This window comes from Aliirhizobium sp. YIM B11859 (assembly GCF_057163345.1).
In genome coordinates, this window is the sequence record NZ_JBXHAY010000002.1 from 444,869 (window position 1) to 499,929 (window position 55,061).

56 protein-coding genes and 1 tRNA gene are annotated in these 55,061 nt (G+C 61.2%); 30 read left to right on the plus strand and 27 right to left on the minus strand.

Going from position 1 to position 55,061, the window contains the following annotated elements:
• The first annotated feature begins 1 nt into the window (after window position 1).
• On the plus strand, window positions 2-457 hold the full coding sequence (locus AC2GXZ_RS08430) for a nucleoside deaminase (protein ID WP_483758705.1): 456 nt from the start codon (window positions 2-4) through the stop codon (window positions 455-457).
• Window positions 458-481: 24 nt separating this feature from the next.
• Here the strand turns inward: AC2GXZ_RS08430 and AC2GXZ_RS08435 are convergent, their stop codons facing one another.
• Together AC2GXZ_RS08435 and ileS are read right to left on the minus strand one after the other, a co-directional pair.
• Window positions 482-1,120 carry a hypothetical protein gene (locus AC2GXZ_RS08435; RefSeq protein WP_483758706.1) on the minus strand — a complete coding sequence of 213 codons (639 nt, stop codon included), beginning with the start codon at window positions 1,118-1,120 and terminating at the stop codon, window positions 482-484.
• 136 nt (window positions 1,121-1,256) lie between these two features.
• Entirely contained in the window at window positions 1,257-4,163 is a 2,907-nt protein-coding gene (ileS, locus tag AC2GXZ_RS08440) for an isoleucine--tRNA ligase (RefSeq protein ID WP_483759384.1), read from the minus strand.
• A gap of 341 nt (window positions 4,164-4,504) precedes the next feature.
• Between ileS and AC2GXZ_RS08445 the strand changes: the two genes are divergently transcribed.
• Window positions 4,505-4,762, plus strand: a complete 258-nt coding sequence (locus AC2GXZ_RS08445) for a DUF1902 domain-containing protein (RefSeq protein WP_483758707.1) — start codon at window positions 4,505-4,507, stop codon at window positions 4,760-4,762.
• Window positions 4,762-4,959: a type II toxin-antitoxin system HicA family toxin gene (locus AC2GXZ_RS08450; protein ID WP_483758708.1), complete on the plus strand. Its 198-nt coding sequence runs from the start codon at window positions 4,762-4,764 to the stop codon at window positions 4,957-4,959. Before AC2GXZ_RS08445 ends, AC2GXZ_RS08450 begins: the two co-directional genes overlap by 1 nt.
• A gap of 15 nt (window positions 4,960-4,974) precedes the next feature.
• Here the strand turns inward: AC2GXZ_RS08450 and AC2GXZ_RS08455 are convergent, their stop codons facing one another.
• The 5 genes from AC2GXZ_RS08455 to AC2GXZ_RS08475 all read right to left on the minus strand — a co-directional run bounded on the left by AC2GXZ_RS08455 (window position 4,975) and on the right by AC2GXZ_RS08475 (window position 8,967).
• On the minus strand, window positions 4,975-5,214 hold the full coding sequence (locus tag AC2GXZ_RS08455) for a BrnA antitoxin family protein (protein ID WP_483758709.1): 240 nt from the start codon (window positions 5,212-5,214) through the stop codon (window positions 4,975-4,977).
• Between the two features lie 4 nt (window positions 5,215-5,218).
• Window positions 5,219-6,223, minus strand: a complete 1,005-nt coding sequence (locus tag AC2GXZ_RS08460) for a bifunctional riboflavin kinase/FAD synthetase (RefSeq protein ID WP_483758710.1) — start codon at window positions 6,221-6,223, stop codon at window positions 5,219-5,221.
• 57 nt (window positions 6,224-6,280) lie between these two features.
• Window positions 6,281-7,129, minus strand: coding sequence for a TIGR01459 family HAD-type hydrolase (locus AC2GXZ_RS08465; RefSeq protein WP_483758711.1), 849 nt, complete (start codon window positions 7,127-7,129; stop codon window positions 6,281-6,283).
• A gap of 100 nt (window positions 7,130-7,229) precedes the next feature.
• Window positions 7,230-8,591, minus strand: a complete 1,362-nt coding sequence (gene chrA, locus AC2GXZ_RS08470) for a chromate efflux transporter (RefSeq protein ID WP_483758712.1) — start codon at window positions 8,589-8,591, stop codon at window positions 7,230-7,232.
• Complete coding sequence (locus AC2GXZ_RS08475) at window positions 8,566-8,967, minus strand: hypothetical protein (RefSeq protein ID WP_483758713.1); 402 nt, start codon at window positions 8,965-8,967, stop codon at window positions 8,566-8,568. The genes chrA and AC2GXZ_RS08475 overlap by 26 nt, the downstream gene beginning before the upstream one ends.
• Window positions 8,968-9,117: 150 nt before the next feature.
• Between AC2GXZ_RS08475 and groES the strand changes: the two genes are divergently transcribed.
• From groES to AC2GXZ_RS08495, 4 genes are all read left to right on the plus strand, one after another.
• A complete protein-coding gene (gene groES / locus AC2GXZ_RS08480; protein WP_483758714.1) occupies window positions 9,118-9,414 on the plus strand; it encodes a co-chaperone GroES in 297 nt (98 codons plus the stop codon).
• Window positions 9,415-9,470: 56 nt separating this feature from the next.
• Window positions 9,471-11,114, plus strand: a complete 1,644-nt coding sequence (groL, locus tag AC2GXZ_RS08485; RefSeq protein WP_483758715.1) for a chaperonin GroEL — start codon at window positions 9,471-9,473, stop codon at window positions 11,112-11,114.
• A gap of 164 nt (window positions 11,115-11,278) precedes the next feature.
• The gene (locus AC2GXZ_RS08490; protein WP_483758716.1) at window positions 11,279-11,512 is read left to right on the plus strand and encodes a hypothetical protein; all 234 of its coding nucleotides are present in this window, start codon (window positions 11,279-11,281) and stop codon (window positions 11,510-11,512) included.
• Between the two features lie 309 nt (window positions 11,513-11,821).
• Window positions 11,822-13,123: a PQQ-dependent sugar dehydrogenase gene (locus AC2GXZ_RS08495; RefSeq protein ID WP_483758717.1), complete on the plus strand. Its 1,302-nt coding sequence runs from the start codon at window positions 11,822-11,824 to the stop codon at window positions 13,121-13,123.
• Between the two features lie 191 nt (window positions 13,124-13,314).
• On the opposite strand, the gene AC2GXZ_RS08500 is transcribed toward AC2GXZ_RS08495, so the two are convergent.
• Entirely contained in the window at window positions 13,315-14,052 is a 738-nt protein-coding gene (locus tag AC2GXZ_RS08500) for an SDR family NAD(P)-dependent oxidoreductase (RefSeq protein ID WP_483758718.1), read from the minus strand.
• A 150-nt stretch (window positions 14,053-14,202) separates the two neighbouring features.
• Between AC2GXZ_RS08500 and AC2GXZ_RS08505 the strand changes: the two genes are divergently transcribed.
• The 3 genes from AC2GXZ_RS08505 (at window position 14,203) to AC2GXZ_RS08515 (ending at window position 18,741) form a co-directional block, all read left to right on the plus strand.
• Window positions 14,203-14,607 (plus strand): winged helix-turn-helix transcriptional regulator, encoded by a 405-nt coding sequence (locus tag AC2GXZ_RS08505; protein ID WP_483759385.1) that lies wholly within the window; start codon window positions 14,203-14,205, stop codon window positions 14,605-14,607.
• A gap of 217 nt (window positions 14,608-14,824) precedes the next feature.
• Window positions 14,825-16,549 carry a peptidoglycan D,D-transpeptidase FtsI family protein gene (locus AC2GXZ_RS08510; RefSeq protein ID WP_483758719.1) on the plus strand — a complete coding sequence of 575 codons (1,725 nt, stop codon included), beginning with the start codon at window positions 14,825-14,827 and terminating at the stop codon, window positions 16,547-16,549.
• A gap of 212 nt (window positions 16,550-16,761) precedes the next feature.
• A complete protein-coding gene (locus AC2GXZ_RS08515; RefSeq protein ID WP_483758720.1) occupies window positions 16,762-18,741 on the plus strand; it encodes a methyl-accepting chemotaxis protein in 1,980 nt (659 codons plus the stop codon).
• 1 nt (window position 18,742) lies between these two features.
• Here the strand turns inward: AC2GXZ_RS08515 and AC2GXZ_RS08520 are convergent, their stop codons facing one another.
• Window positions 18,743-19,360: a LysE family translocator gene (locus AC2GXZ_RS08520; RefSeq protein ID WP_483758721.1), complete on the minus strand. Its 618-nt coding sequence runs from the start codon at window positions 19,358-19,360 to the stop codon at window positions 18,743-18,745.
• 180 nt (window positions 19,361-19,540) lie between these two features.
• A complete protein-coding gene (locus AC2GXZ_RS08525) occupies window positions 19,541-19,861 on the minus strand; it encodes a hypothetical protein (protein ID WP_483758722.1) in 321 nt (106 codons plus the stop codon).
• A gap of 631 nt (window positions 19,862-20,492) precedes the next feature.
• Between AC2GXZ_RS08525 and AC2GXZ_RS08530 the strand changes: the two genes are divergently transcribed.
• Window positions 20,493-20,951 carry a DoxX family protein gene (locus tag AC2GXZ_RS08530; protein WP_483758723.1) on the plus strand — a complete coding sequence of 153 codons (459 nt, stop codon included), beginning with the start codon at window positions 20,493-20,495 and terminating at the stop codon, window positions 20,949-20,951.
• 80 nt (window positions 20,952-21,031) lie between these two features.
• On the opposite strand, the gene AC2GXZ_RS08535 is transcribed toward AC2GXZ_RS08530, so the two are convergent.
• Genes AC2GXZ_RS08535 through hisS form a run of 4 tightly spaced genes read right to left on the minus strand, consistent with a single transcriptional unit; the run spans window position 21,032 to window position 25,018 of the window.
• The gene (locus tag AC2GXZ_RS08535) at window positions 21,032-21,640 is read right to left on the minus strand and encodes a class I SAM-dependent DNA methyltransferase (protein ID WP_483758724.1); all 609 of its coding nucleotides are present in this window, start codon (window positions 21,638-21,640) and stop codon (window positions 21,032-21,034) included.
• A gap of 19 nt (window positions 21,641-21,659) precedes the next feature.
• Window positions 21,660-22,358 carry an ATP phosphoribosyltransferase gene (gene hisG / locus AC2GXZ_RS08540; RefSeq protein WP_483758725.1) on the minus strand — a complete coding sequence of 233 codons (699 nt, stop codon included), beginning with the start codon at window positions 22,356-22,358 and terminating at the stop codon, window positions 21,660-21,662.
• Window positions 22,358-23,467 carry an ATP phosphoribosyltransferase regulatory subunit gene (locus tag AC2GXZ_RS08545; protein WP_483758726.1) on the minus strand — a complete coding sequence of 370 codons (1,110 nt, stop codon included), beginning with the start codon at window positions 23,465-23,467 and terminating at the stop codon, window positions 22,358-22,360. The genes hisG and AC2GXZ_RS08545 overlap by 1 nt, the downstream gene beginning before the upstream one ends.
• A gap of 30 nt (window positions 23,468-23,497) precedes the next feature.
• Window positions 23,498-25,018 (minus strand): histidine--tRNA ligase, encoded by a 1,521-nt coding sequence (gene hisS / locus AC2GXZ_RS08550; protein WP_483758727.1) that lies wholly within the window; start codon window positions 25,016-25,018, stop codon window positions 23,498-23,500.
• A 143-nt stretch (window positions 25,019-25,161) separates the two neighbouring features.
• On the opposite strand from hisS, the gene AC2GXZ_RS08555 reads away from it, so the two are divergent.
• From AC2GXZ_RS08555 to AC2GXZ_RS08580, 6 genes are all read left to right on the plus strand, one after another.
• A complete protein-coding gene (locus AC2GXZ_RS08555) occupies window positions 25,162-25,395 on the plus strand; it encodes a DUF6290 family protein (RefSeq protein WP_483758728.1) in 234 nt (77 codons plus the stop codon).
• A gap of 147 nt (window positions 25,396-25,542) precedes the next feature.
• Entirely contained in the window at window positions 25,543-25,647 is a 105-nt protein-coding gene (locus tag AC2GXZ_RS08560; RefSeq protein ID WP_483758729.1) for a type II toxin-antitoxin system RelE family toxin, read from the plus strand.
• A gap of 18 nt (window positions 25,648-25,665) precedes the next feature.
• Entirely contained in the window at window positions 25,666-26,418 is a 753-nt protein-coding gene (locus AC2GXZ_RS08565) for a hypothetical protein (protein WP_483758730.1), read from the plus strand.
• A gap of 180 nt (window positions 26,419-26,598) precedes the next feature.
• Window positions 26,599-27,018 carry a hypothetical protein gene (locus AC2GXZ_RS08570; RefSeq protein WP_483758731.1) on the plus strand — a complete coding sequence of 140 codons (420 nt, stop codon included), beginning with the start codon at window positions 26,599-26,601 and terminating at the stop codon, window positions 27,016-27,018.
• 53 nt (window positions 27,019-27,071) lie between these two features.
• Window positions 27,072-27,482 (plus strand): CopM family metallochaperone, encoded by a 411-nt coding sequence (gene copM / locus AC2GXZ_RS08575; RefSeq protein ID WP_483758732.1) that lies wholly within the window; start codon window positions 27,072-27,074, stop codon window positions 27,480-27,482.
• Between the two features lie 76 nt (window positions 27,483-27,558).
• Entirely contained in the window at window positions 27,559-28,269 is a 711-nt protein-coding gene (locus AC2GXZ_RS08580; protein ID WP_483758733.1) for an HAD family hydrolase, read from the plus strand.
• A gap of 43 nt (window positions 28,270-28,312) precedes the next feature.
• Here the strand turns inward: AC2GXZ_RS08580 and AC2GXZ_RS08585 are convergent, their stop codons facing one another.
• The gene (locus AC2GXZ_RS08585) at window positions 28,313-28,936 is read right to left on the minus strand and encodes a DNA-3-methyladenine glycosylase I (protein ID WP_483758734.1); all 624 of its coding nucleotides are present in this window, start codon (window positions 28,934-28,936) and stop codon (window positions 28,313-28,315) included.
• A gap of 298 nt (window positions 28,937-29,234) precedes the next feature.
• Between AC2GXZ_RS08585 and AC2GXZ_RS08590 the strand changes: the two genes are divergently transcribed.
• The 3 genes from AC2GXZ_RS08590 (at window position 29,235) to AC2GXZ_RS08600 (ending at window position 31,714) form a co-directional block, all read left to right on the plus strand.
• On the plus strand, window positions 29,235-30,062 hold the full coding sequence (locus AC2GXZ_RS08590) for a L,D-transpeptidase (RefSeq protein WP_483758735.1): 828 nt from the start codon (window positions 29,235-29,237) through the stop codon (window positions 30,060-30,062).
• 161 nt (window positions 30,063-30,223) lie between these two features.
• A complete protein-coding gene (locus tag AC2GXZ_RS08595; protein ID WP_483758736.1) occupies window positions 30,224-30,919 on the plus strand; it encodes a L,D-transpeptidase in 696 nt (231 codons plus the stop codon).
• Window positions 30,920-31,051: 132 nt separating this feature from the next.
• Window positions 31,052-31,714, plus strand: coding sequence for an outer membrane protein (locus tag AC2GXZ_RS08600; RefSeq protein ID WP_483758737.1), 663 nt, complete (start codon window positions 31,052-31,054; stop codon window positions 31,712-31,714).
• 119 nt (window positions 31,715-31,833) lie between these two features.
• Here AC2GXZ_RS08600 and glcF read toward each other — a convergent pair whose 3' ends face one another.
• From glcF to AC2GXZ_RS08615, 3 genes are all read right to left on the minus strand, one after another.
• Complete coding sequence (gene glcF, locus AC2GXZ_RS08605) at window positions 31,834-33,132, minus strand: glycolate oxidase subunit GlcF (RefSeq protein ID WP_483758738.1); 1,299 nt, start codon at window positions 33,130-33,132, stop codon at window positions 31,834-31,836.
• Between the two features lie 222 nt (window positions 33,133-33,354).
• The gene (locus AC2GXZ_RS08610) at window positions 33,355-34,569 is read right to left on the minus strand and encodes an FAD-binding protein (protein WP_483758739.1); all 1,215 of its coding nucleotides are present in this window, start codon (window positions 34,567-34,569) and stop codon (window positions 33,355-33,357) included.
• A 145-nt stretch (window positions 34,570-34,714) separates the two neighbouring features.
• On the minus strand, window positions 34,715-36,148 hold the full coding sequence (locus AC2GXZ_RS08615) for an FAD-linked oxidase C-terminal domain-containing protein (protein ID WP_483758740.1): 1,434 nt from the start codon (window positions 36,146-36,148) through the stop codon (window positions 34,715-34,717).
• Between the two features lie 292 nt (window positions 36,149-36,440).
• On the opposite strand from AC2GXZ_RS08615, the gene AC2GXZ_RS08620 reads away from it, so the two are divergent.
• From AC2GXZ_RS08620 to AC2GXZ_RS08635, 4 genes are all read left to right on the plus strand, one after another.
• On the plus strand, window positions 36,441-36,962 hold the full coding sequence (locus tag AC2GXZ_RS08620; protein ID WP_483758741.1) for an NUDIX hydrolase: 522 nt from the start codon (window positions 36,441-36,443) through the stop codon (window positions 36,960-36,962).
• A gap of 125 nt (window positions 36,963-37,087) precedes the next feature.
• Window positions 37,088-38,593, plus strand: coding sequence for an inorganic phosphate transporter (locus tag AC2GXZ_RS08625; RefSeq protein ID WP_483758742.1), 1,506 nt, complete (start codon window positions 37,088-37,090; stop codon window positions 38,591-38,593).
• Between the two features lie 12 nt (window positions 38,594-38,605).
• Window positions 38,606-39,343 carry a 16S rRNA (uracil(1498)-N(3))-methyltransferase gene (locus AC2GXZ_RS08630; protein WP_483758743.1) on the plus strand — a complete coding sequence of 246 codons (738 nt, stop codon included), beginning with the start codon at window positions 38,606-38,608 and terminating at the stop codon, window positions 39,341-39,343.
• A 138-nt stretch (window positions 39,344-39,481) separates the two neighbouring features.
• Window positions 39,482-40,855 (plus strand): glutamate--cysteine ligase, encoded by a 1,374-nt coding sequence (locus AC2GXZ_RS08635; protein WP_483758744.1) that lies wholly within the window; start codon window positions 39,482-39,484, stop codon window positions 40,853-40,855.
• A 131-nt stretch (window positions 40,856-40,986) separates the two neighbouring features.
• Here the strand turns inward: AC2GXZ_RS08635 and AC2GXZ_RS08640 are convergent, their stop codons facing one another.
• Window positions 40,987-41,301 (minus strand): DUF1127 domain-containing protein, encoded by a 315-nt coding sequence (locus AC2GXZ_RS08640; protein WP_483758745.1) that lies wholly within the window; start codon window positions 41,299-41,301, stop codon window positions 40,987-40,989.
• Window positions 41,302-41,492: 191 nt separating this feature from the next.
• Here AC2GXZ_RS08640 and AC2GXZ_RS08645 point away from each other — a divergent pair, with 191 nt between their 5' ends.
• Together AC2GXZ_RS08645 and AC2GXZ_RS08650 are read left to right on the plus strand one after the other, a co-directional pair.
• A complete protein-coding gene (locus AC2GXZ_RS08645) occupies window positions 41,493-42,443 on the plus strand; it encodes a LysR substrate-binding domain-containing protein (protein ID WP_483758746.1) in 951 nt (316 codons plus the stop codon).
• 96 nt (window positions 42,444-42,539) lie between these two features.
• Entirely contained in the window at window positions 42,540-43,442 is a 903-nt protein-coding gene (locus tag AC2GXZ_RS08650) for a hydrogen peroxide-inducible genes activator (RefSeq protein ID WP_483758747.1), read from the plus strand.
• Between the two features lie 46 nt (window positions 43,443-43,488).
• Here AC2GXZ_RS08650 and AC2GXZ_RS08655 read toward each other — a convergent pair whose 3' ends face one another.
• The 3 genes from AC2GXZ_RS08655 to guaB all read right to left on the minus strand — a co-directional run bounded on the left by AC2GXZ_RS08655 (window position 43,489) and on the right by guaB (window position 46,035).
• Window positions 43,489-43,908, minus strand: coding sequence for an MAPEG family protein (locus AC2GXZ_RS08655; protein WP_483758748.1), 420 nt, complete (start codon window positions 43,906-43,908; stop codon window positions 43,489-43,491).
• 94 nt (window positions 43,909-44,002) lie between these two features.
• On the minus strand, window positions 44,003-44,371 hold the full coding sequence (locus AC2GXZ_RS08660; protein ID WP_483758749.1) for a hypothetical protein: 369 nt from the start codon (window positions 44,369-44,371) through the stop codon (window positions 44,003-44,005).
• A gap of 170 nt (window positions 44,372-44,541) precedes the next feature.
• The gene (gene guaB, locus AC2GXZ_RS08665) at window positions 44,542-46,035 is read right to left on the minus strand and encodes an IMP dehydrogenase (RefSeq protein ID WP_483758750.1); all 1,494 of its coding nucleotides are present in this window, start codon (window positions 46,033-46,035) and stop codon (window positions 44,542-44,544) included.
• A 239-nt stretch (window positions 46,036-46,274) separates the two neighbouring features.
• Here guaB and AC2GXZ_RS08670 point away from each other — a divergent pair, with 239 nt between their 5' ends.
• Window positions 46,275-46,481 carry a transcriptional regulator gene (locus AC2GXZ_RS08670; RefSeq protein WP_483758751.1) on the plus strand — a complete coding sequence of 69 codons (207 nt, stop codon included), beginning with the start codon at window positions 46,275-46,277 and terminating at the stop codon, window positions 46,479-46,481.
• A gap of 213 nt (window positions 46,482-46,694) precedes the next feature.
• Here the strand turns inward: AC2GXZ_RS08670 and AC2GXZ_RS08675 are convergent, their stop codons facing one another.
• Window positions 46,695-47,687 carry an MBL fold metallo-hydrolase gene (locus AC2GXZ_RS08675; protein WP_483758752.1) on the minus strand — a complete coding sequence of 331 codons (993 nt, stop codon included), beginning with the start codon at window positions 47,685-47,687 and terminating at the stop codon, window positions 46,695-46,697.
• Between the two features lie 325 nt (window positions 47,688-48,012).
• Here AC2GXZ_RS08675 and AC2GXZ_RS08680 point away from each other — a divergent pair, with 325 nt between their 5' ends.
• Entirely contained in the window at window positions 48,013-49,425 is a 1,413-nt protein-coding gene (locus AC2GXZ_RS08680) for an MFS transporter (protein ID WP_483759386.1), read from the plus strand.
• Between the two features lie 4 nt (window positions 49,426-49,429).
• Here the strand turns inward: AC2GXZ_RS08680 and AC2GXZ_RS08685 are convergent, their stop codons facing one another.
• Both AC2GXZ_RS08685 and AC2GXZ_RS08690 read right to left on the minus strand, forming a co-directional pair.
• Complete coding sequence (locus AC2GXZ_RS08685; protein WP_483758753.1) at window positions 49,430-50,167, minus strand: RlmE family RNA methyltransferase; 738 nt, start codon at window positions 50,165-50,167, stop codon at window positions 49,430-49,432.
• Complete coding sequence (locus tag AC2GXZ_RS08690; RefSeq protein ID WP_483758754.1) at window positions 50,164-51,972, minus strand: Ppx/GppA phosphatase family protein; 1,809 nt, start codon at window positions 51,970-51,972, stop codon at window positions 50,164-50,166. The genes AC2GXZ_RS08685 and AC2GXZ_RS08690 overlap by 4 nt, the downstream gene beginning before the upstream one ends.
• Window positions 51,973-52,240: 268 nt before the next feature.
• On the opposite strand from AC2GXZ_RS08690, the gene AC2GXZ_RS08695 reads away from it, so the two are divergent.
• Window positions 52,241-52,314: transfer RNA gene (locus AC2GXZ_RS08695), tRNA-Gln, on the plus strand.
• A gap of 41 nt (window positions 52,315-52,355) precedes the next feature.
• On the opposite strand, the gene AC2GXZ_RS08700 is transcribed toward AC2GXZ_RS08695, so the two are convergent.
• On the minus strand, window positions 52,356-52,748 hold the full coding sequence (locus AC2GXZ_RS08700; protein WP_483758755.1) for a GFA family protein: 393 nt from the start codon (window positions 52,746-52,748) through the stop codon (window positions 52,356-52,358).
• 314 nt (window positions 52,749-53,062) lie between these two features.
• Here AC2GXZ_RS08700 and AC2GXZ_RS08705 point away from each other — a divergent pair, with 314 nt between their 5' ends.
• Window positions 53,063-54,061, plus strand: coding sequence for an acyltransferase family protein (locus tag AC2GXZ_RS08705; protein ID WP_483758756.1), 999 nt, complete (start codon window positions 53,063-53,065; stop codon window positions 54,059-54,061).
• A 32-nt stretch (window positions 54,062-54,093) separates the two neighbouring features.
• On the opposite strand, the gene AC2GXZ_RS08710 is transcribed toward AC2GXZ_RS08705, so the two are convergent.
• The gene (locus AC2GXZ_RS08710; protein ID WP_483758757.1) at window positions 54,094-54,921 is read right to left on the minus strand and encodes a pseudouridine synthase; all 828 of its coding nucleotides are present in this window, start codon (window positions 54,919-54,921) and stop codon (window positions 54,094-54,096) included.
• Window positions 54,922-55,061 lie beyond the last annotated feature (140 nt).

Sequence of the window (55,061 nt, forward strand, 5' to 3'; positions counted from 1 at the left end):
AATGACTAACAGGGTCGGGTTCATGGATGCTGCCTTGACGGAAGCCAGGAATGCCGCGGCACGCGGAGAGGTTCCGGTCGGCGCCGTGCTGGTCGTCGACGGCCAGATCGTCGCCCGCTCCGGCAACCGCACCCGTGCCGAAAACGACGTGACGGCACATGCCGAAATCGCCGTCATCCGCGAGGCTGCGGAAAAGCTCGGAACCGAGCGTCTCGATAATGCCGATCTCTATGTGACGCTTGAACCCTGCACCATGTGCGCCGCCGCGATATCCTTTGCCCGCATCCGCAGGCTCTATTACGGTGCGAACGATCCGAAGGGCGGCGCGGTGGAAAGCGGCGTACGATTCTTTTCCCAGCCAACCTGCCATCACGCGCCGGAGGTTTATTCCGGTATAGCCGAAAGGCCGGCGGCAGACCTGCTCATCGGCTTCTTTCGCTCGAAGCGGGAAAACTAGGAACTCCTGTTCGACCGGAAGCGCTTACTGGAAAGGCTTCCACCAGGCTGAGCCGGTCGAAGAGGCGGCTTCCGCTTCCTTCTTGCGGCGTGCCTCCTTCTTGCTCTCGGGCTCGCCGAGATCGGCAAGCGTGCCGGCGTCGGCCGAGCGGTAGGCTGCCGGCGGGTCGGACAGCGAACGGCGGCGGGCCGTCACGTCGGTGGTCTCGGCATTGGCCTTGGCCGCGCGGAAGGCTTCCCACTTTTCGGTTTCGGTCATCTGACCGGCCTGGCCGTTACCGGCCAGGAGGGGCGAGCGGTAATTCTGGTTCAGCCTGTTGTCTTCGGCTTCCTTACGCAGGCGCGCACGGGTTTCTTCCGGCGATTCGACCCAGTTCGGATTGTTTTCGCGGTTCGCCAGCGACTGTTCGGGAGCCGGCAATGCAGCGCCGTTTTCGTCCTGCCTTGCAACGACCAGGGTCGGACGTGGATTATAACGAATCTTCGCCTTATCCTCGTCCTTGCCGCCGCCGATCGCAACCGCCGCGCCAAGATCATCGCCAAGCTGCACCATGGCAGGCTTGTCGGTGCCGTAAGTCGGGCCCATGCAGCCGGAAAGGGCTACTGTCACCGCCAGAATACCGGCCGTACCGAAGGCCAGACGCAAGGTTTTTGTCGTTTCCATCAAACCCCTACCACAGACGCCCGCCTCGACGCCTCATAGATTATTTCCATCGACCTGACGGATAAATCCGGCCAATTTCAGGCAGGAATACCGGATGAAGCATAGAAGCGCAATCATCCGGTAACCCTGATGAGCATCAGAGCCGGCCGAGCTTGGCCAGTTCCGTCAGTGCGACCGCATCGCGGGCCGAGACGTCCGGCCATGCGGGATCAGAGCCGACATCGGTCGTCACCCGCCAGGAACGGGCGCATTTGACGCCTTCTGCCGGCTTCGGATCGACAGAAACGCCCGGCACGTCCGACAGACGGAAAGCCGTTTCCGACCCCTCACCCGCCGTGATCGTGATGGCGGAGGTGATGCAGGTCTCCTCGAATTCGAGACCTTCCAGCGCCTTCAACAATTCGGCATCGGCAACGTAAACGACGGGAGCCGCCTCCAGCGAAGAGCCGATACGCTTGTCCTTGCGCTCGATTTCGAGAGCGCCGGTAACAACCGAACGGACCTTGCGGATCTTTGCCCACTTTTCGGCAACCGCATCGTTCTGCCATTCGGCCGGCACCTGCGGGAACTGTTCCAGATGAACCGAAACCGCATCCGGCTTCAACGACAGCCATGCCTCTTCGGTGGTGAAGGGCAGCATCGGCGCAAGCCAGGTAACCGTCGCTTCGAAGATCTTGCGGATGACGGCAAGCGACGCACGGCGGCGCGGGCTCGACGGTGCGTCGCAATACAGCGCATCCTTGCGGATGTCGAAATAGAAGGCCGACAACTCGATATTGCAAAAATCGATCAGTGCGCGGGCGATCTTCTTGAATTCGAACGCGTCATACCCCTCGCGCACGATCTTATCGAGCTCGTAGAGGCGATGCAGCATCAGCTTTTCGAGTTCGGGAAGCTCGGAGTAAGCGATCTCCTCGCCTTCGTCATGGGCGAGCGTGCCGAGCATCCAGCGGATGGTGTTGCGGAGCTTGCGATAGGCGTCAACGTTGGTCTGGATGATCGTCTTGCCAAGACGCTGGTCTTCCCAGTAGTCGGTGGTCATGACCCAGAGACGCAGGATATCGGCGCCGGCATCCTTCATCACGTCCTGGGGCGAGACGACATTGCCAAGCGACTTCGACATTTTCTGGCCCTTTTCATCCATGGTGAAACCATGGGTGACGACCGTGTCATAAGGCGCGCGGCCGCGGGTGGCAGCCGATTCCAGAAGCGACGAATGGAACCAGCCACGATGCTGGTCGGAGCCTTCGAGATAGACATCGGCCGGCCATTTCAGGTCCGGGCGATCTTCCAGTGTGAAGGTGTGGGTGGAGCCACTGTCAAACCAGACATCGAGAATGTCCATGACCTGGGTCCACTTGGCCGCATCGTGGCCATTGCCGAGGAACCGTTCCTTGGCGCCTTCGGCGAACCAGGCATCGGCACCTTCGGCATCGAAGGCTTCGAGAATGCGGGTGTTGACCTCTTCGTCCTGCAGGACATTGCCCTCGTCATCGGCAAAAACGCAGATCGGGACACCCCAGGCACGCTGGCGCGACAGAACCCAGTCCGGGCGCTGTTCGATCATGGCGCGCAGGCGGTTCTGGCCGCCGGCCGGGACGAAGCGGGTATCATCGATCGCAGACAGCGCGCGGGTGCGCAGCGTCGTGCCGTCGGCAAGGTCCTTGTCCATATAGACAAACCATTGCGGCGTGTTGCGGAAGATGATCGGCTTCTTGGAGCGCCAGGAATGCGGATAGGAATGCTTCAGCCGGCCACGGGCAAACAGCGCGTTGCGCTCGATCAGCGCCTTGATGACGCGATCGTTGGCATCGCCCTTCTTGCCGTTGTCGTCCATGACGCGGGCACCGTCGAAACCGGGGGCGTCGGCGGTGTAGGTGCCACTGTCATCGACCGGGAACGGGATACGGGTATCGATACCGCGGGCTTCGAGTTCCTTGACGGACGACATCCAGGCCTCGAAGTCCTCGCGGCCGTGGGAGGGAGCGGTATGGACGAAACCGGTACCGGCGTCATCGGTGACGTGATCGCCGGAGAGAAGCGGCACGGCGAAATCGTAGCCGAGATCCTTGAGAGGGTGAGCCGTGGTGATGGCCCCGAGTTCATCGGCGGAGACATCGCGCAAGCGCTTGAAGGTGAGTTTCGCCTTGACGGCGGACTCTTCCGACAGGCCATCGGCGAAGATCAGCTTTTCACCCGGACGCGGGCCGAAATCGTTTTCGGCGGTCAGGACTTCGTAGAGACCGTAAGCGACCTTCGGCGAATAGGCGATGGCGCGGTTGCCGGGGATGGTCCAGGGGGTAGTGGTCCAGATGACGACATGGGCATCCGCCAGTTCGCCAGCACCGCCGACAACCGGGAACTTCACCCAGATCGTGTCGCTCTCGTAGTCGTGGTATTCGACCTCAGCTTCCGCCAGCGCCGTGCGCTCGACGACCGACCACATGATCGGCTTGGAGCCGCGATAAAGCTGGCCGCTCATGGCGATTTTCAGCAATTCGCCGGCGATGCGGCTTTCGGCGTGAAAATTCATCGTCAGATACGGGTTGTCGAAATCGCCGACGATGCCGAGGCGCTTGAACTCGTCGCCCTGAATCTTGATCCATTTTTCGGCATAGGCGCGGCATTCCTTGCGGAATTCGATCATCGCGTCCGGCTGTTTCAGGTCGGGCTTGGCCTTGCCCTTGGCACGGTAGTTCTCTTCCTCGATCTTCCACTCGATGGGCAGGCCGTGGCAGTCCCAGCCCGGAACGTAATTCGAGTCATAGCCGCGCATCTGGAACGAACGGGTGATGACGTCTTTCAGGATCTTGTTCAGCGCGTGGCCGATATGGATGTTGCCATTGGCATAGGGAGGGCCGTCGTGCAGGACGAATTTCTCGCGGCCGGCGGCGGAAGCGCGCAGCTTCTTGTAGAGGTCCATCTCGCGCCAGCGGGCAACGGTTTCCGGCTCCTTCTGCGGCAGGCCTGCGCGCATCGGGAATTCGGTTTCAGGCAGATAGAGGGTTTTCGAGTAATCGAGCTTTTCGCCCGTTTCAGTCACTGTATCGGTCATGTTGGGCAATCGTTTCTGGCGCCATTCAGCGGCGCGATGCGGATGAGGAATTCGGTGGCGGAGGCGCTGTTTATTGCAAGCGCCGAAATCCCGGACCTTCCCGCAGCTTGATCAAGCAGCGCGGAAAGCCGGGCCGATAATTCGTATGATCATCGTGTCGATGACCTTAGCCGAGATCTGGGCCGACCAAAAATCTGTCATGGTGGCGGTTATTAAGGCGTTTCGACACGGAAAGGAAGGGGGAAATCGGATCCGCGGGACGACATGATTGCCTGATCGCCGCGACCTCGTATATTCTCCCGTCGACTGCAGCAAGACAGGTCTGGGTCATGGCTATGAAAAGAACGTTCTTCGTAAAAGCCGTCTGGGATGCGGAGGCCAAGGTCTTTTATTCCGAGAGCGACATCGATGGTCTGCATATCGAGGCCCCCACGGTGGATGCGTTCGAAGATGTCATGTTTGACGCGGCCATCGACCTGATCGTCGCCAACCATATTTCGGCAACCGACCTCGCGGACACACCGATCAGGGATCTTATTCCCGCGATTTTATGGGAAAGGCCCGCCAACATACCGGCTGCCGCCTGATGGTCGACGGTTTCTACAAAGCCGTTCGCGCGATCATTTCGGAACTTGGCTACGAATATCTGACGAATGCAAAAGGCTCGCACGAAAAATGGCGCTCTCGTGAAACGGGAAAAATCATATTGCTTCCGCGCCATCTTTTAAGCCGCCACACTGCCAATGCCGTCCTGAAAGATGCGGGTTCGGCGAAGCGCCTCTGAAAAGAAGCCCTCGCCTCAATCCTTCGGATTGTTCACCATCACCGCGCGCAGCGCGTCGTTGATGCGGTCCTGCCAGCCAGGACCGTCTTCTTGAAAATATTCGATCACGGCGCTGTCGAGCTTGATCGAAACCAGCTCCTTCGCCTGCGGCACAGTACGCTTCTCGACCGGGGCGGCCGCCTGCTTCTTGGCGGGCTTGAACAGTGCTTCGGCCGCTTCCATCGGGTTGACGGGCCTGCGTGGGGTGGTTGCCATGCGCCTATCCTTGCCTGTCTGTGTTGAAGGAGAATGCGATTTTTGCGTCCAGTTCACCGATCGGGGTAACGCCGGCCAAAAGCGCCCGCGCCTCTTCCTCGTCGCGCCTGATCTGCGCCACGAGCGGGTCCAGTCCGTCGAATTTCAGCTCGTCGCGCAGATGGCCGAAGAAAGAGACCGAGCAGATCTCGCCGTAAAGCGAGCCGGAGAAATCGAACAGATAGGTTTCGAGCAGCGGTGCACCATTGTCGGTCACCGTCGGGCGGCGGCCGTAGCTTGCGACGCCATCATGAAGCGTGCCGTCCGGGCGGCGGAAGCGCACGGCATAGATGCCGGGCTTGAGTTCCGTTTCGGGAGCAAGCCGCATATTGGCTGTCGGGAAACCGAGCTGGCGGCCGAGCTTTTCGCCGCCGATCACCTCGGCTTCCACCGTATACCGATAACCGAGCAGGCCGGCCGCGTGGCTGACATCACCATGCGAGAGGAGCGCGCGGATGCGGCTCGACGAGATCACTTCGGCATTTTCGTCGCGGAAGGCATCAACAAGCGACACCGAAAAACCATGCCGTTCGCCCGCCTCCATCAAAAAGGCCGGACCGCCTTCGCGGCCCTTGCCGAAATGGAAATCGAAGCCGGTGACAACGGCACTCGCACCCAGCCAGTCGCCCAGGATCGAGGAGACGAATTCTTCCGCCGAGCGGCCGGCAAACGCACGGTCGAACGGGTATTCGATCACCGAGCGAAACCCCATCGCCTCCAAAAGCCTTGCCTTCAAGGGCGCCGGCGTCAGCCGGAAAACCGGCTGGTCGGGCCTGAAGACGGAGCGCGGATGCGGTTCGAAGGTCAGGACAAGGGCCGGCACACCGCGTTCCTGCGCCAGTTCAAGCGCCCGCTCCAGCACGCTGCGATGGCCGCGATGGACACCGTCGAAATTGCCGATCGCGACCACGCCACCCTTGAGTTCCGCGGGCAGCGGGTCCTTCTTTTCGTTGCGGTGGAATACGGTCATTCCAGTGAATTCCAACTAGGCCAGGTCGTTCATGCGATGTGGGTCAAGAGACAAGGCTCACGCCAATCTGGGCATCCAGAATTTCGGCGCCGCGTTTTCAGCCTTCAGCCAGGCCTTGAGGATCGCCTCGTCGGTCTCGCCGTTGACGGTATATTCCGCGACATGGATGCCACCTGCGATATAGAGCAGATCGAGGCCTTGCGACAGCGCGCCGCGGACATCGGTCGGCATGCCGTCGCCGATGGCAAGAACCTTCGCCTTGTCGAAATCGCCGCGTGCCTCGCGGGCAGCAGCAAGCGAGGCGACGTAGATCGGCGCATGCGGCTTGCCGGCAACCCGGCTTTCGCCGCCGAGCTGTTCGTAATAGGCGGCAACGGCGCCGGCGCAGGGGATCATCTTGTGGCCACGCTCGACGACCAGATCCGGATTGGCGCAGATAAACGGAATGTCGCGCTTAACCCAGGTCTTCAGCATGTCGGTATAGTCTTCCGGCACTTCCTTCTCGTCGTCGAAAAAGCCGGTGCAGACAACGGCGTCGGCCTCGTCGGCGGACGTGACGGTGACGTCGAGACCGTCGAGCAGGTTCAGGTCACGTTCGGGGCCGAGCAGGAACACCTTGTTCGGACCGTCGGCGATCAGCTTGCGGGTGACATCGCCGGAGGTGACGATCCGGTCATAGGTGCCGTCGGGCACGTTCAGCCCGCGCATCTGCTCAATGACATCGGCCGAGCGGCGCGGCGAATTGGTGATAAGCACCACGGTCGCACCAGCCTCACGGGCGCCGGCCAGCGCCTCGCAGGACTGCGGAAAGGCGGCAACGCCATTGTGGACCACACCCCAGACATCGGACAGGACCACGTCGTAGCCACCGATCACCTCGTTCACGTTCTGGATGCGCTGTACCATTATCGTCGATCACCTTTGCAGAAAACTGAGGCTGATGTCGCAAAGCATGGCCGACATGGCAAGGAGATTTGCGTGCGGTGCGGGATATTTCATGTCGCCGTTACATGAGGGCAGCCAAGCGGATCGCAAGGCCTAAGGCCGCGCAGAGACCGAGAACGGCAACCATGCCGAGCTTCATCCCGAAGAGCAGGAAAGCCGAACCGAAGAAGAGAAACAGCGCCACCGGATCAAGGCTCGACCAGACCGGCAGCGCCAGATCGAGGCCGATCGACGGCATGAGCGCGACCCGCCCGACCTCACGAAACAGAACATGCAGGCCGAACCAGATGGCAAGATTGAGGATGACGCCGACCACCGCCGCAGTGATCGCCGACAGCGCGCCGGAGAGCGTGCGGTTGCCGCGCAGCCGCTCGATATAGGGAGCGCCGGCAAAAATGAAGATGAAGCTCGGAACGAAGGTCGCCCAGGCGACGAGAAACGCGCCGAGCATGCCGCCCATCACGCTGCCGAGCGGGCTTGAGGCTTCGCGAAAACCGGTGAGGAAACCGACGAAGGACAGAACCAGCACAAGCGGGCCGGGCGTCGTTTCGGCCAGCGCCAGCCCGTCCAGCATTTCGCCGGGTTTCAGCCAGCCATATTGCTCGACGCCGACCTGCGCCACATAGGCCAGCACCGCATAGGCACCACCGAAGGTAACCAGCGCCATCTTCGAAAAAAAGGAAAACAGGCCGGCAAGCCCCGCCGGTGCCGAGACGGCCCAGAGCACGAACAGCGGCATTTGCCAGACGAGGAGCCAGCCGATCAGCATGGTTATCGCCCGGCCCGCCGAGGGTGGCGAGGCGATACCGGACAGATCAACTGCGGCCGGTGGAGCGCTGATGCGTCTTGCGCGGAGAAAACCCGCCAGCGCTGCCGTGAGAACAACAAGCGGAAACGGTACTGCGAAAAAGAACAATGCGATGAAGGCGGCGGCTGCGACCAGACAGAGAAAACCGGTCTTCAGCGTCTTTTTGCCGAGCCGGATCACCGCCTCGACGACGATCGCCAGCACTGCCGCCTTCAAGCCGAAGAACAGGCCTGCGAGCCATGCTGTGTCCTGATAGAGTACATAGGCCACCGACAGGATGGTGATGACGAAAAGGCCCGGCAGAACGAACAGCAGGCCGGAAATGATGCCGCCGCGGGTGCCGTGGGTGAGCCAGCCGATATAGGTGGCAAGCTGCTGCGCCTCGGGGCCGGGCAGAAGCATGCAATAATTCAGCGCATGGAGAAACCGCTCTTCAGAGAGCCAGCGTTTTTCCTCGACCACGACGCGATGCATCATGGCAATCTGGGCTGCCGGCCCGCCGAAACCCAAAGCCCCTATGCGGGCGAAGACGGAGGTGAGTTCGGCGAGTGTCGGGCTTGGTGAAGTGAGTTCAGCCGGGGAAGTCTCCTTAAAAGTCTTCAAGATCAATGTCATCGCCCTCTGCTGCAATGCGCTGCAGGGCGCGCATCAAGCTTCCCGTTTCGAAAACTTCGGCCGTCGAAGCGTCCCACCATCTCTCGTCGGCGATGGTCTCCACGATCCTCCAGCAGATCTCCTGCAACGGCATGTCATCGAGTTTAGAAGGAGTTTCGGGAAGCCAATTCTGACGCGGCCGCGGGTTGGCCCTCATGAAGGCCAGCCATTCAGCACATCCACGAGGGACCGCCGAAACCAGTTCGCCGATATCATCATGCACCGGATGATATCGTTCTTCGTCCTCGTGATAGAACTCCTGCGGGCTGAGATCGGCCAGGATTTCGAGCAACGACGCGGCTTTCTGACGCCAGTGCCAATTTACTGTCTTATTCATGGGCTAATCGAAATTTCGCTGCTGTTCTTGACTCGACATCGAGGCACCCTTATCTCGGGCTCCGTTAGCACTCTGAAGAGAGGAGTGCTAAACGAGATCCGCGGGTCTTATCCAAGACCTGTCCATGTCATTTGATCGAGGGATTAGACAATGGCAAGCACAACTTTCCGCCCCCTGCACGATCGCGTTGTCGTTAAGCGCGTCGAGTCCGAAGAAAAGACCAAGGGCGGCATCATCATTCCTGACACCGCCAAGGAAAAGCCGGCTGAAGGCGAAATCATCGCTGTCGGCTCCGGCGTTCGCGACGACAAGGGTGCAATCGTTGCTCTCGACGTCAAGGTCGGCGACCGCGTTCTGTTCGGCAAGTGGTCGGGCACCGAAGTGAAGCTCGACGGCGTAGACCTTCTGATCATGAAGGAATCCGACATCATGGGCGTTATCGGCTGATTGCCGGTTACGCCTTTTTCGTAATTCGCTGACACCTCTATTCAGGAGCTCTCAAAATGGCAGCTAAAGAAGTAAAGTTCGGCCGCTCTGCGCGCGAAAAGATGCTGCGCGGCGTCGACATCCTCGCTGACGCAGTGCAGGTTACCCTCGGCCCGAAGGGTCGTAACGTCGTTATCGACAAGTCCTTCGGCGCTCCGCGCATCACCAAGGACGGTGTATCGGTCGCCAAGGAAATCGAACTGGAAGACAAGTTCGAAAACATGGGCGCCCAGATGGTCCGCGAAGTTGCTTCGAAGACCAACGACATCGCCGGCGACGGCACCACGACGGCTACCGTTCTTGCCCGCGCGATCGTTCGCGAAGGTGCAAAGGCCGTTGCTGCCGGCATGAACCCGATGGACCTGAAGCGCGGCGTCGATCTCGCTGTTGCAGAAGTCGTCAAGGACCTGCAGGCGAAGGCCAAGAAGATCTCCACCTCGGCTGAAGTTGCCCAGGTCGGCACGATCTCCGCCAACGGCGACAAGCAGGTTGGTGCAGACATTGCCGAAGCCATGCAGAAGGTCGGCAACGAAGGCGTCATCACCGTCGAAGAAGCCAAGACCGCTGAAACCGAACTCGAAGTCGTCGAAGGCATGCAGTTCGACCGCGGCTACCTGTCGCCTTACTTCGTGACCAACCCGGAAAAGATGATCGCCGATCTCGACGACGCTTACATTCTCCTTCACGAGAAGAAGCTGTCGAACCTGCAGGCGATGCTTCCGGTTCTGGAAGCCGTCGTTCAGACCGGCAAGCCGCTCGTCATCATCGCTGAAGACGTCGAAGGCGAAGCGCTTGCTACGCTCGTCGTCAACAAGCTGCGTGGCGGCCTGAAGATCGCTGCCGTCAAGGCTCCGGGCTTCGGCGATCGCCGCAAGGCCATGCTGGAAGACATCGCCATCCTCACGGGCGGCACCGTCATTTCCGAAGACCTCGGCATCAAGCTCGAAAACGTCACGCTCGACATGCTCGGCCGTTCCAAGAAGGTTTCGATCTCCAAGGAAAACACCACCATCGTTGATGGTGCTGGCCAGAAGTCGGACATCGAAGGCCGCGTAGCCCAGATCAAGGCGCAGATCGAAGAAACCACTTCGGACTACGACCGCGAAAAGCTGCAGGAACGTCTTGCCAAGCTCGCTGGCGGCGTTGCCGTCATCCGCGTCGGCGGCTCGACCGAAATCGAAGTCAAGGAACGCAAGGACCGCATCGACGACGCTCTGAACGCAACCCGCGCGGCCGTTCAGGAAGGCATCGTACCGGGCGGCGGCGTAGCCCTGCTTCGTTCGGCTTCCAAGATCACCGTCAAGGGCGAGAACGACGACCAGGAAGCTGGCGTCAACATCGTTCGCCGCGCTCTGCAGTCGCTGGTTCGCCAGATCGCCGAGAACGCCGGTGACGAAGCTTCGATCGTGGTCGGCAAGATCCTCGAAAAGAACGAAGACAACTACGGCTACAACGCCCAGACGTCTGAATATGGCGACATGATCGCCATGGGCATCGTCGACCCGGTCAAGGTTGTTCGCACGGCTCTGCAGAACGCAGCTTCGGTTGCTTCGCTGCTGATCACCACCGAAGCCATGATCGCCGAACTTCCGAAGAAGGAATCGGCTGGCGGCGGCATGCCTGGCGGCATGGGCGGCATGGGCGGCATGGACATGATGTAAGACCTTCGGGTCTTATATCTGAGCCATCCGGTTCAGAACACGGAAAGGGCGGTCGTAAGGCCGCCCTTTTTGCATATCGGGACTGTTGCGCCCCGGCACACGATAGGTGACAAGCCGAAAAACGTGCTAAGCGGCAGCCAAATCATGACAACAGGAGTTCAAGAGTGAGCGAACCGACCGTAGCCGATGCGACAGACCGCATTTATCAATCGCTGAAGGCAGACAATGCCGACATCGACCTGCATATCGCAACACTCAAGGCGGCGTTGACGCGGGAAGGTTTGAAAGAGGCGGTATTCGATCCTGCAAGGCTCGAGCAGAACAACCGCTCCGGCAGGAAGCTGATGCAGGCCTATTTCCGGCAGCGTGGCGTGACTGTCAAATTCTCGGCCTCGTAAGGCCTTTCGGTGATGTCAGGCAGCGCGGCCTCAATCGAGCCTGACACCACGGCTTGACGTTCGCAGACGAACTCACGCGACACATTCGATCCGGATACGACGCTGCCGACGCAACCTGTCAGCTTTCGGCCGGTTTATGCGGATTTCCTTCGTTGTCCCGCGCGGAGGACGTCCCACTGTGGTGGCAGGATCGGCCCGGAAAGAGCGTCCCCCGCGCCCATAATTTTTAGCGGCCCCACTAGTGCTTGCCGCACAAACACTTTAGCGTTTGGGTCTCTCCTTATTTTCCCTCAATGATAGAGACGACCCATGGCCGAGCCTTCTCTCTTCGCCCGCTTTATTGCCCTTGTCGGCCAAGCGGCCGTTACCATCCGTCATTCGGGGGATGCCCCGCGGGAACCGGTCTATGGCACGACGCCGGCCATTCCGGTGGCCAAGCCGCAGGGCAAGATACCGACATTGAAGATGCCGACTGCCAAGGGCTGGGAAGGCGAGCACAAGCCGACCACGGCTGCCGGCCTCAAGGTCAATGCCTTTGCACGCGGGCTGGTGCATCCGCGCAATATGTATCTTCTGCCGAATGGCGATGTGCTGGTGGCCGAATCGATGGGCGAGCGGGGCGATCCGCGCACCCTTTTCGACCATGCCATGTCGGCCACGATGCAGCGGGCCGGCGCTTCCGGTGACAGCGCCAACCGCGTGACGCTGCTGCGTGATGCCGATGGTGACGGGGTGGCCGAGGAACGGTACGCCTATATCGAGAATGTACGGCAGCCCTTCGGCATCGCGCTTGTCGGAGAGACGCTTTATGTCGGCGCCAGCGATGCGCTTCTGGCCTATCCTTACGAGGCGGGAGCAACGAAGATCACCAGCCAGCCGAAAAAGCTGATGGATCTGATCCCCGGCGGCCACTGGACGCGCAATCTGCTTGCCAGCAGGGACGGCACCAAGCTTTACGTGGCTGTCGGATCGCTGAGCAATATCGGCGATGCCGGCATGGAAGCGGAAGAAAACCGTGCCTGCATTTTCGAATATGACTTGTCATCGGGGCAGTCCCGCATCTTTGCCGGCGGCCTGCGCAATCCCGTGGGCATGGCCTGGGAGCCGGAAAACGGGATGCTCTGGACGGTTGTCAACGAGCGTGACGGGCTGGGCGACGAAACACCACCCGACTATCTGACATCGGTGACCGATGGCGGGTTTTATGGCTGGCCCTATTGTTACTGGAACCGGGTGATCGACGACCGGGTGCCGCAGGACGAAGCCAAAGCCGCCTCGGCGCTGCAGCCCGATTATGCGCTGGGCGGCCATACGGCCTCGCTGGGCCTCTGCTGGCTGCCCGAGGGGACGCTGCCGGGCTTTCCGGCGGGCATGGCCATCGGCCAGCACGGATCGTGGAACCGCTCGAAACTCTCGGGCTACAAGCTCGCCTTCGTCGCCTTCGACAAGGGCAAGCCTGTCGGGATGCCGCGCGAGATCCTCACCGACTTTCTGTCGCCGGACGAGAAACATTCCTATGGCCGCCCGGTCGGGGTGGCGTTGGCGGCCGACGGCGCGGTGTTGATGGCAGATGATGTCGGCGACGTCATCTGGCGCGTCACCGGCGCCTGAGAGCGGGCGGCCACGACCTTCCCATTGATTGCCGCTCGCCCGCTTTGATATCCATCGCAGGCGAGTTGGCGTTCATCCGCGGCCTTCCGGTCGAGATCGTCGCCGCTTGTCAGCCCGACGACGCCTGCCATCTGGCTGACGCGAGATCGGCTCTTTGTTCGGGGGATCGGTTTTTCGCGATCATCTCGTTTTCAAACCTGCGTCGCGCCGCCATCAACGCAGAGTTCAGCTCCAGTGGTAAAACTGCTCTCGTCGCTCGCAAGGAAGAGTGCCGCGGAGGCAACCTCGTCCGGCCGGCCGAGGCGTCCGAGCGGGATCATATTGGTCAATGCCTGGCGAACCTCTTCCGACGTGTCGGCCATCATCGCCGTATCTGTCGGTCCGGGGCTGACGACGTTGACACGGATGCCCCTCGGCGCCAGTTCGTTCGCCCATGTCCGGGTGAATGAGCGAACGGCCGCCTTGCTGGCGCTATAGACGCCGTATCCCTTGGTACCCACGACATCCGCGATCGAACCGACGAGCACGATCGATCCGCCGGACTGCATCAGCTCGATGCCACCTTGGGCGGCGAACAGCAGTGAGCGGACATTCAGTCCGAAAATCCGGTCAAAGAGGTCTTCGCTGATGTCGCCAAGCATCGAGAATTCGGAGATGCCTGCGTTGAGAACCAGAACGTCTATCCGGCCCTCTTCGGCGCGGATACGATCAAAGACTTCCGCAAGGTCAGCCAGGCTACCCGCGTCGGCGCGAACAGCGCGGATATCCCCGCCCCCGGCGCCCGGCCATGCATTCGGGCCGTTCTCTTGCGCCTTTCGGCTTGTGGCGAAAACCCGCGCGCCTTCAGCAGCAAAGCGCTGCGAAATTGCTCCGCCGATACCCGTGCCCCCACCAATGACGACAGCGATCTTGTTTTCCAACCTGCTCATGTAGGCTCCTTGCAAAAAAAATCATGCGAGGAGCAGATATATTCTCTATATCTACGGTGAAATACGCACCGCATATAAAGTAGATATCGACGAGTATACCTATGCCCGAGACGATCGACGAGTATACCTATGCCCGAGACGATCGATGACATGCCTGAAGACACACGTTTGCCAAAGCGTTCCGTCAAGCGTGTCATTGATGAAGCTCTGCTTGATGTGAAAGCCACCCGGCCGATCCTGGAGCAGATCGGCAATAAATGGTCGGTCCTCATCCTGACCGTCCTGTGCACGCGGCCATCGCGTTTCAACGAAATCATGCGCCGCCTCGACGGCATTACGCACAAGGCGCTCGCCGACGCGCTGAAGCGGCTGGAGCGAAACGGCCTGATCCAGCGTCACGTGCTGCCCACGGCTCCGGTCGGGGTGGAATACACGATTACCCCATTGGGCCATTCGTTGCGCGAGCCGTTCGCCGCACTCTACGATTGGGCGTTGACGCATGGTCCGAAAATGGAGAGTGCCCAGGCTGAGTATGACCGAACGCGCAATGAATGACACTGAGGTTCATGGTGCGGATTTGGTCTACCCGCCGGGCGCGCCGGTCCATAGTTCCCGCCTTTGTCATTCCGGTTATTGTCTCACCGGCAAATTGCGCTGCGCGTTTTCGTGATCAGCTTGAGGGGCGATGTTAGCGTCTCGTTAACCACCCCGATCTAGAAAATTGACCAGCATGGTGGTCGATGATTTTCCGCCAGGAACCAGAAGATCACCCATGTCAGTCATCTCCTTTTCCCTTCGCAAAAGCGGTCGCGTGAAAACGCTGGTGACGACGGGGCGCTCGTCATGGGGGCGCAGAAAGACGGCCGGCAGCGTCAAGCAGGCGAAATCGCGTGTGATCGTCCTGACGGCCTGTTTCATTTCTGCCTATTGCGCGATGTTCGTCCGGCTCACCTATTACGGTTTCAGCCCGGCGGAGGCGACGGCATCCATTCCCGCGAATTCCTCGATCGCGGCTCGCCCCGATATCACCGACCGGAATGGCGAACTGCTGGCGACCGACGTTCATACCGTCTCGATGTTTGCCGAGCCCTTTCGCATCGTCGATGTCGACGAGACCGTCGAGAAGATTGCCGGCCTCTTCCCCGATCTCAATCGCAAATCGCTTTATGCCAAGCTTGCGGACAAGCGGCAGAAATTCATCTGGCTTCGCCGTCAGCTGACGCCGAAGCAGCAAAGCGATGTGCTGAAACTCGGCATGCCGGCCATCGGCTTTCGCCCGGAGGTGAAGCGATTTTATCCCGACGGTCGGGTTGCCGCGCATGTGCTCGGTTATGTCGATATCGACAATCGCGGCGTTGCGGGCATGGAGAAATATCTCGACATGCAGGGCCTTTCCGACCTCAAGAGCGTCGGCATGACGACCGAAGAGGCGCTGAAGCCGATCCGTCTTTCGATCGACATCCGGGTGCAGAACATCGTTTATAACGTCGTCCAGCACGCGATGACCGAATACAGAAGCAAGGCCGCCGGTGCGGCGGTGCTCGACATTCACACCGGCGAAGTGCTGGCGCTGGCCTCGGCACCCGATTTCGATCCGAACGACCCGCAGGCTGGCGGCGGCGAAGGCTGGCTGAACCGCATGACGAACGGCACGTTCGAGATGGGCTCGACCTTCAAGACCTTCTCGATGGCGATGGCGCTCGACAGCGGGGCTGCCAAACTCAGCGATACGTTCGATGCCACGGCACCGCTTCACTATGGCGGCTTCACCATCCATGACGACAGCGACGTGCCGCGGCGCTGGCTTACCGTTCCGGAGGTCTTCCGTTACTCCTCTAACATCGGCACCGCGCGGATGATGGATCATGTCGGGATGGACAATCAGAAGGCCTATCTCACCAAATTCGGGCTATTGACCCGGATGGAGACCGAGTTGCCGGAAGTGAAGATGCCAAGCCAGCCGAAGGTTTGGAAAAAGATCAACTCCATCACCATCTCGTTCGGCCATGGCGTGGCGACCACTCCGTTGCAGACGGCCGTTGCCGGAGCAGCTCTCGTCAATGGCGGCGAGCTGATCGAGCCGACCTTCCTGCCGCGCACAACCGAGGCTGCGGAACAGACGGCCGTCCGGATCGTCAAGCCTGGTACCAGCGATACGATCAGGGCTCTGTTCAAGCTCAACGGTGAGCAGGGTTCGGGCAAAAGTGCCGACGTTCTCGGTTTTCATGTGGGCGGCAAGACGGGAACGGCGAACAAGGTCATCAATGGCAAATATTCGCACAAGCTGAGCTTCAACGCCTATCTTGCGGCTTTCCCGATCGACCATCCGCAATATGTGATCCTGTCGTTCTGCGACGAGCCGCTGAACGGCGAACACACGACGAGCACTTTCGCGACCAGCACGGCGGCCCCGATGGTCAAGGAAATCGTCGCGCGCGCCGCGCCGATGCTCAACGTCCTGCCGGATTTCGCGCCGACCATGGTGGCAAATTACTGAGAGCGTGCGCAGATGCGGCTGTGGCGCTTACTGTGCCTGACCTGGATCACCACACGCGCACAGCACCTCTGGCGCAAGGCGAATGCGCCGTCACAATCATCGCGGGTATTATTTTAGATAGATGGAAAATAATATATTAGCTGATATTCAATCATAAACACCTGCCGCTACCATCTGCCCCGACGCACTCTTTTGACAACGGGGCAATTTCGATGAAGCATATCTCGATCGTCGGCAAGTTCATGGCCATCATGGCGCTGTTCGGCATCTTTGCCCTGGCGATTGCCGCCTACAGCAGTTCACGGATCTACGAGATCAACGGTTCCTATGGCGATCTCCTGCACAAGGAAAGCATGGCATCGCTGTCGGTCGCCCGAGCCAACCGCTCGATCCAGATGGCGCGGGCGGCGATCGGTGATCTTCTGATGTCGCGCACGCCGGAGGGCAATGCCGCCGCGAAGGCCGAATTGCAGCAGGCGGAGGCGGGTTTTGCCGAGCGGATGGATGGAGCGATCACCATCCTGCCGGACAACAAGGACCTGCAGATGCTGAAGGCCACCGGCCTTGCCATCCTGCAGCAGTCCTGCACGCCGGCAATCGGGCTTGGCGAAACGGCGAATACCGAAGCGGACATCCAGGCATCGCAGGAGGCCTTCCTGTCCGGTTGCCAGCCGCAGTTTTCCGCCTTTGCCCAGACATCCACCCGGATTACCGACGCCATCATCAATGGCGTATCGAGCAAGGCGGAGTTTCTCGGCGGCGCTGCGAACACCACGGCACTGACGACGCTCGGGGGCGTTCTTCTCGGTCTCGTACTTGTGCTTTCGGCCGGTTTCTTCGCCATCCGCAGCTGGCTGGTGCGGCCGATCAGCCGGTTGCAGGCAACGATGATCACGCTTGCCGGCGGCGACCTGTCGGTCAGCATCGACGGTGCAGACCGACGCGACGAAGTGGGCCGGATGGCCGGCGCCGTGCAGGTGTTCAAGGATAACGGATTGCGCGGCCGCGAGATGGAGAGGCAGGCCGAAGACAGCCGCAATGCCCAGGATGCCGATCGCCGCCGCACGGCAGAAGCCGACCGGATCCGTTCGGAAAACATGGCACAGGCGACACAGGGCCTCGCCGAGGGCCTGAAACAGCTTTCCGCCGGCAATCTGTCGACCGAGCTCAGCCGGCCTTTCAGCCCGGATTTCGAGGGGCTGCGCAACGACTTCAATTCCGCGGTGACGCAGTTGCGCGAGACGATGCAGGCGGTTTCGGCTGCCACCGGCGCGATCGACAGCGGCTCGCGCGAGGTCAGCCAAAGCGCATCGGACCTCTCCAAACGGACCGAGCAACAGGCAGCCTCGCTGGAGGAGACCGCCGCGGCACTGGACGAGATCACCTCGAATGTCGCCAATTCCTCCACCCGTACCGAAGAGGCGCGGACGATGGCGGTGGAGGCCAACCGGTCGGCAGCGCAATCGGGCGAAGTGGTCGCCAGGGCGGTCGATGCAATGCAGAAGATCGAACAATCCTCCGAACAGATTTCCAGCATTATCGGGGTGATCGACGAGATTGCCTTCCAGACCAACCTTCTGGCGCTGAATGCCGGCGTCGAGGCGGCCCGCGCAGGCGAAGCCGGCAAGGGGTTTGCGGTCGTCGCCCAGGAGGTGCGCGAACTTGCCCAGCGCTCGGCCCAGGCGGCAAAGGAGATCAAGGATCTGATCCGCAATTCGGCCGAGGAGGTCAGAAACGGCGTTTCGCTGGTCAGCGCCACCGGCACGGCACTGACCGGCATCCGCAACCACGTCGCGGCGATCAATACGCAGCTCGATGCGATCGCCACCTCGTCGAAGGAACAGTCGGTCGGCATGTCGCAAGTCAATGTCGCGGTCAACCAGATGGACCAAGTGACGCAACAGAATGCCGCCATGGTGGAAGAGGCGACCGGCGCCAGCGCCACACTTGCCAGCGAGGCGGACCGGCTGCGCCAGCTCGTCTCGCGCTTCGATCTCGGTATGGCTGCGATGGCTGTCGGCCAAAGTGCGGTATCAGCCGGCGCCTATGCCCCTGCGGCAATGCGCGGCGGGGCAGCGGGTGCTCCTGCCCGGCAGGTTCATGCGTCGCCGGCCCGATCTCTCGTCGGCAAGCTTGCCTCGGGGCTCGGCCTTGCAACAAGCCCGGCGGGCGAGAACTGGGAGGAATTCTGACCTACCGCGTTCCCTCGGTCGCGAGTTTCAGCCCAAGCGCGGCAAAGGAGGCGGCGAATGCGCGCCGCATCCAGTTCATCGCCCGCTCGCTCTGCAGAAAATATTGCCGGCCACTGGCGGCGATCACGACATAAAGCATGAACACGACGAAGGTCATGCCGGTAAAGCCGAGGCCCAGCTCCACCAGCAGCCCGAAAGGACTGCCGACCGGCACGAATTGCGGGATGAAGGCCACGAAGAACAATGGCAGCTTGGGGTTCAAGATGTTCAAAAGAATGCCGCGGCGAACCAGTTGCAGGGGCGATTTCGACGTGGAGTTCTGCCCATCCGGTCGAACAGACAGCCCTCCCCGGTCGCGCAAGACCGCCCAGGCCATCCAGAGAAGATAGGCGACACCGGCAAACTTGATCGTCTGGAACAGAACGGCGCTGGTGTGGAGAATGGCCGCAAGCCCGGCCATGGCGACGCCGAGATGGACCACGGTCGCGATCGTGCAACCGACCGCGGCCCAGAAACCGGCGCGCACGCCACCACCCAGCGTCGATGACAGGGTGTAGACGACACCGATGCCCGGCGACAGGCAGATGATGAAGACCGTCAGCACATATTCGAAACTCATCGATCCCTCCCGCGGAGGCCCCAGAGGATACCCAGGACCGAGCGCTGATGTCTTTGAAAGACAGGGCCGCTCACCGAGGCAGGATGGCGCAGCGACGGACCGACGTCAAACAGAAGAAGGGGCAGCATATGCCGCCCCTTCGATGAGTTGTCGTATGACTGGCCGATAACCGGCCCAAGGTCAGTAGCCGTAACGGCCGTTATGGGTCTTGCGATAGATATTGTTCGAGGCGCGGTCCTGCATACGCTCGATGCGGTTGCGCTCGTGGCGCGTCACATAGCCGTCGCGAGCGGCATGATGCTTGGCACGGTCGATGCGGTGCTGCTGGCGGGCAAGCCTGCGGGCTTCATGCGGCGTCAGTTCACCACGCGCGGCACCGCGATAAATCCGCTGTTCCTGGCGATGCTCGCGCGCCTCGCTGCGATAGGTCTGCGCCTGCGAAAAGGTCGGGACGGCGATGGCAATAACGGCGGCCATGGCGCCGATGATGATCTTCTTCATGCCTTACTCCTTTGTCGGTCATAGTCGCCTGAAGACGCGGTGACGATGGCTGGATAACGGTGAATGGGGGCTGAAAGGTTCATTCACGAACTGCAACAAAGTGAAAGAAATTGGTTCACGTTTTCGCAACATGGTCGTGAGATGCGAGGAAGATAGGAAAATTTAATCCATTCAAAATCAACATGTTATGTATTTTTAGGCGACGATCCGTCCCCGCCATCCGGGCCGGTCACATAATCGCATCACTTCCACTACCGGAGTGTTTCGCGAGACGTTCGTGGGCAGGTGGAAGCTGGCGACCGGTATCAGCGTTTCACCGCCGCTGTTGCCGATGGAAGACTGCCACGGAGCCATCCCGTCCTGCTCGAAAGGAGACAATGGGAGGGAGGCGGGCAGGAAACCGCAAGCCAGGGCCGCGCAATTGCAAAGCCTCACCATCCATTCACCCACCCCGCAATTGCGCGGCCTCTCCCCCGTCCTGCAGAGTTGCGCGCTTGTTGTTCACTTTTAGAGAACAATTCGTCTACTTGCGTTCATCTTTCGTGTCTGGGAGAAACGTGGCAAAAAGTTTTCAGAGAATTTCACGGCTGCTCTCAACCAACCGGAGCGCAGCGAACATCTGGAGACTTCAATGTCCAACTCCCTTTCCAGCACCCAGAATATCGTCATCCTGGTTGCACGGATCCTGCTTGCATTCATGTTCATCTATACGGGCTTCGGCAAGCTGACCGATCCGGCAGGCACTGCCGGCATGATCGCCGGCGCAGGTCTGCCGGCCGCAACCGCACTTGCCTATCTCGCCGGCCTCTTCGAGTTCGTCACCGGTATCGCCGTGCTTGTCGGCTTCCAGACCAAGATCGTCGGCTGGGCACTGGCACTCTTTTGCATATTCACCGGCGCCGTCTTCCATTCCGGCACGGTTACCGTACCCGGCTGGCCTGACCCGGCTCTCGGCTGGATCAACGCGCTTAACGGCATCATGCTGATGAAGAACTTCACGCTGGCCGGCGCCTACATCCTGCTCGCAACCTTCGGCGCAGGCGCCTATTCGGTCGACGCTCGCCGCGGTTCTGTCGCAATTGCTGCCTAACCTTTGTCAATTCCCTGCCAAGACGATTGCCGCCGGACATAGATCCGGCGGCTTTTTTGTTTTCTAAACAATGAAATAGGTCAGCGCCGGATATTTCTGGCGAGCCAGACGGTGGCACCGCCGCAAGCCGGATCCTGGGAGATCTGGGCGACGACGGAAAACCCGTTCTTCGTCAGCAGCGCCTCGTATTCGGCCTTTGACAGGCTGGCGTGATAAAGCGGCTCACCACCGAATTCGCCCAGCGCCTCCCCCTCGAAATGACCGGCGGTGAACATCAGTGCCGCCCCGGGGCCGGCCATCGCGCCAAACCTCGGAAACATCGCCCGCTGATCGTTGGCGTTGAGATGGAAAAAACTGTGCCAGGCGAGAATGCCGTCGAACTTGGTCGGAATGTAGAATTTCCGCATGTCGGCCTCGTACCAGGCCATGCCGGGAAACCGCTGGCGGGCAAGCCCGGTCAGCGTCTTCGAGGTGTCGACGCCGGTGAGGTGGAAACCGCGCCTGATCAGGTCGGCCGCCATCGGCTCGCCGCTGCCGCAGCCGAGATCCAGCACATGGCCGCGCCGCGGCATCAGCCCGGCGAAATGATCGAGCCAAGGTTTTTCGAACAGGTTCTTGCCGCGCAGCTTGTCGAAGGCCAGCGCGTGCCGCTCGTAGAGTGCCGGAATATTGCGGTCTTCACCTGACATCAGAAATGCGCCATTGCGATCACAGAACCTTGCGGACTGCCTCGACGATTACGGCGATACGGCTATCGCCTGCATGTTCGGCCTTGCGGGCCCGGATCAGGCAGGCTTCCGATTTCAGGATCACGCCATCCGACAGGATCTTCAGGTGATTTGCCTTGAGTGTTGAGCCGGTGGAGGTGATGTCGACGATGATGTCGGCCTGCCCCGCGGCCGGCGCACCTTCGGTGGCGCCTAAGCTCTCGACGATGCGATAGAGCTGGATACCGTGTTGCGACGAGAAATGCTGCTGCGTCAGGCGCCAGTATTTGGTGGCGATCTGCAGGCGGCGTCCATGGCGAGAACGGAAATCGGCGGCAACGTCACCGAGATCGGCCATCGTGTCGACATCGAGCCAGATAGCCGGCACGGCGACGACGACATCGGCGCGGCCGAAACCGAGGCGGGCGGAAATCTCCATTTTGCGGTCGGCATCCACCAGGCCTTCGCGGATCAGGTCTTCGCCGGTGACGCCGAAATCGACGGTTCCGGCACCGATCTCGCGGGCGATTTCCGAGGCCGAGAGAAAGGCGATCTCGATATCGTCATGCCCTTCGACGCGGCCGCGATAGGACCGTTCGTTGCCGACGGCGACGATGGCCAGGCCGGCGCGTTCGAAGATCGCCGAAGCGTCGTCCTTCATGCGGCCCTTCGAGGGGAGAGCGATGGTAATGGTGGACATCAGCGCGCCCTCGCCTTTTCGATCCGGTCGAGCCAGAGCGAGAAGCCCACGGCCGGAATATCTTCAGCTGCACCGAGCAGGGTCATCAACCGGTCGAAACGGCCGCCGCCGGCGAGAACCGCGTTGTCTCGGCTGACTTCGAAAACGAGGCCGGTGTAATAATCAAGCGGACGGCCAAAGGCGGCACGATAGGTGACCCTGGTGAGATCTACGCCGAGATCGGCAAGGGCTGCAGCGCGCGCCTCGAAGGTGACAAGTGCCGCCCCCATGACAAGCCCGGCGGAATCGGCAAAGCCGGCAAGCGCTGCCGGCGCTTCCGAAAGCGGCATTTCCAGCGACAGGAATTCGCTCAGGAGAAGCAGGGCGGAGCCATCGAGCCTTGTTTCGGCCAGCGACTGCTTTTCCTTCAGCCTTGCGGCGATCTCGCGCGGCGAGCGGCTGGCATTGGTGGAATAACCGGTTTCCTGCATCGTCTGGTCGATACGGGCGATCAGCGCGGCCTCGTCATTGCTCAGCAGGTCGGAAAGGTCCGGCGAGAGGCTCGACACGGTCTGTGGGCTTGCCAGCGTCATCAGCAACTGACGCAGATGCGCATTGTTGCCGAAGGACTGGATCAGCCGCTTCTGCCAACCGCCGGGAAGACCCAGCGCCCGGACGACCGCCTCGAACACGGCCTGGTCACCCAGCGTCACGGTCAGGCGTCGACCGGGGATCAGATTTTCGAGGATCTGCATCGCATCGTTGACGGCGCGGGCATCGGCATTGGCCGTCGCGGTCTCGCCGAGATCCTCGATACCCGCCTGATAAAATTCGTTGTCGCCTTCGCGGCGCTGACGGAAAACTTCGCCGAGATAACAATAGCGGCGCGGTGTGCCGGTGGCATTGGCGATATGGCGCAGGCAGACGGGAATGGTGAATTCCGGGCGCAGGCACAGGCTCTCACCCGTCTCGCTTTCGGTCAAAAAGATCCGTCGGCGCAGGTCCTCGCCGGCCATGTCGAGAAAGGGGGCGGCCGGCTGGATCACCGGCGTATCAATCCTTGCTGTGCCGCGGGCGGCGAATTCATCGAGCAGGTGGCTGGAGAATTCGGGCATGTTGATCAGAGGCATGGAAAGGCTCCCCGGACGCAATAAAGGCGATCAAACATCCTTCGCCCGCCTGCGGTCTTCCGCCTGTGCAGCCAGGATTTCCTTTACCTTGGCAACGAGATCCGCTTCGGAGACGGTCTCCTGCGCCACGCGGGCCTCGCGCCAGGAGGCATTGTCCTCGATCTCGCCGGAGAGGCGCTTGCCCTCGATCAGGTCCTTCAGCTGCACGACACTTGTCGCACGTTCGTCACCGCCCTGGATGATGGCGATCGGGCAACCGCGACGGTCGGCATATTTCAGCTGGTTGCCGAACTTCTTCCAGTTGCCCTGGTACATTTCAGCCCGAATACCCTCATTGCGCAGCGCCTGGGTGAAGCGCTGATAACGGCCCATGCTTTCCACATCGCCGTCCATGACGGTGATGAGAACCGGCGCGATCACATCGTCCTGGCCAAGCTTGCCAAGGTTCTTCAGCGCCGTCATCAGGCGCGAGACGCCGATGGAAAAGCCGGTGGCCGGAACCGGCTGGCCCATGAAACGCGAGACAAGACCATCGTAACGCCCGCCGCCGCCGACCGAGCCGAAAACGACCTTTTCGCCCTTTTCATTGGTGACGTCGAAGGTCAGTTCGGCTTCGAAGACGGGACCGGTGTAATATTCGAGGCCACGGACAACGGAAGGATCGATCTTGATGCGATCTGCGCCGTAACCGGCACCGGTCGCCAAAGCACCGATCGTGTTCAACTCGTCGACGCCTTCGCCACCCTTTGCCGTACCGGCAACGAGTTCACCGAGCTGGGCAGCACTTTCCGCATAATCCTTGATGCCGACGAAGAAGAGGACCTTGTCGATCTGCTCCTCATTCAGCCCGGCACCCTTGGTGAAGTCACCGCTCTCATCCTTTCGGCCGGGGCCAAGCAGCAGCTTGACACCTTCCGGGCCGAACTTGTCGAGCTTGTCGATGGCGCGCAGCACATTCAGGCGCGGGCCTGAATTTTCGTCGCCGCCAAGGCCGATGGCTTCCATGACGCCATCGAGAACCTTGCGGTTGTTCACCCGGATGACGTAGTCGCCGCGCTTGATGCCGAGCGCTTCCATCGTGTCGGCCATCATCATGCACATTTCGGCATCGGCCTGGACGCCCGGTGCGCCGACAGTGTCGGCATCGAACTGCATGAACTGGCGGAACCGGCCCGGACCCGGCTTTTCGTTGCGGAAGACGTAACCGGCGCGATAGGTGCGGAACGGCAGCTGGATCTCGTTGAAATTCTCCGCCACATGACGGGCAAGCGGCGCGGTGAGGTCGTAACGCAGCGACATCCACTGCTCGTCATCGTCCTGCAGCGAAAACACGCCTTCGTTGGGGCGGTCCGCATCGGGCAGGAATTTTCCCAGCGCATCGGTATATTCGAACAGCGGCGTCTCGACCGGATCGAAACCGTAACGCTCATAGACCTCACGGATCTTGGCGGTCATCTCGTTGGTGGCATGGATATCGGCAGCCGAGCGATCGACAAAGCCGCGCGGCAGGCGGGCCTTGAGTTTCTGGGGCTTTTTGCTCTTGTCGTTCATGATCGATATCCATTGCTGAATGGCCCCTGGGAAGGCCGAATTACGAGCGGTTTCTTAGAGGATAGAGACCAGAGCGGCAAGGGCGGCGGCTGGCGAAGTGTCATGGCCGATGGTATTATCCGTGACCCAAAGGGATCATCGCCATGAACAGGCGCGTCACGATCGAAATGCCGGAAGAAATGCACCGTCTGATCCTGCTGTTTGCCGAGGAAGCAGGTACGGATCCCAATGCCTACATGATCGATCTCTTGGAGGAGCGTCTGGAAGACGCCTATTTTCTCAAACGTGCAGAAGAGACGATGGCAGCACGTCGCCGCGGCGAGAGCAGCAACTACACCTTAGAAGAAGTGAAACGCGAACTTGGTTTGGGCGATTGAAATCGACGACAAAGCTCGCAAGCAATTGCGCAAAATGGGAAAGCAAAATGCCGAGCGCATTATTTCCTATATGGGCACGCGTGTTGCCCCTCTTGCTGACCCCCGCGCGCTTGGCCGCGCCCTCGAAGGGCAGCAATTCAACCACCTATGGCGCACAAGGTCGGCGACTACCGCATCATCTGCGACATACAGGACCTGAAACTCGTGGTACTCGTCGTCGAAGTCGGCCATCGCCGAGAAGTCTATCGCTAATTCCATGCCCTTATCAAAATGATCCTCGAAGCCATCCAATATGCCGCGACCGCTTTGGTCACGCCGCGGGAATTCCGTCCCTTCATCCGCTCGTCACTTGGCCTTTGGGGCCGTGCCCGGCGTTGCGCCAAGGCGTGGGCGGCGCATGAAGAGAATTGCCATGCCTTTATCGGCGAGGTGGTCGCGCCGATGCGGCAACGGCGCACAGCGGTGGTGCTGGGTTCGGGCCTCCTGCGCGACGTGCCGATCGTCGCCTTGTCGAAAAGTTTCGATACGGTCGTGCTGGTCGATCTCGTGCATCTGGCGAGCGTCAGGACATGGATCAAAGCCAACAGGCTCACCAATGTACGGCTGATCTCGCGGGATCTTTCCGGGCTCGCCGAAGCGCTTGCCGGCGAAACGCCGGAACCGCTCGCGTTCCTGCGGCAGGTGCCCTATCTCGATCTCGTCGTGTCGGCCAATATCGCCTCGCAGATCGGCGTCGGCTGCCGCAGGACACTGGAGCGTGACGGCCACCCCGAACCGGATGCGATCATAAGGCCGCTGATCCGGGCGCATTTCGACGGGCTTTCCGGCCTTCCCTGCCAGACCGCGCTTCTCACCGATATCAGCTACGCGGTGACCGACCGTATCGGCACAGTTGTGGAAGAGGACGATCTGCTGTGCGGCGTGGCGACACCGGAGGCGAAACGTCGCTGGGAATGGCCGGTGGCGCCGTACGGAGAGATTGGACGGGATCGGCAGGCCGTGCACCGAGTGATCGCCGCATAGGGTGACGCGACCTTAGAGCCCAACGCAGCATGCCTCGGGACGACCGGGCCACAAGCCGCTGTTTTATCGCGGAACCGCTGCCACAAAACCGCTTCAAATACTTGGCGAGATGTTTGCGTTCAGCGTGACGTGATCTGCGCTGCGCTTGTTTTCCGCTCGCCGAAGCTTAGAAACGTTGCAATGAAACAGTTCGCCGCCATGATGATGTTTGCCGCCTGGTTCGTTTACGGATCAATGCCGGCCATGGCGATGCCATCGATGCCAGCTGTGATGTCCGATGCGGCGATGATGACGGATGCTGCGACTTCCTCTGAGCCAGGTCATGCCGGTCACGACGGCATGCTGCATGAGCCGGCGCCGGACATGGCGGCAGCGGGTTCCAGCCATATGCATGGCGACACGTCTCGGCCCTGCCCGCATTCCGGACCGGGAGGCGTCAAGATCTGCGTGGCACCGTTCTGCTCCGCCTGCCTCGTCCTGCTGCCGGACATCGCCTTTGCCGATACCGGCCGGTTCGTCCATCTTTATCCGGCACCGGAGGCCGGTCCCTCGCTGATCGTTTCCGGCCGCGCACCGCTGACACCGCCTCCCAGAGCCTGACCGTTCTCGCGTAAAATCGAACAACGAATTTCCAGGACAAGGAAGGATATCTCATGTCCAAGACCACGATCTTCACCGCAGCAACCATCGTGCTGCTTTCCGCGACCTCCTTTGCCTTTGCCGCAGATACGGCCTGCAGCCATTCGACTATGAATGCGGCCGACATGAAGATGAACGGCATGGCGATGGGCAATGCGGCCGGTGACGAAAGCGCATCGACCAAGGCGTTTCAGGCCGGCAATGCCAACATGCATGAAGGCATGGCGATAGACTATTCGGGTGATGCCGATGTCGACTTCACCCGCGGCATGATTGCCCATCACCAGGGCGCGATCGACATGGCCAAGGTCGAGCTCGAATATGGCAAGGACCCGACGCAGCGCAAACTGGCGCAAGCCGTCATCAAGGCGCAGGAGCAGGAAATCGCCGAGATGCAGGCCTGGCTGAAGACGCAGGGCAAATAATTGGACGGTGCCGGGCAGGAAGGATGCTTGCCCGGCGCCTCTGCTCCTCCATATGATAGGGCCGGAGGCAGACATCATGCGCCCGATTACCGCCATCGGCTTCGATGCCGACGATACGCTCTGGCAGAACGAACAATATTACCGGCTGACTGAGGAACACTTTCAGGCGCTGCTGGGCGATTTTGCCGAGGAAGCCGACATTTCCGCCCGCCTGCTGGAGGCCGAGAAGCGCAATCTCGAATATTACGGTTTCGGCATCAAGGGGTTTACCCTGTCGATGATCGAGACGGCGGTCGAGGTGACCGGCGGCAGGGTGCCGACCGAAACGATCTCGAAAATCCTCGATATCGGCCGCGATCTTCTGCGCCATCCGGTCGAATGCATGCCGCATGTGGACGAAACACTTCAAGCGCTGAACGGTCATTACCTTCTGGTGCTGATCACCAAGGGCGATCTGTTCGACCAGGAACGCAAGCTGGCGCAATCAGGCCTTGGCGATTATTTCGATGCGGTGGAAATCGTCTCGGACAAAAATGCCACCACCTATCGCCGCATCTTTTCCAAGGTGGCAGACGGGCCGGAACGGGCGATGATGGTGGGCAATTCGCTGAAATCCGACATCGTGCCGGCGATTGCGGCCGGCTCCTACGGCGTGTTCATCCCGCATGCGCTGACCTGGGTGGTCGAACATGTCGATGCACCGACCGACGCGCCGCGGTTCCGCCAGATCGAGCATCTGGGCGAGCTTTCGGGCATCGTCGATAAAATCATTTCCTCTCAGGCATGACAGTGCCCGACAACGGCTTCGCAGTCTTCCGGCACTGCCATGCCTAAGGCCGACTGAATTTCAACCGCATGGTGGCGACTTCGGCCTGGCAGAAACAACCGTCGAGATGGTCGTTGACCATGCCCATCGCCTGCATGAAGGCGTAGATCGTCGTCGGGCCGACAAAGGTCCAGCCGCGTTTTTTCAGGGTTTTCGACAGCGTCACGGAGACCGGCGTCGTCGGGTTGGCACGCAGCGTGTCGAGATCCATCACTGCCGGGCGACCATCGGCAGCGGGTTCGAAGCTCCAGAAAAATTTGGCGAGCGAGCCGAATTCATCCTTCAACTCGATGGCACGGCGGGCGTTGTTGATGGTCGAGACGATCTTGCCGCGATGACGGATGATGCCGGCGTCGGTCACCAGCCGCTCGATATCGGCTTCCCCGAATTGCGCCACCTTGTAGAAGTCGAAACCAGCAAAACCTGCACGGAAATTCTCGCGTTTTCTCAGGATGGTGAGCCAGGACAGGCCGGACTGGAACCCTTCGAGGCAGATCTTTTCGAACAGGCGGATGTCGTCCGTCACCGGCCGGCCCCATTCCTCATCGTGGTAAAGGCGGTAATCCTCCAGTCCTCCATGCCAGAAACAACGGCCTTTGCCATCCTCGCCGACAATGATACCTGCCATTTCCTTCTCCCAGACCATCCGTCCCGCTTCCGAAATTGCAATTGTTAACGGCAGTATCGCCGGTTTCAGTGTTAGGCAACCATGTCTGGAAACCGGCGGCTAACCCTGCCGAAAGCTATATCGCATTCGACAGTTAAAAGGCGCCACCCGTTTACCATTCGCTTTGACCTGGCGTTCACCATCCTTGCCAGTTGGCGGGTATTCTCACGTTGCGCATCGTGTTCTTTCGAAAATCGCTTCCGGTTTTCGGGCCGATGCACAGACCGCCTTTCGGTGATTGTAACGAGTGGATCCGACCATGAAGGCGAAATTTCTCCTTGCGCTGGGCCTTGCCGCCCTGTCCTCCCATTCCGCATTGGCGCAAGACCGCTACCGCGAACGCCCGCCGGTGGTGGTGAGCCCCGATCTGGCCGCTCCGTGGCTGATGCAGCTCGGTGCAAAGCCACAGGGGCAGGCCTATCAGCAGCCTCAGCGGCAGATGCGGCCGCAGGTCGTGACTGGCCCGCGCAACAATTATTATCCGGCTGCCCCCGATCGTTCCGAAGCGGGCCGACAGGCCGAGGCACAGCAGCCCGCCCGGGCGCCGATCGTGCGCCGCGGCATATTCGGCAATAACAGCCAGGTGCAGCAGGTTGCAGTCAAGCCGAATCGGGCCGTCCGCAGCCAGATCGAACCGCAATTCCTGCCGCAGATCGTGACTTACGACAGCAAGGAAAAGCCGGGCACGATCGTCATCGATACCAATAACCGCTTCCTCTATCTCGTCATGGAAGGCGGGCAGGCGAAGCGCTACGGCGTCGGCGTCGGCAAGCCGGGCTTCGAATGGGCCGGCGAACACAAGGTGACCCGCAAGGCCGAATGGCCGTCCTGGACACCGCCGTCCGAGATGATCACCCGCGAGGCGGCCAAGGGCCATTACCTGCCGGCGCGTATGGATGGCGGGCCGGAAAACCCACTCGGAGCGCGCGCCATGTATCTCGGCTCGACGCTCTACCGCATTCACGGCACCAACGCGCCCTGGACGATCGGCAGCGCGGTTTCTTCCGGCTGCATCCGCATGCGCAACGAGGACGTAACCGATCTCTATGGGCGCGTACCGGTCGGCACCAGGGTCATCGTCATCTGACCTTAGCGACAGGATGGCGATGGAAAATGTGGCCGGATCGACACGATCCGGCCGGTTTATCGTCGCCCAGACGTTCACATTCGCCCCGACCCGGCTTGCCCTGCGGCGCCAGCCGGGACATTTTGCCACGGTAAATTATAAAACCTGCAAGTGGGGTAAGGATGAAATTGCGTAGATTGATGCTGGCTGCGGCCGGCTTGATGGTTGCGGCTGCTGCCGTATCGGCACCGATTGAAAGCGCCAGCGCCCAATCCCAGGCAAAGCCCCAGACGACGGCAAGCGATGTCGCGCCGAAAATCCGCAACAGGGAAGTGCCGGGCAAGTTCCAGCGCCGCAGTGTGCGTTTCGCCACCAATGAGGCACTCGGCACGATCATCGTCGATACCAACAACAAATTCCTCTATTTCGTCGACGGCAAGAACCGCGCCACCCGCTACGGCATCGGCGTCGGCCGCGAAGGGTTCGGCTGGTCGGGCAACGTGTCGATCGGCCGCAAGGCGGAATGGCCGACCTGGACGCCGCCGGCCGAAATGCGCGCCCGCGAAGCCCGCGAAGGCATCAAGCTGCCGGCCGTCATGCCCGGCGGCCCGAACAATCCGCTCGGCGCGCGCGCCATGTATCTCTACAAGGGCGGCCGTGACACGATCTTCCGCATCCACGGCACAACCGAACCGTGGACGATCGGCCTCAACCTGTCTTCCGGCTGCATCCGGATGATGAACAAGGATGTCGAGCATCTTTATGACCGCGCGCCGGTCGGCACCAAGGTGATCGTCATCGGCCCCGGCTCGAAGCCGGGCGACGTCGCCTTCCAGGATCGCGGCCTCGACATCTTCCGCACGATCTTCGGCGGCTGACGGCAATCACGTCGGGGCAGTGACGACCGCCCCGACATGAATCGCGAGTGATACCGAAATGACACGCAATGGTTACACGCGTGTCATTTCGCCGCGTTATCCCGGACCATCGACAGTCGAGCGGGCCGGATCATGCGCATATTCGCGACAGCACTCTTTTCTTCTGCAGCCTTTCTGACAGTTGCAGCCTCGCCGGCGTTTTCCGGCGATTTCGAAATCTCGGCCTATGGCGGCTACGAATTTTCGCCGCATAGCAAGGTGAAGGTTTCTGACCAGCCGGATTTCACGGCCGGATGGGATACGAAACCCTTCCAGTCGCCGCCCTATTGGGGCGTGCGCGGCACCTACTGGTTCGACGAGGGCAGGCTTGGCAACTGGGGCGTCTCGCTCGATTACACCCATGCCAAGGTCTATGCCGACGGTGATACGCTTGCCAAAAGCGGCTGGGACCATTTCGAGTTCACCGATGGGCTCAACCTGCTGACGGTCAACGCCCTCTACAGGTTCGATCTGCAGGACAGCAAATGGGCCCCCTATCTGGGCGCCGGCGTCGGCATCAACGTGCCGCATGTGGAAGTCACGCGGGGCAGCGGCAGCACGTTCGACTATCAGCTCGGCGGCGCGACGGTGCAGGCGCAGGCCGGTGTCCGCTACCAGTTCACCGAAAACTGGTCGGGTTTTGCCGAATACAAGGGCAATTATTCCTGGGTCGACGTCGATATCGACAATGGCGGCACGCTGAAGACCAATATCCTCACCAACGCCATCAATCTGGGCGTCAGCTACAGGTTCTGAGACGCGCTATCCAGTTCGTCATACTGGGTTCCGACCACGCCGAAAAGGCCTGGCGAGGTTCAGGCAGAACAAACGGCAGCAGATGCCCGGCACAAGGCCGAGCATGACGGCGTGGACATCTACCCCACCAGCTTTGCAGGCTTCGGCCCGCCATAGGCCCAATCGAGAAGTTCCACCGTGTGGATGACCGGGATTGCCGTGGCTGAGCCGATCTGAGTGATGCAGCCGATATTGCCGGTGGCGACGGCATCTGCCTTGGTCGCCTCGATGTTTCTCGCCTTGCGGGCCTTCAGCTGTGCCGAAATTTCCGGCTGGAGGATGTTGTAGGTGCCGGCCGAACCACAGCAGAGGTGCCCTTCCGCCGGATCGCGGACGGTGAAACCGGCATTTTTCAGAAGCAGCTTCGGCGCGGCCGTGATCTTCTGGCCGTGCTGCATCGAGCAGGCCGAGTGATAGGCGACGGTCAGCCGACGGGCCTCCTGGCGCGGCAGCTCGAGGGTCGACAGATATTCGGTGATATCCTGTGCCAGCGCCGAAACGTTGGCAGCCTTGTCCGCATAGGCAGGATCGAGGCGCAGCATATGGCCATAATCCTTGATCGTCGTGCCGCAACCCGAGGCGGTGACGATGATCGCATCAAGGCCGCCACGCTGCACCTCCCGCATCCAGACATCGACATTGCGGCGGGCAAAATCGAGTGCCTGTTCCTCGCGCCCCATATGATGGACAAGGGCACCGCAGCACCCCTCCCCCTTCGGCAAAACCACCTCGATGCCGAACCGGGCGAGAAGCCGGATGGTTGCCGCGTTGATGCCGGGATCGAGCACCGATTGGGCGCAACCGGACAGAAGCGCGACCCGACCACGCCTGATACCGCGAACCGGCTGGGCGCCGGACATGGGCGCCGGGGATGCGGCAAGCGCGCCCGGCGCCAGATCGAGCATGGCGACGAGCGGCCGCAATGCCTTTGCCCGCCGGAGCAAGGGCGTAAACACCCGTCCGAACCTTGCCAGCGTCAGCGCCGTGCGGAACCTCTCCGGATAAGGCAGGACGGCGGCCAGCAGGTTGCGGATCAACCGGTCGGCAAGCGGCCGCCTGTAGGTATTTTCGATATGGATGCGGGCATGATCGACCAGGTGCATGTAGTCGACGCCGGAGGGACAGGTGGTGACGCAGGAGAGGCAGGACAGACAGCGGTCGATATGGGTGACGACCTCCTCGTCGGCCGCACGTCCGTTTTCCAGCATGTCCTTGATCAGATAGATGCGGCCGCGCGGACTGTCGAGCTCGTTGCCGAGCGTCAGATAGGTGGGACAGGTGGCGGTGCAGAAACCGCAATGGACACAGCGCCGCAGGATCTTTTCGGATTCTGCAACATGCGGGTCTTCGAGCTGCTCGGGGGTGAAAGAGGTTTGCATCTTAGCGAAGTCTCCCCGTCTTGCTGAAGTCGAGTTTGTGGCGGCCCCTCATGCGGCTGCCGCCACCTTCTCCCCGCAAGCGGAGAGAAGGGGATGCCGCACGCCCTCGCCCAGCCAGAAAGGTCGAGCGGGGCACGTCCCATCTCCCCGCCTGCCGGTAGAGGGATCGGGTGAGAGGCAAGCCGCAGACGAAAGGCACGCGACACATCGTCATCATCTCCATCACCCCATCTTGCCCGGTGCGAATATCCCCGCAGGGTCGAGCTTTACCTTGACCCTTGCAGACAGCGCCACGACCGCATCCGGCTGCGGTTCGAAGGTCGGGGTTTCGACGCGGGCCTGCTCCGACGCCCGCATCAGCGTTGCGTGGCCACCGCCGAGCGCCCGGATATGGTGGCGGACAAGCTCGCCTTGCGGATCGGCTTCCATGCGCATCCAGACGAGCCCGCCCTGCCAGTCATAAAAAGCGTCGATACCTTCTTCCATCCTCAGCGAAGCGACCAGGCGATGGCCGGCAGACGGCGCGACCGAGACGCGCCAGAGCGGTTTTTCCGTGTCGCCACCGAATTGGGTCGCATAGGGCAGAACATCGCGAATCTCGCGCCAGAGGAGCAGGCTTGCCTGGTGCCCAAGCGTTGATACCGGGCCGAAGGCTTCCATCACCGCCGCGAGTTTTTGCGCCCTCACCTCGACGGAGGGGCCAAGCCCTTCGAGGCGCAGAACGGTTGCCTCACCGCCACCCGGCCCTTCCGGCAGGATGCCACGGAGGAAACGGAACCAGACGGTCTGCGGCAGATGTGCGGCACCCGACACTTCCACCGGCAGTGCCATGGCGGCGGCCATGGCTTTCGCCGCCGTCTCGTCGTCGAGGCCGGAGAGGACGATCGTCTCGATCATCGGCGGCACGGGCAGGACGCGGAAGGTGACTTCTGTGAGGAAACCGAGCGTGCCGTGCGAACCGGCGAGCAGCTTGACTAGATCGAGCCCGGTGACGTTCTTCATCACCCGGCCACCGGCGCGGATGATTTCGCCGCGGCCATTGACGAAGCGGATGCCGAGCAGGCTGTCGCGTGCCGCACCCGAAACGAAGCGGCGCGGACCGGAAACATTGGCGGCAAAAACGCCGCCGATGGTCGGCTCGCCCTTAGTGCCGAGAATGCCGCGATGATCCATCGGTTCAAAGGCCAGCATCTGGCGGTTGGCCGATAACGCCGCCTCCACCTCGGAGACCGTCGTGCCCGATCTGGCCGTCATCACCATTTCGGCCGGGTCGTAGTCAACAATGCCGGAAAGGCCGCGGGAACTGATCGTCTCGGCCGATCCGGGCAACCACGCAAAACCACGGGTATCGCCACCGCAGATCGCAAGCCGCCTGCCGCCTGCCGCGGCATTGCGGATGACATAGGCCGCATCGGTTTCGGAATTGGGGATCAGCATGGGAGAAGGGTTCCCGACCACCGGCGCCGAGGCCTTAAACACCCCCCTCTGGCCTGCCGGCCATCTCCCCCGCAAGGAGGGAGATCGGCTGGGCGCGCCAGAGGAGGGTAACGGCATATCGAAGCCGGCGCCGATATCAGGGCCATCATCCCCTGCCCTCCAGCGGAAACACTTTTGACGGATTGAGCAGCCAGCCTTCGTCGAAGGCTGCACGCACCGCCATCTGCTGGGTCAGTTCCGCGTCGGTATATTGATGCCGCATCAGGTCGCGTTTCTCGATGCCGACGCCGTGTTCACCGGTCAGGCAGCCGCCGACATCGACACAGAGTTTCAGGATCTCGTTGCCGGCCTCTTCCGCCTTCATCGCCTCGTGCGGATCATTGGCGTCGAACAGGATCAGCGGGTGCATGTTGCCGTCGCCGGCATGGAAGACATTGGCGACACGCAGGCCGAAACTGTCGATGATTTCGGACGTCTTCCGCAGCACGTAAGAGAGCTTGCCGAGCGGCACCGTGCCGTCCATGCAGATGTAATCGGCGATACGGCCGGTTGCGCCGAAGGCCGATTTGCGGCCCTTCCAGATCAGTGCCGCCTCGGTGGCCGACTGGCACTCGCGCACGGTCATCACCTGATGGCGGCGGGCGATCTCGACGATGCCGGAAAGTACCGCATCCATTTCCGCCTCCGAGCCCTCGACCTCGACGATCAGAAGGGCTGCGACATCGAGCGGATAACCGGCCTTGGCAAAGGCCTCGCAGATTTCGATCGCCGGCTTGTCCATGAATTCGATCGCAACCGGAATGATGCCCGAGGCGATGATATCGGCAACACAGGCGCCCGCTTCTTCCGAGGTGGAAAACCCGAACAGAACGGGCCTTGCCCCTTCGGGCTTGGCGATCAGCCTGACGATCGCCTCGGTGACGATGCCAAGCTGGCCTTCCGAACCGCAGACGAGGCCGAGCAGATCATAACCGCCGCTATCCAGATGTTTGCCACCAAGGGTTACCACCTCGCCGTCGACGAGGACCAGCTTGACGCCGAGCAGGTTGTTGGTGGTTACGCCGTATTTCAGACAGTGCGCACCGCCGGAATTCATGCCGATATTGCCGCCGATCGTGCAGGCAAGCTGCGAGCTCGGATCCGGCGCATAAAAGAAACCGTCTATGCCGACCGCTTCGGAAATGCTCAGGTTGGTGACGCCGGCCTGCACGGTTGCGGTGCGGTTGGCATAATCGATCTCAAGAATGCGGGCCATGCGCGACAGGCCGAGCACGACCGCATCCTCCTGCGGGATGGCGCCGCCCGAAAGCGAGGTGCCGGCGCCGCGCGGCACGACGGGGATGCCATTGGCGTTGCAATATTTCATCACCGCTGAAACCTGCGAGGTGGTGCGCGGCAGGACGACGGCCAGCGGCAGGCGCCGATAGCTGACAAAAGCGTCCGTCTCGAAAGGAACCAGCGCGCGCGCCTCATGGATGACGCAATCGGCCGGTAAAAGACCGGCAAGATCAGCGATGATCGCGGCGCGTCGTGACAGGACCTCACGCCTTGGTGGCAGAAACTGAATGGCCTCCGGCATGCTTTCCTCCTCGCATCCCTGATTCACAGCCTATTTCAAGAATATAGGGCGCTTCAACTTTTTCTTGACGGATGTCGTTTTCGGGTCGGCAAAATTCGCATTTCCGCCACAGCCGGTGGAAAATTGAACAGCTGTGCAATAACCTGTTGACGTCTCGCATTTCCGGCCGCTTATATTTAGCCGGACAAGCGTTTTAACGGGTGATTCACGATCAAATTCGATGCCGAAACCTCGTTAATCCTGGCGCAAGCATTATATTAGTAAAGTTAAACTCTCGGAGGTGTTTTCGAAATTGAGCCTGATGGACCGTATCGCCAGCAATTTTCGTCTCATGGTGCAGCGCCCCCCGCGCCAGCAATATGCTGCGATCTGCTATCGCACGAAAAAGCGCGGCGAGATCGAGGTCCTGGTGGCCACAAGTCGGGACACCGGGCGATGGGTCATTCCCAAGGGATGGCCGATGGAGAACAAGAAATCCCACCAGGTCGCCGAGCAGGAAGCCTTCGAGGAAGTCGGCGTCAAGGGCAAGGCCGAGAAGACTGCCTTCGGTTTCTATCATTATAACAAAGGCCTCGATAACGGGCTGAGAGTACCGGTCAGGGTTCAGGTCCACCTGCTGAAGGTCGATGACTGCCTGAAGGACTTCAAGGAAAAGGGCTCGCGGCGGATCGAATGGGTCTCTTGCGAGGAGGCGGCCGACCGGGTGAACGAACCCGAGTTGAAGATCCTGCTTTTGCAGTTTTCAGAAAAGATGCGCAGGCCCGTGCAGGACTTTCCTTCCGCCGGCAACCTTGCCATCTCCGTCACCGGCTGACCGCCGTTCCGCGACGCCAATCATAATCTCTTCAAAAGCAGGCGCTAAAAGGCTTTATGCGGCCGGAACGCGATCGTTCCAGGCGCTTTTCCTTGCCGATAAAAAACGCCTTACCGATAAAGAACATGGCCCCACAGAAGCCGCGTCTGACCAAACCGACGCTCGACAAGGATCTGGATAAAGTATCGTCGGTGGAGGACGCCGCGCGGCAGATGTCGCGTGGGCTGGCGGCGCCCGGCACGGCGCTGCTGTTCATCATCCTCACCGCGATTTTCGCCTCCTCCTATGTTACCGGAAAACCCGGCGCGATGATCATCATCTCGGCGGCGGCGCTTGCCGGCTACATGGCGATGAATATCGGCGCCAACGACGTCACCAACAATATCGGCGCAGCCGTCGGTGCGCGTGCCATGACGATGGGTTTCGGGCTGGCGCTCGCTGCGGTGTTCGAGGTCGCAGGCGCCGTGCTTGCCGGTGGCGGCGTGGTCCACACGATCGCCAGCGGCATCATGGCGGAGACGGCGGTTGCAAGCCCGGACGTGCTGATCTGGACAATGATGGCGGCGATATTGTCGGCGGCGGTGCTGGTCAATCTCGCCACCTGGGCCGGGGCGCCGATTTCCACCACCCATTCGATCGTCGGCAGCGTGATGGGGGCCGGCATCGCCGCTGCCGGTTTCAGTGCGGTGAACTGGGAGATGGTCGTCGGCATTACCGCAAGCTGGGTGATCTCGCCGCTGCTCGGAGGCCTGATCGCTGCGGGCTTCCTGTGGGCCGTCAAGGAAACGATCATCTACCGGGACGACAAGATCGGGGCGGCGAAAACCTGGGTGCCGGTGCTGATCGGCATCATGACGGGGGCATTTTCCGGTTTTGTGGCACTGATCGGTTTCGACCAGTTCCTCAGCCGCTCCCCGCTGTCGGCCACCGGCATCGCGATTGTCAGCGGACTGGTCTCCTGGCGGGCACTGATCCCGGTGATCGCCCGGCAGGCGGAGGGGTTGGAGAACCGCAACCAGTCGCTGCGAAAACTGTTCCGCATCCCGCTCATCCTGTCGGCCGCCTTGATGTCGTTTGCGCATGGGGCAAACGACGTGTCGAACGCGATCGGGCCACTTGCCGCAATCGTTTCGGCGACGCAGGGCGGTCTTTCGGGCAATGTCCATGTCCCGACATGGGAACTCGTCATCGGTGGGCTTGGCATTTCACTCGGCCTGTTGCTCTACGGGCCGAAACTGGTGCGGCTGGTCGGTGCCGAGATCACCAAGCTCAATCCGATGCGGGCCTATTGTGTATCGCTGTCGACGGCGCTGACCGTGATCGTCGCGTCATGGGCCGGACTGCCGGTTTCTTCCACCCATATCGCCGTCGGCGCCGTGTTCGGCGTCGGGCTGTTTCGCGAATGGTACACCCGCAATTCAAGGCGCCGTTTCGAATATATGCGGGTGCGCGCAGGCAAGGAGCCGGACAGGATCGAGCCTTTCGAGCGGAACGATGATGAGCTGAAACGCCGCTATCTGGTGCGACGCTCGCATATGCTGAGCATCGTTGCGGCATGGATGGTGACACTTCCGGCAGCGGCAGGTCTTGCAGCGGTCATTGCGACGGTTATGTTCACGCTGTTTCTGTAAGGAGCACGACCCGTGCGCGCCAATTTCCGCCTGCAAAGGCTTTTCATCGACACTCCGCTTGGGCCGCAAACCCGTCATGAGGTTTCGGCCGAACAGTTCAACTATCTGGCCAATGTGCTGCGGCTGGAAACCGGCGCCAAGGTGCTGGTGTTCAACGGTTGCGACGGCGAATGGCTGGCACATCTCGCCTTCCCGAGCCGCAAGAAGATCGTGCTGGAACTGGCCGAGCAGACGCGTCCGCAGCCCGAGATGCCGGAGCTGCATTACCTGTTTGCGCCGCTGAAAGTCGGCCGGCTGGATTATCTCATCCAGAAGGCGGTGGAGATGGGCGCCGGCCTGCTGCAACCCGTGATGACCCAGCATGTGCAGGGCAAGATCACCAATCTCGACAGGCTTCGCGCCAACGTCACAGAGGCGGCGGAACAATGCGGCGTATTGTCAATCCCCGAGGTTTCGCAACCCTGCAAACTGACGGACCTGCTGGACCGCTGGCCGGCTGACCGGCGGATCATCTATTGCGATGAGGGCGACGAGGGCCAGAACCCGCTGCCGATCCTCGCCAGGGTCACGGAAACGAAGCTGGCGCTGCTGGTTGGCCCCGAAGGTGGGTTTTCGGAGGAGGAACGCGCGCTGCTGCGCTCGCTGCCCTTCGTCACCGCCATCCCGCTCGGGCCACGGATATTGAGGGCGGATACGGCAGCGGTTGCGGCGCTCGCCGTCGTGCAGGCTGCAATCGGGGATTGGCGCTGAAGAAAATATCGGCCCCGCATCTTGCCAAACAGCAAGAGATGGGCGTCTTTTTCTGAACCGATCTTGAAACAAATTCGCTTGCACCGCAGATGAAATCGGTTCAAGCAGCCGGACGTTTGTCCAGACCAGGGTATTTTCATGGCGCGCGATACGACCGACCAGACACCGCTTTCCTCGGTGTCCGAGCTTTCCGCCTACATGGCAGAGGGATCGCGGGCAAAAGATAAATTCCGCATCGGGACGGAACACGAAAAGTTTGCCTTCTTCACCAAGGATAACGGTCCCGTGCCGTATTCCGGCGATGCCAGCATTTCGGCGCTTCTGAAAGGCATGCAGGACAGGCTCGGCTGGGAGCCGATCATGGACGGCGCCAACATTATCGGACTCGGCGAACAGCATGGAATGGGTGCGATCTCGATCGAGCCCGGCGGCCAGTTCGAGCTTTCCGGCGCGCCGCTTGAAACGATCCACCAGACCTGTCGGGAAACCGACGAGCACATGGCGCTGGTCAAGGAAATCGCCGAGCCGATGGGGATTTCCTTCCTTGGTCTCGGCGGCAGCCCCAAATGGTCGCTCTCCGACACCCCGCGCATGCCGAAATCCCGCTACGACATCATGACCCGCTACATGCCGAAGGTCGGCGCGAAGGGTCTCGACATGATGTACCGCACCTGCACGATCCAGGTTAATCTCGACTTCTCGTCGGAAGCCGACATGGCCAAGAAGATGCGGGTCTCGATGAAACTGCAGTCGATCGCGACCGCGCTGTTTGCCTCATCACCGTTTACCGAAGGCAAGGCGAACGGGCTTCAATCCTGGCGCGGCGATATCTGGCGCGACACCGACAACCGGCGCTCCGGCAGCCTGCCGTTCGTTTTCAACCCTGATTTCGGATTTGCAAACTATGTGGAATGGGCACTCGACGTGCCGATGTATTTCATCGTCCGCGACGGCAAATATCACGACTGCACGCATGTGACCTTCCGCCAGTTCATGGCCGGCGCGCTGAAGGGTGAGGTCGCCGACTGGCAGCCGAATATGGGCGACTGGACGAACCACCTGTCGACGCTGTTCCCGGACGTGCGCCTGAAACGGTTCCTCGAGATGCGCGGGGCCGATTGCGGTCCGCTCGGTTACATTTCCGCATTGCCGGCCTTCTGGGTCGGCCTGCTCTACGACGATGCGGCACTTGCCGATGCCGATGCGCTGACGGCGGACTGGACTTTCGAGGACGTGGTTGCGATGCGCGACGCCGTGCCGGCCGAAGGTCTGAAGGCGACAATCAAGGGACGCCCGGTTCTGGATGTGGCGCGCGAAACGGTTGCCATCTCCAGCGCCGGCCTGAAGGCCCGCGCGAAGCTGAATGCCAAGGGCGAGGACGAAAGCATATTCCTGTCGCCACTCGAAGAGGTTCTGGCAAACAAGGCAACGTTTGCCGAAGACCTGCTGGCGCTTTTCAACGGCCGCTGGAACGGCTCGGTCGAACCGGTGTTCGAGGCGTTCAAATACTGATCGAAAAGCCCGCTTCGGCGGGCTTTTTTTATCCGGTCACGAAACATAAAAAAGGCCCGGCGCGGGTGTCCGGGCCGGGCAAGAGGCAGGGTTATTGGCTATCACCCTGCGGGGAAAATGGGCACGCGGTCTCAGCGTCTGGCGGTGCGCGTAAACCGCGTGCGGGCGCGCTCGCGGGCCGCCCTTGCCAGAAGCAGGGACGGATCGTCCAGGGCGCCGGAATGATCGAGTGCAGCAACGACATCACGGCGGCTAAGTCCGATATCGTCGAGCATCCGATCATCAAAATCCGACAAGGCATTCGCCGCCACGCGATTGCTGACGGCACGCCATGCGGAGCTGATACGCACCAGCACAGCCGTGCCGATGACCTGAACGAGGCCGGCCGGGGCAATGGCGGGCGCCTTAACAAGCTTGATTTCAGTTCCGCATTCGGTCGTGCTCATCGTAATCTCCTTGATCGTCGGGCACGGGCAGGTGTCGCCCGCCGCGGTGAGCGGGCGGGATGACGGTGAAACTTGGCGCTTCGGCTGAAGCGTCTCTGATCGAGAATTGCAGGTGTTATCGGCAAATCTTATTGATCAGTCCAACGAATGTTTCTAATGATGTTTATCAACTTCACTGATGGATGCCGCCCATGTCCGCACCGCTCGATATAGATCAGTTGCATACGTTCATCGCCATCATCGACACCGGCAGCTTCACCAAGGCGGCCGACCGCGTGTTCAAGACCCAATCGGCCGTGTCGATGCAGATGCGCCGACTGGAGGAGAGGATCGGCAAGCGGCTGTTTGCCAAGGACGGGCGCGGCAACCGGCTGACCGCCGAGGGCGAAAAGCTGATGAATTACGCACGGCGGATCATCAGGCTCAACAACGAGGCGATCGCCGCTTTCGACGACAACCGGCTGGAAGGCACGATCCGCATCGGCACGCCGGACGACTATGCCGATCGCTACATGCCGGAAATCATCGGCCGGTTTGCCAAGACCCATCCGAATGTCGAACTCTATATCGTCTGCGAGCCATCGATGAGCCTCGGCGAAAAGATGGCTCGCGGCGAGCTGGACATCGCGCTCGTGACCCATAACCCGCGACAGCGGATTTCCGACGTGGTGCGGACCGAGCCGCTCTGCTGGGTTGCCTCGGCCAACCATCCATTGCGCGACGATGCGCCGGTGCCGCTGGCGCTCGGGCGGCGTGACTGTCTGTGGCGGCAGCTCGCCTGCTCGGCGCTCGATGCCGATGGGCGCGAATATCAGGTTCTGTTCACCAGCTGGTCATCGACCGTGGTTGCGGCGGCCGTGCTTGCCGGCATGGCAGTCTCGGTGCTGCCGGAATCGGCATTGCGCCCCGGCATGAAGGTGCTGACAGCCGCCGACGGGTTTCCGCCGCTGCCGCCGGTGCAGATCGGCCTGATGAAGCGGCCTGGCCTTTCGCCATCGCTGATGAACGCCATCACCGACCATATCACCGCCTGCCTCGACAACATCTCGCCGACGGCAATCCCGGACGATCTTGACGGCGAGGTGAAAAATCACCGCCAGGCGCGCAGCCGTTCAGGGCAGTTGATGACGACCGGGTGGTGAAGAAGCACTCGATGTCGGTATTTTCATTGAATCGGGATACAAGTCGCCATAACCTGCGATCTCGATATTGATCAGTCTCGATCGGAATAAATTATCATGCTCACCCTGCGCCAGATGCGCTATTTCGAGGCGCTGGCGGTTGCGCGGCATTTCGGCAAGGCGGCCGAGATGGTGCATGTCAGCCAGCCGGCACTGTCCACCCAGATCATGGAGCTGGAAGAGCATCTCGGCGCCCGGCTGGTGGAGCGTAACCGATCAGGCGTGCTTCTGACCGCCAAGGGCACAGAGGTTCTGGCCCGCATCCGCGTCATCCTCGGAGCGGTGGACGAACTGGAGGAAACGGCAAGACGCAAGAGCGGGATACTGGCCGGGCCGATCCGCATCGGCATCATTCCGACGGTCGCGCCTTATCTGGTGCCGAAGCTGATCCCTCATCTGCGCTGCGCCTATCCCGAGATCGAGATCGAGCTGAAGGAAGCGGTGACCGACCGGCTGGTCGCGGAACTGACCGACGGGCGGCTTGATGCGGTGATCGCGGCCTTGCCGGTGGAAGCCGATACGCTGGAGACACGCGGGTTGTTTGCCGACCGGTTTTTCATGGCTATGGCCAATAATGACAGCGACGTGCTGATCTCGCCGATGACCGAAAACCAGGTGGATGGCGACCGGTTGCTGCTGCTTGAGGAAGGCCACTGCCTGCGCGATCAGGCGCTGGCCGTCTGCGGTGCAGCGGGCAAGCGCAGCCTTGTCAATTTCGGCGCCACCTCGATGGCGACGCTGTTGCAGATGGTATCCCATGACATGGGAATGACGCTGATCCCCGAAATGGCGGTTTCATCCGAAACCGCCCGCAACAACCTGAAGATCGTGCCCTTCGCCGATCCCGCCCCTTCCCGCGAGATCGGGCTGATCTGGCGCAAATCGAGCGGGAGGGCAGAGGATATGGCAGCGCTGGCGCAAGCCGTGACGGCCTGCGCGGCTGTCGCGCTCGAGGGCTAGAGCAGTTCCGGACGCAAAACCGCTAAGCACTTTTGCCGGAACTTCTCTAGTTCAGTGCAAGCCAGACGGCCATCCAGAGCCACATGACGATAAGCGTCAGGAAACCGAGCATGAAGGCCGGCCGGCGGTAACGCAGGCGGTTGCTGGTCAGGTGGACGTAGGAGTGGACATAACGCGACAGGACGAACAGCCAGCCGAGCGCGACCGTTCCCCAATTGTCGGCAGTCGAGGCGTACAGCGTCAGGCTGACGGCGTAAAACAGCACCGGAAGCTCGAACTGGTTCTTCAGATTGTTGTGGACCAGCAGGCTTTGCGGCGGCTCTTCGAGATTTTCGCGAAACTGGCTGGCCTGGACACTACCACTTCTGACCGCGGATATACGTTGGACCGACAGACGCCAATAGAGGAAGAAGACGAGCGCTGCGTGCGCGATCATCGGCCAGAGCGTTGCATTGGTAGAAAGCATGGATTCTCCTGAAGTTGGAGAACCAATAGTGCAAGCGGCAGCCTGCGACAACCGGGCGCCGGCGGTCCGACCAAGCTGCTGACCCTTGGCGCTCCTATTGCGGGGTGAGCGTCTCGGTACCGGAGCCGTCCTGGCCGGATATGGTCCAGGCGCCCTCGAGCGTGCCGTCGTCCTTGACCTCATAGACGACAAGGCCGACCTCGCCTTCAAGGACATAGCCCGCAGCGAAGGCATTCTCGTAGAGCATGCAGATACCGGTCGAGGTGGCCTTTTTGCCCGAACCCGTCTTCCACTGGATGGAGCAGGTCGTCTCGCTGGTCAGCTTGATCTCGGCGGTACCGCCATAAGCCGAACCGTCGAGATTGGTACCGTCTATCTTGTAGGTTCCTTCATGGACCGACTGTGCCTGTGCCGGGGTAATGAACACGGCGCCAAGGAGAGCCGCAGCAAGAATTGTTTTCACGAAAGTTCCTCCCATCAATCGGTCGTTGCCGATCATGAGATGATACCAGAGTTCTTGCTTGCGGATACGGGACGGACAGCCGGGGCGTGACTAAAGCTGCGCGACTGGTAAAGAAAACGGCCGGGCATTGCTGACCGGCCGTTCGATACACTGCGAAACCTCGAAGGAGATTAAGAACCGGCACCCGGATAGTTCGGGCTTTCGCGGGTGATGGTTACGCCATGCGGGTGGCTTTCGCGGAGACCGGCGCCGGAAATGCGCACGAAGGTCGCCTTTTCCTGGAAATCCTTGATATCCTTGCCGCCGACATACCCCATGGCAGCCTTGAGGCCGCCGGCGAGCTGATGCAGCACGGCCGAGACCGGACCCTTGTAAGGAACCTGGCCCTCGATGCCTTCCGGCACGAGCTTCAGGGTGTCGCGTACTTCGGCCTGGAAATAACGGTCTGCCGAACCGCGGGCCATGGCACCGACGGAACCCATGCCGCGATAGGCCTTGAACGAACGGCCCTGGTAGAGATAGACCTCACCCGGGCTTTCATCGGTGCCGGCGAGAAGCGAGCCGACCATGACGGCCGAGGCGCCGGCGGCAATCGCCTTGGCCAGATCGCCAGAAAACTTGATGCCGCCATCGGCGATGACCGGAATGCCGTGCTTGTTGGCTTCCTCGACGGCCGCCATGACGGCTGCGAGCTGCGGCACGCCGACACCGGCAACGACGCGGGTGGTGCAGATCGAGCCCGGGCCGATACCAACCTTGATGCTGTCAGCGCCGGCATCGATCAACGCCTTGGTGCCTTCCGAGGTGGCGACATTGCCGGCGATGATGCGAACCGAGTTCGACATCAGGCGCGTGGCGGCAACCGCGTCGAGAACCTTCTGGCTGTGACCATGGGCGGTATCGACAACGATGACGTCGACGCCCGCCTCGATCAGGCGCTCAGCGCGTTCGGCACCATCGGGGCCGGTGGAGATGGCGGCGGCGACCCGCAGGCGGCCATGGGCATCCTTGGCGGCATTCGGGTTGAGCTGCGACTTCTCGATGTCCTTGACGGTGATGAGGCCGATGCAACGGCCTTCATTGTCGACCACCAGCAGCTTCTCGATGCGGTGCGAGTGCAGAAGGCGCTTGGCTTCGCTCTGCTCGACGCCATCCTTGACCGTGATCAGGTTGTCGCGGGTCATCAGTTCGAAGATCTTCTGGTTCGGATCAGAGGCGAAACGGACGTCGCGGTTGGTGAGGATGCCGACGAGGCGACCCGGGCGGCCGCCGTTTTCGACGACCGGAATGCCGGAAATGCCATGCGCCTTCATCAGGGCAAGCGCTTCGGCGAGCGTCGAGTCGGGGCCGATCGTCACCGGATTGACGACCATGCCGCTTTCGAACTTCTTGACCTGACGAACCTCTTCGGCCTGTTCGATCGGGGTCAGATTGCGATGAATGACGCCCATGCCGCCCGACTGTGCCATGGCGATCGCCAGACGGCTTTCGGTGACAGTGTCCATCGCGGACGACAGGATCGGCAGCGAGAGATCAATGTCCTTGGCGATGCGGGTGGAGATATTGGTCTGCCCCGGCATGATTTCCGAGTGCCCCGGCTGGAGCAGCACATCGTCAAAGGTGAGCGCTTCTGCGCCGGTTGCCGAGATTACGATCCGTGCCATTGCCAATTCCTTCGGTTGAATAGGCAGAATCCTCCGGAAAAAGGAAATCCTCTGTCCGGCTGCTTCTGCATGAAATGCTTGGAAGTTGGCGAGGGCTGGTAACACGTTCATGACAGGAAGGAAATAGAAAAACCCCGGGAGGCTGCCCAGACGGGTTTGCATAGCTTGAGCGCACGGCAAAGCGCATTGCATGGACCCGGTCCACGCACGAGACTACGTTGACGGGCGGAGACAAGGCCATGCTGGATTTGAGTTCTGCCGAAAGACTTGAAAGTCACGCAGAATACAGCGCCGCGCTGAGAGAGATCCGCCGCTATATGGAAAACGAACCCGAGGAAGGCTCAAATGACGCCGACCACTTCGATACGCTTGCTCGCCTGATCGAGGAATACGAGGTTCGTTACTACGCGATCCCGACCAACCGACCAAAACCGCAGGATCGGTAGCTGCTCCAAAAAACGCGGCGCGTCCGACGTTTTAATAGGACCGCGCGCGGACAAAATTCTGCAGATCGCGCACTCCCCCTCTGTCCTGCCGGCCATCTCCCCCACAAGAGGGAGAAGACCAGCGGCACCTACCGAAACCCAATCAGGCTTTGGGAAGTTCGGCTGGGTTAAGCCCTCCCCTTGTGGGGAGAGGCTTCTTCGACGGTTTGCCGGTCAGATGTCGAACTGGTAGCTCTTCGGCACGAAACGATAACCGGTCTCCTGCTTTTCGGCATAACCGACCGCCGGGAACGGCATGTGGTAGCCGAGGAAGGCAACCTTGTCGGTGGCGATCATGTCGAAGACCTTTTTGCGCGTCGCGGCGGCCTGCGCCTTGTCCATGTCGAACTTCACTTCCCAGTCCGGGCGCTGCAGCGAGAGCACGAAATGGTTGGCGGTATCGGCCGTCAGGATCAGTCGCTTGCCGGCGGATTCGACGTTGAAGATCATCATGCCGGGCGTGTGGCCGGCGGCCAGCATGCCGGTGATACCGGGTGCGACCTGGCCGCCCTCACCGATGAAGGTCATCTTTTCGGCGAGCGGCTTTACATTGGCGAGCACGGCCTTGTGGTTGCCTTCCGCCGGCGTGCCGGCACGGGCGGCATCCGTCCAGAAGTCGTATTCCGTCTTGCCGGTAATGTAGCTGGCGTTCTCGAAGGCGGGCTTGCCGTCTTCCATCAGGCCGCCGATATGGTCGCCATGGAGATGGGTGAGCACCACCTTGGTGACGTCGGCCGGCATGTAGCCAGCGGCCGCCATGCCTTCGACCAGGCGACCGGTGCCCATGGAACGCCCCGACTTGCCGAAGCCCGTATCGAAAAGGATGACATCCGAACCCGTGTCGATCAGGGTCGGCGAGAAGCCGTTGACGAACTGGTCTGTCGGAAGGAAGTTGTCAGCAAGCAGCTTGCCGACGGTCTCGGCCGACTGGTTGGTGCCGAAGGTCTCGTTCGGTACGCCGGAGGCGCGGGCGCCATCCTTGACGACGAGAACCTCGAAGCTGCCGACCTTGAACTTATGGGTGTCGGGCGGGGTAATGCGATCGATTGCCAATTTCTGCTTCTCCTGGGCGAAGGCCGCCCGATTGCCGATGATTGCCGGTGCAGCGAGCAGGGTGACGCCCGCCGTGCCCAGCAATGTTCTTCTTCCGATGCCTGATCCAGCCATGTCCCACTCCCTCGTGTTGGTTCCAGCAGCCCTAAAGCACGTCGCGATCGTTCAGATCCGCTTGCCGTGCTTTAGTTCCCTGTTTTTCGCATGTCTTTATCCCGAAACCGGTGACCACTTTCGGGAGACATGCTCTAGCTAGCGCGGAGAGACGAAAAGTTGACGATGGTCAGGCTGCAAAAGCCGATTTTCACGCAGACGTGACCTTGGCGCGAGCCGGGTTGAAGAAAGGCTGGGATCATCCATTGGCAGGACGACGTTACAGGTTTAAACGAGCCTTCCGGGCTCAGCCTGTCGAGCCGGTCACCCAATGGCATCCGCTTCCATGAACCGCATTATCCCGCTTATCCTCGCCGTTGCATTGTTCATGGAACAGATGGACTCGACGGTCATCGCCACCGCGCTTCCAACGATCGCCTTTGACCTCGGCGTCAGCCCGATCACGCTGAAGCTGGCGCTGACCTCCTATATGGTGGCACTGGCGATGTTCATTCCAATCAGCGGATGGATGTCGGACAAGTTCGGCGCCAAGAAGATTTTTCGTCTGGCGATCTGCGTCTTCGTCGTCGGTTCGATCCTCTGCGCGATTTCCGAATCGCTGCTGCAGTTCGTCATGTCGCGCTTCTTCCAGGGCATGGGCGGGGCGATGATGACGCCGGTCGGGCGGCTGGTGCTGCTCAGAACGACCAAACGCAGCGAACTCGTCTCGGCGATGGCGCTTCTGACCATTCCAGCGCTTGTCGGGCCGTTGACCGGACCGCCGATCGGCGGGTTCATCACCACCTATTTCTCCTGGCACTGGATCTTCATCATCAACGTGCCGATCGGGCTTCTCGGCCTGTGGCTGACTGGCGTGTACCTGCCCGAAGTGCCGCGGATGGAAACGCCGAAGATGGATTGGGCGGGCTTCGTGCTGACATCGATCTCGGCTGCCGGCGTGGTGTTCGGCCTGTCGGTAATCGGGCTTCCGGCCCTTCCCCCGGCCGTCGGCATCAGTGCGACACTTGCCGGCTTTGCCGCCCTTGCCCTCTATATCCGCCATGCGCGGCGACATCCGCACCCGATCCTCAACCTGACGATCTTCAACGACCGGGCATTCCGCGCCTCGACGCTCGGCGGCACGACGTTCCGCATCGCAACCGGCGCCATTCCTTTCCTGATGCCGCTGATGCTGCAGCTCGGCTTCGGCCTCAACCCGTTCCAGTCGGGCCTCATCACCTTTGCCGGCGCGATCGGCGCGCTGACGGTGAAATTCGTTGCAAGGCGGGTGTTCGCGCTGACCGGCTTCCGCACGGCGCTGATGTTTGCAGCATTGCTCGGCGCGGTGGCAACGGCGGTGAACGGTTTCTTCACCCCGGATACACCGCATATCCTGATCATCGGATCGCTGCTGGCTTCGGGCCTGTTCCGCTCGCTGTTCTTCACCGGCGCCAACGCGCTCGGTTATTCGGAAATCTCCGACGCGCAGGCGAGCCAGGCGACCTCGATCGCCTCGGTGTTCCAGCAGGTGAGCTTGGCGCTCGGCGTGGCGTTTGCCGCCTTCATCCTGGAAATCTCGTCGGGCTTTTCCGGCGGCCATCTGCAGCTTGGCGATTTCCACATCGCCTTCTTCGTGGTGGCGGCGGTGTCGCTGTTCTCGATCATCCCGATCTTCAAGCTCGACCCTTTGACGGGGGCCGATGTATCGGGCCATCACGCCCGGCGCCCGGCCGCCGTACAGCCGGAGGCCGGGGAGTAAGGCTTCAGTCTTCCGACTGATCTTCCGTGCCCTCTTCCACTTCCGAAACCCTGCGGCCCTTGAAGTGCTTGGCAAGCAGGAACATCTCGACCGATTCCTGGCGCGACGAGGCAGGTTTCACATGGACGACCTGCTTGAAGTTCTTCTTCAGGAGATCGAGCAGTTCCCGCTCGGTGCCGCCTTGGAAGGTTTTTGCCAGAAAGTGCCCGCCTTCGGCCAGCACCTCGATGGCAAAATGCGCCGCAACTTCACACAGATGCATTGTGCGCAGATGGTCGGTCCGGTGGTGGCCGGTGGTCGGGGCCGCCATATCGGACAGCACGAGATTGGGCACGCCGCCGATCGCTTCCATCAGCTGGCGCGGGGCATCGTCATCAAGGAAGTCGAGCTGCAGGATCCTGACCCCCGGCAAGGGATCGACTTCGAGGAAGTCGATTGCCGCCACACGCGGGTCCTCGTCGGTCGAATTCGTCACCTTGGCGGCGATCTGCGACCAGCTGCCCGGTGCGGCACCCAGATCGATGATGCGCCTGGCACCTTTCAGGATCTGATGTTTCTCGTCGATCTCCAGGAGCTTGAAGGCCGCGCGGGCACGATACCCCTCGAGCTTTGCCCGCTGGACGTAAGGGTCGTTGATATGGCGCTCCAACCAACGGCGCGACGACGCCTTCAGCTTGCCCTTCTTGACCTTCTGGCCGAGCTTGCGGCCCGTCCGGTTGATGCCTACAGGTGGTTTGGTCATCGCCGCCTCAAAACCTCTTCGGAGTTTGCCGCACCGGATCTGCGCGGGCGCGCACGCCGCCAGACGCCGTCATCGGCCATCATATCGGTCAGCAGACCTTCGCGCAGGCCGCGATCGGCCACCCGCATTCTCGGGCTCGGCCAGCGGCGACGGATCGCCTCCAGGATGGCGCAGCCGGCAAGAACCAGATCGGCGCGGTCCGGGCCGATGCAGGGATTGGCGGCGCGGCCGGCAAAATCCCAGGACAACAGTTTTGCCTGCATGGCCGAAACCTCGTCATCCGACAGCCAGAGACCGTCCACCCTGCGGCGATCGTAACGCGGCAGATCGAGATGCACACCGGCAAGCGTCGTGACCGTGCCCGATGTGCCGATGAGGTGGAAATCGTGATCGGCACTCCGCCTGCCCGAGGGAGAAATCGGCGGGCAATCGAATTTCGACAACATGCCCGCCACTTCCGAGACCATCGCCTCGAAGATATCGGGCGAGACATCGCGGCCGCCGTAACGTTCCGACAGGGTGACGACACCGACGGGCAGAGAGGTCCAGTGGGTGATATGGTTGGCAAGCCTTGAGGAACGATTGTCGCCGATGCTGATGACGGCAATTTCCGACGAGCCGCCGCCGATATCGAACAGCACGATGGATCGTGCCTCGCGGCCGACCAGCGAAGAGCAACCGGAAACGGCAAGCCGCGCTTCCGTCTCGCGATCGATGACTTCCAGCTGAAGCCCGGTTTCGGCGATGACGCGCGCTAAAAACTCATCACCGTTTTCGGCAGCCCGGCAGGCCTCCGTGGCGATCAACCGCATTTTGCGGATCGGCTTGGCGGAAAGCTTGGAGGCGCAGATGCGCAGCGCCTCGACGGCCCGGTCCATGGCGTCGTTCGACAGCCGACCGGTCGCCGCAAGCCCTTCACCGAGACGGACGATGCGCGAAAAGGCATCAATGACGCGGAAATGGCCGGGGCGTGTCGGCTGGGCAATCAGCAGGCGGCAATTGTTGGTGCCGAGATCGAGCGCGGCATAAAGATCATCATGGAACGGAAGGCCAGATTCGGCGCCTTGTAGGGCGGCAAGCTCGGCCGCGGTCCTGTCCAGCGACTGTCCATAAACGGCGCGGGCAAGGGCGGGTTGGGAGGTGCCGGAAAGCCCATTCCTGCCGGACGCACCCTTCGCGTGCCCCTTCGGCTGACTGTCCCTGCCCTGGGCATCGCGCGCCTGACCATCACGAGCATGGGCATCACGCGCCTGCACCAGCGGCCGCCCCTGCAGACCTCGGCCGGCGCGGTTCTTCTTTCGACGATTACGGCCTTTGGAGCCTGCGGGATTGCCGGGGGCATGCGGTACGGGGGAACCGTTCGCATCCCCGTGGCGCACCTTACCGTGAGGGCCTTCGCCGTTCTGGTTCTGACCGTTCTGGTTCTGGCTATTCTGACCGGAATTGCCAAAAGCCTGGGCCTGCGACGACGCGCCGCCGGACGCTGCGCGCGCTTCAGTCTGCTGCCGGCCGGCGCCGGAGGTCGATCCGGAGCCTGCCGCTGTTGAATGGGGCGCATCATCGCCCGGCCGGGCGCCTGAACGAGACCGTCTGCGCTTGCGCTTTCGCGCAGGCTGATCCTGCGTGGTGTTTTCCGGGCGCGCAGCCTGACCGGTCTCTTGGACCGGTGACGCATGATTATGGGAAGACGCATTGCGGTTCTTGCCGCCGCGCTTTCCCTTCCTGCGGCGAGGTGGCTTTCCAACCTCGCTCCTGGCCGCCGACGCCCCACCGTTTGGCGGCTTGTCGCCGCTATCGGGGTCCATTGGTCGCTCTATCCATTTCGCCGCGCACAACCTCGAAGAGGCACGCTGCAGCGTCTGATTGTTTCGTTGTCCCAAGGATAACAGCGACGGAGCAGTTCGCCAATGCCTTTTTCTGGCCACAGCCGGGATGGCCCTGCCCCGGCCTTCCACAGGCCGCCGGCGCCTTTTGACGACCACTGCAAATTTTTCTCAAAAAAGTATTTGCAAGTTGCGAAGGTTTGGTTATAAGCGCCGCACACCAGATGAGCCGGTCAACGGCTGATCCTGCTGGGGAATAGTTCAACGGTAGAACGTCGGACTCTGACTCCGTTAATCTTGGTTCGAATCCAGGTTCCCCAGCCAATTCTCCTTCCAGTTATAATGACCACCAAGGCGCGTGGCGCTTATTCTTCGTGCCTGCCGGTCGTCTCGCGGTTGCGTTCATAGCCCCGTTTTACGGGAAATGGCGGGAGCCAGGATTCGCGGCGGATGGTCCAGAGTTCGTAAGTCGGGGTAAAAAGGTCCGGCACGTCGAGCGATCCGAGATTGACCTCCACCTCATCACCGGAGCGGCCGAAGACCGGTGAACCGCAGCGTGGGCAGAAATGCCTTTCGGCATAATGTTGCGTTTCGCCGTCGACCATCACCGCGCGATCGGCAAAAATCGCCGAGGCATGGAAAAGCGCGCCATGGTGTTTGCGGCAATCGAGACAATGACAGATGCCGACCCTGTAGGGCCTGCCCGTTGCCACGAAACGGATATTGCCGCAGAGGCATCCGCCGGTGAACCGTTCCATGCGTCTCTCCCTGCCCTATCTGCAACGGGACAGCAATTAGGGCGCCGGCACAGGAAGGGGAGACGGTACCCGGCGCGATCGGCTGCGGATTGCGCGGAAGCCCGGCGGCCGCGTTCCGGGGCGCGATCTCGGTCGGAACGGGCAAGGCGGCAAGGCGCCCTTTCGGATCGGCGACAGCAAGCGAGGCGATACCATGGACGGCGGCAGAGGACGCGGGTGCCTGCCCCTATAATTAACTATTTATTAACTTTTGGATCGCTTCAAACGTATCTTCGCTCTATCCTCAACTACAAATCGTAGCTGGAGACAGTACCGTGAAGCTGAATTCCGTACAATTCCTGAGGGCCATTGCCGCCCTGATGATCGTGGCCTGCCATTATCCGGGTGTGAAACTGTATGTCAGCGCTGCCGGTGTCGATATATTCTTCGTCATTTCCGGGTTTATCATGGGAACGGTGGCGATGGATACGACACCCGGTCACTTTCTCTACAATCGCATCGTGCGGATCGTGCCGCTATACTGGGCGATGACGCTGGTCATGTGCCTTGGTGCGATGTTCGGCGTGTTTGCCACATTCACCTTCACGCTGGACCAGCTCTGGAAATCGCTGCTCTTCATTCCCTATGTGGATGGCACCGGCCTTATCGCGCCGCTTCTGGTCGTCGGATGGACGCTCAATCTGGAAATGCTGTTTTATGTGGTTTTCGCCGTCGGCCTGGCATTGCGGGCGCCGCTGCTGTTCACCGTCACGGCACTTGGCCTGCTCGTGCTGGCGGGACAGCTGACCGCACCGACCATTCCGGCCCTGGAATTGTGGACATCGGTGTTGCTGATCGAATTTGCCGCCGGTCTGGTCCTGTCGCGGCTGACGTTCAGTTCACGGCCAGGCGGAATTGCCGCGATCATACTTGCCGTCGCCGGTTTTGCTCTGGCCGAATGGATCAATGGCGAGAGCGAGCAATACCGGCTGCTGTTCTGGGGACTGCCGGCATTTCTGCTGGTAACCGGCTGCATCTGGCTGGAAAGAGCGGGAGGATGGCCGGACAGGCTGCTGGCGCCGCTCGCGATCGTGGGTGATGCATCCTATGCGCTTTACCTCATCCACGGGGTCGTGATTTCCTTCGTCCACAAGCTCGTGGCGCCGGGGCTTGCCGGCGGCGTGCTGAGCGTCGTCGTCGCGGTCATCGCATCGATCTGCCTGCACAAGCTCGTCGAAAAGCCGCTGATCGCCTATCTGAAGAAAATATCGAAACCGCTGGCACCACGAAGCGTGCAGGAGAACCGACTGAAGCCGAAAATGGAGACGATCTGAGCCTTGACCGATCAGGGTCGAGGCCGTGAACCCTAAGCCCGTGCCGCCGGGCTCGCACTTTGCCGGCGGAGATCTTTCAGTTCCGCAAGCGTCAACGGACGCACCGCGCCCTTTTCCAGATCGCCGAGCGCCAGCGTGCCGATCGCAACGCGCACGAGACGCAGCGTTGCGATATCCAGGGTTTCCAGCATGCGGCGGATATGGCGGTTCTTGCCCTCGTCGAGCTCGATCTCCAGCCAGGCGTTCTTCTCGCCCTCGCGAAGTCTTATCGCCCGCCTGGCCTTGAGCAATTCGCCATCCTGTTCGATGCCACGGGTCATCGCCTGCAGCGTCTCGTCGTCCACCAGCGTATCGATCTGGACGTGATAGGTCTTTGGCACATGCGTCTGCGGGTCGAGAAGCGCATTGGCGAACAGCGTGTCATTGGTGAAAAGCAGCAGGCCTTCGCTTGCCTTGTCGAGACGGCCGACCGGCGACAGATGGGCGTGGTCATGACCCTTGAGACAGTCGAAGACTGTCGGGCGGCCTTGCGGATCGTGGCGGGTGGTGACAAGCCCGCGCGGCTTGTTCAGCATAAGATAGACGGCCTGCTCGGCCGCGACAGCCTTGCCATCCACGGCGATATGGGCGGTGTCGAGGTCGATCCAGGCTTCGATATCGGCAACCGTGCGACCATCGACCGTGACGCGGCCGGCACGGATGATCTCCTCGCCCTGAGTGCGGGAACAATAACCGAGCTTGGAAAGGGCACGCGGAAGCGTGACCCGCTTGGCAGCGGATGGCGGGGCTGGTTTGCGGCTGGTGGGTGCGGCCGGCCTGCTGCCTTGCGCCGGTTTGCCCCGCCTGTTTTTATCTTTCATTCCTTGAGCCCTAAACTTTCAAGCGACCGAAGCCTGCACTTGCCTGCCGGCCGTCTCAGCCACGGGTTGGGAGATCACACGAGCCGCGCCCGTCACCCCTCCTGCAAGCGATAAACACCGAGGCTGTTGACCCATCCGCC

Coding starts and splice junctions, on each gene's coding strand:
- AC2GXZ_RS08430 (WP_483758705.1), top strand. CDS start 2: ATGACTAACAGGGTCGGGTTCATGGATGCTGCCTTGACGGAAGCCAGG.
- AC2GXZ_RS08435 (WP_483758706.1), bottom strand. CDS start 1,120: ATGGAAACGACAAAAACCTTGCGTCTGGCCTTCGGTACGGCCGGTATT.
- AC2GXZ_RS08445 (WP_483758707.1), top strand. CDS start 4,505: ATGGCTATGAAAAGAACGTTCTTCGTAAAAGCCGTCTGGGATGCGGAG.
- AC2GXZ_RS08450 (WP_483758708.1), top strand. CDS start 4,762: ATGGTCGACGGTTTCTACAAAGCCGTTCGCGCGATCATTTCGGAACTT.
- AC2GXZ_RS08455 (WP_483758709.1), bottom strand. CDS start 5,214: ATGGCAACCACCCCACGCAGGCCCGTCAACCCGATGGAAGCGGCCGAA.
- AC2GXZ_RS08460 (WP_483758710.1), bottom strand. CDS start 6,223: ATGACCGTATTCCACCGCAACGAAAAGAAGGACCCGCTGCCCGCGGAA.
- AC2GXZ_RS08465 (WP_483758711.1), bottom strand. CDS start 7,129: ATGGTACAGCGCATCCAGAACGTGAACGAGGTGATCGGTGGCTACGAC.
- chrA (WP_483758712.1), bottom strand. CDS start 8,591: ATGACATTGATCTTGAAGACTTTTAAGGAGACTTCCCCGGCTGAACTC.
- AC2GXZ_RS08475 (WP_483758713.1), bottom strand. CDS start 8,967: ATGAATAAGACAGTAAATTGGCACTGGCGTCAGAAAGCCGCGTCGTTG.
- groES (WP_483758714.1), top strand. CDS start 9,118: ATGGCAAGCACAACTTTCCGCCCCCTGCACGATCGCGTTGTCGTTAAG.
- groL (WP_483758715.1), top strand. CDS start 9,471: ATGGCAGCTAAAGAAGTAAAGTTCGGCCGCTCTGCGCGCGAAAAGATG.
- AC2GXZ_RS08495 (WP_483758717.1), top strand. CDS start 11,822: ATGGCCGAGCCTTCTCTCTTCGCCCGCTTTATTGCCCTTGTCGGCCAA.
- AC2GXZ_RS08500 (WP_483758718.1), bottom strand. CDS start 14,052: ATGAGCAGGTTGGAAAACAAGATCGCTGTCGTCATTGGTGGGGGCACG.
- AC2GXZ_RS08505 (WP_483759385.1), top strand. CDS start 14,203: ATGCCTGAAGACACACGTTTGCCAAAGCGTTCCGTCAAGCGTGTCATT.
- AC2GXZ_RS08510 (WP_483758719.1), top strand. CDS start 14,825: ATGTCAGTCATCTCCTTTTCCCTTCGCAAAAGCGGTCGCGTGAAAACG.
- AC2GXZ_RS08515 (WP_483758720.1), top strand. CDS start 16,762: ATGAAGCATATCTCGATCGTCGGCAAGTTCATGGCCATCATGGCGCTG.
- AC2GXZ_RS08520 (WP_483758721.1), bottom strand. CDS start 19,360: ATGAGTTTCGAATATGTGCTGACGGTCTTCATCATCTGCCTGTCGCCG.
- AC2GXZ_RS08525 (WP_483758722.1), bottom strand. CDS start 19,861: ATGAAGAAGATCATCATCGGCGCCATGGCCGCCGTTATTGCCATCGCC.
- AC2GXZ_RS08530 (WP_483758723.1), top strand. CDS start 20,493: ATGTCCAACTCCCTTTCCAGCACCCAGAATATCGTCATCCTGGTTGCA.
- AC2GXZ_RS08535 (WP_483758724.1), bottom strand. CDS start 21,640: ATGTCAGGTGAAGACCGCAATATTCCGGCACTCTACGAGCGGCACGCG.
- hisG (WP_483758725.1), bottom strand. CDS start 22,358: ATGTCCACCATTACCATCGCTCTCCCCTCGAAGGGCCGCATGAAGGAC.
- AC2GXZ_RS08545 (WP_483758726.1), bottom strand. CDS start 23,467: ATGCCTCTGATCAACATGCCCGAATTCTCCAGCCACCTGCTCGATGAA.
- hisS (WP_483758727.1), bottom strand. CDS start 25,018: ATGAACGACAAGAGCAAAAAGCCCCAGAAACTCAAGGCCCGCCTGCCG.
- AC2GXZ_RS08555 (WP_483758728.1), top strand. CDS start 25,162: ATGAACAGGCGCGTCACGATCGAAATGCCGGAAGAAATGCACCGTCTG.
- AC2GXZ_RS08560 (WP_483758729.1), top strand. CDS start 25,543: ATGGCGCACAAGGTCGGCGACTACCGCATCATCTGCGACATACAGGAC.
- AC2GXZ_RS08565 (WP_483758730.1), top strand. CDS start 25,666: ATGATCCTCGAAGCCATCCAATATGCCGCGACCGCTTTGGTCACGCCG.
- AC2GXZ_RS08570 (WP_483758731.1), top strand. CDS start 26,599: ATGAAACAGTTCGCCGCCATGATGATGTTTGCCGCCTGGTTCGTTTAC.
- copM (WP_483758732.1), top strand. CDS start 27,072: ATGTCCAAGACCACGATCTTCACCGCAGCAACCATCGTGCTGCTTTCC.
- AC2GXZ_RS08580 (WP_483758733.1), top strand. CDS start 27,559: ATGCGCCCGATTACCGCCATCGGCTTCGATGCCGACGATACGCTCTGG.
- AC2GXZ_RS08585 (WP_483758734.1), bottom strand. CDS start 28,936: ATGGCAGGTATCATTGTCGGCGAGGATGGCAAAGGCCGTTGTTTCTGG.
- AC2GXZ_RS08590 (WP_483758735.1), top strand. CDS start 29,235: ATGAAGGCGAAATTTCTCCTTGCGCTGGGCCTTGCCGCCCTGTCCTCC.
- AC2GXZ_RS08595 (WP_483758736.1), top strand. CDS start 30,224: ATGAAATTGCGTAGATTGATGCTGGCTGCGGCCGGCTTGATGGTTGCG.
- AC2GXZ_RS08600 (WP_483758737.1), top strand. CDS start 31,052: ATGCGCATATTCGCGACAGCACTCTTTTCTTCTGCAGCCTTTCTGACA.
- glcF (WP_483758738.1), bottom strand. CDS start 33,132: ATGCAAACCTCTTTCACCCCCGAGCAGCTCGAAGACCCGCATGTTGCA.
- AC2GXZ_RS08610 (WP_483758739.1), bottom strand. CDS start 34,569: ATGCTGATCCCCAATTCCGAAACCGATGCGGCCTATGTCATCCGCAAT.
- AC2GXZ_RS08615 (WP_483758740.1), bottom strand. CDS start 36,148: ATGCCGGAGGCCATTCAGTTTCTGCCACCAAGGCGTGAGGTCCTGTCA.
- AC2GXZ_RS08625 (WP_483758742.1), top strand. CDS start 37,088: ATGGCCCCACAGAAGCCGCGTCTGACCAAACCGACGCTCGACAAGGAT.
- AC2GXZ_RS08635 (WP_483758744.1), top strand. CDS start 39,482: ATGGCGCGCGATACGACCGACCAGACACCGCTTTCCTCGGTGTCCGAG.
- AC2GXZ_RS08640 (WP_483758745.1), bottom strand. CDS start 41,301: ATGAGCACGACCGAATGCGGAACTGAAATCAAGCTTGTTAAGGCGCCC.
- AC2GXZ_RS08645 (WP_483758746.1), top strand. CDS start 41,493: ATGTCCGCACCGCTCGATATAGATCAGTTGCATACGTTCATCGCCATC.
- AC2GXZ_RS08650 (WP_483758747.1), top strand. CDS start 42,540: ATGCTCACCCTGCGCCAGATGCGCTATTTCGAGGCGCTGGCGGTTGCG.
- AC2GXZ_RS08655 (WP_483758748.1), bottom strand. CDS start 43,908: ATGCTTTCTACCAATGCAACGCTCTGGCCGATGATCGCGCACGCAGCG.
- guaB (WP_483758750.1), bottom strand. CDS start 46,035: ATGGCACGGATCGTAATCTCGGCAACCGGCGCAGAAGCGCTCACCTTT.
- AC2GXZ_RS08670 (WP_483758751.1), top strand. CDS start 46,275: ATGCTGGATTTGAGTTCTGCCGAAAGACTTGAAAGTCACGCAGAATAC.
- AC2GXZ_RS08675 (WP_483758752.1), bottom strand. CDS start 47,687: ATGGCTGGATCAGGCATCGGAAGAAGAACATTGCTGGGCACGGCGGGC.
- AC2GXZ_RS08680 (WP_483759386.1), top strand. CDS start 48,013: ATGAACCGCATTATCCCGCTTATCCTCGCCGTTGCATTGTTCATGGAA.
- AC2GXZ_RS08685 (WP_483758753.1), bottom strand. CDS start 50,167: ATGACCAAACCACCTGTAGGCATCAACCGGACGGGCCGCAAGCTCGGC.
- AC2GXZ_RS08690 (WP_483758754.1), bottom strand. CDS start 51,972: ATGGACCCCGATAGCGGCGACAAGCCGCCAAACGGTGGGGCGTCGGCG.
- AC2GXZ_RS08700 (WP_483758755.1), bottom strand. CDS start 52,748: ATGGAACGGTTCACCGGCGGATGCCTCTGCGGCAATATCCGTTTCGTG.
- AC2GXZ_RS08710 (WP_483758757.1), bottom strand. CDS start 54,921: ATGAAAGATAAAAACAGGCGGGGCAAACCGGCGCAAGGCAGCAGGCCG.